The sequence below is a fragment of the Pseudoalteromonas sp. SCSIO 43088 genome (assembly GCF_023650795.1).
In the GTDB taxonomy this organism is placed as follows: Bacteria; Pseudomonadota; Gammaproteobacteria; order Enterobacterales; family Alteromonadaceae; genus Pseudoalteromonas; species Pseudoalteromonas shioyasakiensis.
The window spans coordinates 1-57671 of record NZ_CP072675.1 but is presented as its reverse complement, the minus strand read 5'-3'; the positions used below and the strand labels follow the sequence as shown (position 1 = coordinate 57671).

Below are 57671 nucleotides of genomic sequence, written 5' to 3'. Positions count from 1 at the left end.
CTTGCAACCACTGTTGCCATGGTTCTTTATTTTCATTTTGCCAAGCGGCAAAAAACTGCTGATGAAAATGCTGCTCAGCAGATTTTAAGGGGCGCCCAACAGAGTGGTTAAGCAAATAGCTGCCTTGTGGAATTACAAAATCGTCTTTACTCATTACTTAATCCACTGTTTTAACTTAGTTAAATCATCAAACCGAGTGCGAATATCATCCCGTTTTGCTGCCGCACGGCGATCACGTAACTGCTCTAATGAGTTAAGTAACACATGCAAAGGCGGCCCACTGGCTGTGACTTTATCCAGATGTTGTTGCTGCATTTGCTGTGAAGGCTGCGCTATGTATTTACTGACCAACTGATTATGGTGGCCAATGGCTGTATCACCATGCAGTTTACACACTTGAATGAACAGCTTTAAGTTAGTTTGTAACCATTCGCTATCGCGCTCAGCTTCTGCTGCTAAAAAGTCATCCATAATACTTGTCATACGCATGCTTTCACGCAGGATCTGCTGATCTTCAGGCATCATATACAAGAATTTATCCACCAGCATTTGCGAGTAACTAGGTTCATTAGCAAAACAAAGACCAAGCAGTAAATCAATAACATTAATGCCCGCAAAATCACCAGCATTCGCGCCACGATATACCTCTTTACCTACTCGATACGGCTTGTAATACGGGCGTACACAATAGAAAAAGCGGTCTGTATCGAGCTTGTTGTATAACGTATTGTTCGACTCAATCACATCAAGCAATGCTTGTTTTGCTACTGCGAGTAAATCTGCCGCGATAGGGTGTGATATCCCTAACGGCTGAATTTTTAATAAAGCATCTGCCGCGCGCTTATACGCTAAAATGCCCTTGGTATTGTAATCAATAAAGATTTTCTCATCTTCAAGGTCAGTAAAACGCTTATACAAGCCATCAACCGCTTTATTGTGGGTGGTTAAATGCGCCGTTGCAAAACGCGGGGTTACACCAATAGATGCACCAATGTGCATTGCCAACGCAGAAGCTTCAACAAGGGGTGAACTTGTTTCACGAGAAGGCTCAGTGATCTCATGGCGACGGCATGCCGCCATATACAAGCCAACATTACCTAATAAGTCAAAGGCATTATCAAAGCCTTCATCGGTATTGCCCTCTGCCAGTAAGGCACGAATATGCTCATTACCTTCTTGCTCTAATTGACGTTTAAGGTGCTCACCGACACCCTCTACATTCGCTTTATCGTCTTGTTGCCAATATAGTTTTTCTAATTCGCTGTTGATCTCAACAAAACGGGTGCGAAGCCAGCTATCAAATGCCTTAGTGTTCTCAGTCACAGGCTCACTCCAAAATAATTATATTGCGATAATGTTAACAGAGTTCAATGAGTGCTAATCGCCAAAATATAGACTAGAATCCATCTAGATTAGTGAAAATCACTCAAATAAAAATGAAATTAGATAAAAAAGACCAACAATTACTTAATGCTTTACAGGATAATGCGAGAACTTCTGTCTCAGAGCTGGCACACTCGGTTAGCCTGTCCGATACCCCTTGCCTACGCCGCATTAAAAAGCTCGAATCAGCAAATGTGATCAGTGGTTACCATGCTGCCATCAATCCTAAAGCAGTTGATTTAAATGTGTCTGTGTATGCCTTTGTTCGCTTAAACCAGAACTCTGTTGCCGCTGCTGAGCAATTTGAACAGCAGGTTGAGAAGCTTGACCATGTACTTGAGTGTTCTGTTATTTCAGGCAGTTATGATTACCTGCTGAAGATCGTTGCCGCTGATTTAGAAAGCTATGAAAGCTTTGTGAAACATAAATTAGGTAGTATTGATTGTATTGCTAACATCGAATCGACAGTGGTCTTAAAACAAGCGTTCACTAAGCGTCATTTACCGCTCGCTTGACGCACCTTGCTTGCAAATAAAACATAACTCGATAAGCTAAAAACAGGCTTTAAAAGGATGCTTAAAATATGAAATTCATCAACTTAGTTGCTATCTCTTGGGCCATCAGTGGGCTCTTTAGCAGCTCATTAATGGCGCAACAACAAACCTGCCTTACTCAGCTTGAAGACCAAGAACTGATGATGAAAAGTAAGCGCGAAGGACTATTTAGAGAGCCATTACCACGCACCCATAGCACCTTTAGCTATAATATCGAGCAAGCATTTAGTGACTATTTAACCGCTGCTTACCTGCAAATTAGTAGCGAAAACCCGCGTGCTAGTTTGCCATGCCCTGTTTACACAGACACCTATCAGCAGCTTGTTGAACAAGGCGCTCGACCAGCTAACGCGACTGTTGCCGATTTAATAAGCCCATTTGAACTTAAACAGGCCAATAGCCGTAAAGCCGTGCTCTTGATCCACGGTTTAACCGACTCACCCTTTACCTATCACGACCTTGCACAAGTGTATTATCAACAAGGGTATACGGTACGCACAATTTTACTACCAGGGCATGGTACCGCTCCTGCAGCACTTAGAGACATCGATGCCGATGATTGGCAAAAGGCTAGCGTGTATGCCATTGAGCGCACATTAAAAGATTTTGATCAGGTGATATTAGGGGGCTACTCAACGGGTGCTGCACTGGTTATTGATTACTTAACTCAAAGCCCGGTCGATAATAAGATTACTGCTGCTATGTTGTTTTCACCCGCAAGCGAGCCACACAATAAAAACGGTTGGCTGGCGAAATGGGTTGATGCGATTCCATTTGTGAATTGGATTGATAAAGATGCGGACCTTGATTTTGCCAAGTATGAGTCGTTTCCATTTAGTGCAGCCTCAGCTAGTCACGAAGCAATGAGCCGTATTAGCCTTGATGAACTACGTCATCGCCAACTCCCTAATGTAGCGATATTTAGCACCTTTAGTGATGTTGACACCACAATAGATAACCAAGCGACCTTTAAAATTTTAACTAAGCTACACGACCCAAAAACGCGCAAAAATAACCAGCTTGATCGCCTTGTATACTATGGGGATGACAAAAACATCCCCGCCAGCTTTCCAGCTGATTACCAAATAATTCGTGATGACTGCGACACCGATGACTGTAAAAAAATCAAAGGGATGTCACACATTGGTATTGTTAATAAACCCAGCAACCCTTACTACGGTCGCACAGCATTGTATCGCAATTGCGGAAGCTACTTAGATGACGACACGCTTTATACAGCCTGCAAATACCAAAAAGACGTTGTGATGGGTGAGCGCACAGCCGAAAATTTACAAGCGCACAAGCCCTTTGCACGACTCACGTTTAATCCTTATTTCGATAAGCTTGCTATGCATATCAACGGTTTCATCAAAGATATTGAATCGGCTGCACAATGAGTGAGTTTAGCCACCGCTGGTTTAATCAAATAAGCGAGATTGATGCCGCTCTTTGGCAATCATTTTTTGATGATACGCCCTTTACTGATCACGCTTTTTTAGCGGCTTTAGAACAAACGGGCTGTGTGAGTGAAGAGTCAGGTTGGCAACCTATGCACCTAGCAATTTACCAGCAAGAACAGGTCATAGCCTTACTACCCGGGTACCTAAAACACCACTCTTATGGTGAATATGTATTTGACTGGGCTTGGGCTGAGGCCTATCAACAACATGGCCTAGAGTATTATCCTAAATGGCTGTGTGGCGTACCCTTCACACCTATTGCTGGGCAAAGAATTTGTATAAATCACGATAACCCCACTGAAGTCTATGCTTACACTCAGCATGTACTCACAGCAACAGCAGCGCAGTTAGGCTGGTCAGGTTGGCATATAAATTTTTGCCACCAACAGCAAGCGACTGCATTAACTAGCGAAACCGTAATGCAACGTCATGGCGTACAGTTTCAGTGGTTTAATGAAGGCTATAATTGCTTTGAGGACTTTTTAGCTTCACTCACCGCAAGAAAGCGTAAATCGCTCAAAAAAGAACGCGCTAAAATAACTGAACAGCAGATAGCCGTAGAATGGATCGAAGGTGCTGACATCAGCAAACAGCACATGCAGCAATTTAGTCATTTTTACCGCCAAACCTATTTAAAACGCTCAGGCCACAATGGATATTTGAATACCGCCTTTTTCGAGTTATTGCAGCAAAGCATGGCCGACAAACTGGTGCTAATGTTCGCTAAATATCAAGGAGAGGTGATTGCCGCCACTCTCAGTTTTAAAGATCAGAACTGTTTATATGGTCGATACTGGGGAACGAACTATGAGCTCGATAGTTTGCACTTTGAGCTTTGCTATTACCAAGGCATTGAATACTGCATTGCCAACAAACTTAAACAGTTCCATTCTGGCGCACAAGGTGAGCATAAAATAAGTCGCGGTTTTAAGCCCGTAAATACCTATTCATTGCATCATATTCAGCACACTGAGTTTGCAGCTGCCATTAGTGATTTTATTTCTAGAGAACGCCAACATATGGCGCTCTATAAAGCCCAATGCGAAAGCTTACTGCCTTTTAAACAGCAATAATTGGTTATTCGCTGGCATTTGCACATCTTCAACCAAGGTTAAGCCAGCTTGCTCTGCAAGTTGGCAAATCGCTTCAAAATCACGGATTGCACTATGTGCATCTTGCTGTTTTAAAAACGCATCGAATTCAGCATTACTAGCACTGGTAAACTTACCTTGATATTTAAATGGTCCATAAATACACAGTTTACCTTTTGGCGCTAAATGCTTTGCTACACCTTGGAAAAAGCGCTCCACCAGTGACCAGCTAATAATGTGCATTGTGTTCGCCGTAAAAATGGCATTCACAGTTTCAACCGGCCAAGGATCATTAAGGTCGAGTGTCAGTGGCGCATGCAAGTTAGTTAATGCAGCTTCTTGATGCCATTGTAAAATCCCTGGGTGATTAACCTCGCGATCACTACAATACCACTGCAAATGTGCTAAATGCGTTGCAAAATGCACACTATGTTGCCCAGTACCTGAGCCGACTTCTAGTACATCCGTCACATCAGAAAAGAACGCTTCTAATACGTTTAAAATAGGTAATTTGTTGTTTTCACAGGCTTGAGAGAAGGGTTTATCCATACAAATTAGTGCACCATGTTTGGTAATTAGTGCACAACAGTAAAGCAAAAATAAATAATAAAGTCGCGGTGAATTTATTAGTTAAAAATATAAAACCATTATTTTCAACAAGTTAAATTTATTGATCAATATTGGTACAGCTTATGCTATTTCCTAAGTGAGTTAACCAATAGGAGCAATATTATGTATATCTCACCCTACACCGCTGTAGATGCAGCACTTGCAGCCAGCGAACGTGCTGAAAGCGAAAAAGCCGCCTTAACAAGTTGTGACGACAGAGCAACCGTGATCGATCTTCTTTCTCAATGTAACAAAGAAAATGTACAGGCGCCGAAAAAACATGAAACAGACCAGATTTTTATTCTCGGCTACAATTAATCACACACAGTTAATCCATTCAGTCTTAGCTTCATTACATAAGACTTGCACTAAAACCGATTAACTGTAATGATAACAATTATCATTACAGTTAATCGGTTTTTCTATGCACTCTCACAATGCTATGCTCCATTATCAGCGGCAAATGAAATGTGTTTGCCAAAGACCAGGGCTACATGCCCCAGCACTTGTTGCGAACTATGTTGAAGCGGGTTTAAACATTGCACGCTATTACGAAAAGCATCACAACTTTATTTTGCAAGAGCTGTATCTAAGACGCACCTTTCATGAACTACTTGAAAAGATGTGTGATTCATTAGTGCATAATGCAATTCGTAAACAATGTTTGGCTCAGCTTTATAAACCGCAACTTGCGCTAAAGCGTTACTACAAAACTCATAACTGTATTGAAAAGTATTTCAGTTTGGAGCGAGAAGCGTGCCTTCTCAGCCAAGAATTTAACCCGATTTAGGAGTGTTTATGAGCCAATTTAGAACCGAATCAGATAGCATGGGTGAGCTACAAGTCCCTGCGAATGCTTTGTATCAAGCTCAAACGCAACGCGCTATCAACAATTTTCAAATTAGTGGCTTAGCCATGCCTAAGCAATTTATCACCGCCCTCGCCTACATTAAGCAAGCTGCCGCGCAAAGTAATGCTGCTTTAGGCCATTTGAGCCAAGGTAAAGCCAAAGCCATTGAGCAAGCATGCCAAGAGGTCATCGATGGTAAGCATTTTTCAGAGTTTCCGGTTGATGTATTTCAGACAGGCTCTGGCACTAGCTCAAATATGAATGCCAATGAAGTTATAGCCACGCTGGCGAGCCAATTTGCAGGGGAAACCATTCACCCCAACGATGATGTGAACATGGGACAAAGCTCAAATGATGTGATCCCCACTGCGATTGCTGTAAGTAGCGCTATTAACATCATTTATGAGCTGTTTCCTAAACTCGATAAACTCAGTCAAAGACTACAAAGCAAACAAGCCGAAGTAGGCCATATTGTTAAAACCGGTCGCACTCATTTAATGGATGCAATGCCGGTGAGTTTTGCACAAACACTGGCTGCATGGCAGTTACAAGTGGATCATGCAATGGCTGGTATTCGCCAAGCTCTTGAGCGAGTTTGTGAACTTGCACAAGGTGGCACAGCAGTTGGTACCGGTATTAATGCCGACCCTGCGTTTGCCGGTGAGTTTTGCCAACACTTGAGTGAGAATGTGGGTATTCGCTTTAGCCCAAGCAAAAACTTCTTTTATAACATCGGTTCACAAGATGCCATTGTTGCGCTGTCAGGCCAGCTAAAGGTACTTGCTGTAGCACAAATGAAAATAGCCAATGACTTACGCTGGATGAACTCAGGCCCTCTTGCAGGGCTTGGAGAAATTGAGCTTGAGGCTTTACAGCCAGGTTCATCAATTATGCCGGGGAAAGTAAACCCTGTGATCCCTGAAGCGGCCGCTATGGTCAGCGCACAAGTCATTGGCAATGACGCAACCATTACAGTGGCTGGTCAAGCCGGTAACTTTGAGCTCAATGTAATGCTGCCTGTGATTGCCTTAAACATTTTGCAAAGTATCGAACTGTTAGCAAATAGCAGTGAAGCACTGGCAGATAAAGCGATTGCCAGCTTTAAAGTAAACCAAAGCAATGTTGATAAAGCGCTCGCTAAAAACCCAATTCTGGTTACTGCACTTAATCCGGTGATCGGCTATAGCAAAGCCGCAAAAATTGCCAAATTAGCTTATCAAGAAGGTCGTCCTATTATTGATGTTGCTGCTGAGCATACGGATATTTCGCGCGAAGAACTGAGCAAGTTACTGAACCCTGCCAAACTAACCCAAGGTGGTTTGTAATACCTATTTATTGCAAATAGGTGTAAAACTTTTATCCTACTGTAGCTCTGTGAATACAGAGCTACTTACTGAAAGCTAACGTTTTTATTGCTCCACTTTGAGCAATGTGTATGATAGTGAGTACTTATTCAACGATTTTTAGGTATGTTATGCGCTATCCACTATTGGCAATTTTATTTCCTGTGTTATTAACTGCGTGCTCGGACGCTGCAACTAATGAGCAAGCCGAATCAACGGCAACCAGCAATAAACTTGTCGAGGCACCAAAAGCCGTTGAAATAAAAAACGCTGAGGAAGTGACCAAAGCAGCCCCAGATAAAGCCACTATTAGCTCTGCCCATGAGCAACTTAAACAGCTAATCGATGATCCTAGCTGTGACAACAGCACCCAATGTAAAGTATTACCTGTTGGTAGTCGTGCCTGTGGCGGCCCAAGTAGTTTCATTGTGTATTCAACCAAAACAGCTGACACGGCTGAGGTTGAAAAACTTGCAAAAGATATCACCGCCCTTGAAAAGCAATTTAACGCAGCAAACGACATGATGAGTATTTGTCAGCATCTAACCGCGCCAGGTGCGCAGTGTTCTGAGAATACTTGTGTTAGAATCGAAGGCTCAGCGGCAAGTGTATACTAAGGAATAAGCAATAATGGTTCGTTCATCGACTTTCAAGAAACTTTTCATCACCACAACTGTGTTAGCAAGCATTGCTTTAAGCGGTTGCGAAACAACAACGTCGGGTAGCTCTGCACGCGTTGATCTAGGTGATTTAAATGATCAGCTGAACGATATCGTTAGCAATAATAGCTGTACTGCGAGTTTTCAATGTAAGGTGTTAGAAGTTGGTGAGCGGGCATGTGGTGGCCCAAGTCGCTATGTGGTTTATTCAACGTTAAACAATACACAAGAGCAAGCAGAGCAACTTGCAGAGCGAATTACAGCGGCTGAGAAGTCATCTGATCAAGCATTAACTGTTAACGATTGCTCACCAGTTCTGCCTGTACAATCGCTGTGTATTTCACAGCAGTGCCAAGCAATCGAGATTAAGTAAATAATGCAATAAGGCCGGAAACAATCACCACGCTGATGATACAAACCCCGGCCTTATATATGTATTTAACCTGCATTGTATTATGCACCCAGTAAGCATAAATGTAGCGAACAAAGTAACTTGCTGCAGTGCCAAATAATGCAAAAATAACTAAATACGCAAGTAAAATAATATCCACAGTCATGCCACTTCTTTAAAACATCTAGTCTCAGTGTAAGGGCTTAAAGAAGTAAAGGCAAAACCTTAGCTTTTTTTACTGTGTTCAATGAGTAATTCAGCCACGCGCTGCTTCACAGCACGCTTATCATCGGCTGCAACACCAAAGCGCTCAGCCAATAAAGCAATCTCTTCATCATTTAAGTTAAACGATAAACGCTGTCTGGTTTTTTTTGACTTAACGTCGAGATCCAAAATCTTACGGATCATATCTGATGGCGTAAGCTCTTGGTCAATGGCTTGCTTCTTAATTGATTTTTGCACTTCAGAGCTTAAATCAAACGCCATTTGCGTGGCTCTAACGGCTTGCTCCTGACGCTGCCATTTGGCTTTTGCATCACTCACTTGGCATCCCCAGGAAATAAGTCAACAATATCGCTAATTGGTCTGGTTAACGTCAGTGATACCTCTGTTTCACCGCCTTCCCAAATCTCAATATTTAAACTATGCGATTCATCATCTGAGCTTAAACAGATCATTTCACACGGTTCACCGCCTTCATCTTCATAACGAGGTAAAGGCTTATTGCGGTAGTCCTTATTATGGAAATAACACACATAAGGCGCTTCTGATTGCTTGTAGCTCGATGCTAAAAAGTGACTAAAACGCTCCGGACTATTTTGTACATTAATTGCCGTTAATTCGTCTTCATCAAAAATACGAGCGAACTCATCAAGGGTAAAAATCTCATCAACATCATCGCGTTGAATTTTGATCGCAAAGTTTGCCCATTGCTCACCATCATCTGATTCAATTTGCAAAAACACCACTTGGCCAGATTCACTCTCGAGTACCAACTCATACTCTGCACTACGTTGGTACTGATACGTTTGCACATCAATAACACGCAGTGTTTGTCCTTTTAACCAGCTTGGGTAAGCGAACGAATCAATCACCGTCAGCATATCACCAACGAGTAATTGGCTTGGATCAGTAAGCTGACGCTCTGGGGCTTTTTTAGATTTGAAAAAGTTAAACATTGGCTGACTCCTTGTTGAAGCAAAAAAGGTAACCCAGTGCGTGGGTTACCTTTTGTCTTTCCGTTAACTGATTAGCTATTTTGTTTTGCTTTAATACGCGCCAGAATATCCGCGCTTTTCGGATTGGTATCACCAATACCCGCTTCAGCCATTTTCGCTTTTAAATCATCGCCATTAGTATCAGCTTCTAGTTGCTTAGCCGCACCTAACTGGTCTTGACGGTCTTGCTGACGCTGCTTAATACGCTCTAGAGACTCACGTGCTGATGTCATTGATGAGCTATTAGTATTTAGCGTGCTGTTTACAGCCATTGTTGCTTGCTGCACACTCTCAGTCGTTTTAACCATTGTTAATTGACGTTGGTTTTCTTTAATCGACTTTTCAGCTTCTTTAACTTGCTGCTTTAGTTGCACAATGTGGTTACTAAAACCAGCTAACACTTCTTCGTGCTCTGCTTTTTCAGCTTCAAAATCACCGATTTTTTCTGCGATTTCTAATGCAAGAGCTTCGTTACCTTTTTCAAGTGCTTGGCCTGCATACGCTTCATGTTCAGCAATTGATGCATCTAGTGCGCTAATTTTACGCTTCGTTTGCATCTCTTTTGCCATTACTTCGGTCAGGCTTTTTTTAGCGCGTTGTAGGGCATTTTGTGCATCAGCAATTTCTTGTTCAAAGATACGGATACCGTTTGCATCAACAATTGCTTGTCCTGCTTCACGAGCGCCACCACGTACAGCTGTAAATAGTTTCTTTAAAATACTCATAATCTTAACTCCAGAAATTGCTAATTAATCGTTTAAATAAATGGTCACGGCTTCAAGTGCATCAATCGCATTGTCTGCCAGTGTTACCAACTCATGGGTAATATCATCAAACGATGAATTAACCGATAACGCGCCAAAAATAGCGTATTTATCATCAATTTTTGCAAATGCGCTTAATGGGATTGGTACATTTAAACGTAGTAACGTTTCGTTTAACTCATTACGCATATCTGCTTGTACTTCGTTTTCAGCAAACAGGTAGCTAATACACAGTAATTGCTCTTCTGTTTGAGTAACAAAGATAGGTAACTCATCATTCCCATCGACGATAACTTGTAACACATCTTGTTCACCTTCGTTGGCAATCAAGAAAGACTCAAAGCTCACACCTTCAGTTTCAAAAGAAGCCAGTTTGATTGATAGTTCATTTAATTCCATGTCTCACCTTTTTACGTTTTGACATATTATGTCTGAGTTAAGATTTGCATAGCCGACATATTATGTCAACTATAAAATATCAATTTTTGTACAATTCGGTTTCAACTTGCCACGCTTGGCGGTAATAATCATATAAGGTTCCAGAACCTAATCTATTGACTTCAATCGTGTTTACTTGTTCAAAAAAATGATTCGGAAACACAAAAGAAGCCAATAAATATTCTTTACTTACCCAACGAGATGGCACCGGTAATTCGTTAGTTTCGCGAATTCGCTGACTTGCTGATTTGCCAGCGGTGGTCGCGATAGTCCAACCCCATTGACCAAACGAAGGAATATTTTGTTGGTATTGCTCAACATAACCAAAGCCAGCAGCTTTCATTGTTTTAGCAATACTTAAAAATGCTTTCTTCGCATGATAAGGGGATGTTGATTGCACGGCCACAGCCCCATCAGGTGCCAACAACTGACGCACATGATTATAAAAATAATCACTGTACATCTTATTAAGATCAGGGTGATTAGGGTCTGGTAGGTCAATTAAAATAGTGTCAAAGCGCTCGCCTTTAGCAAGCATTGCTTCGACTTCTAAAAAGGCATCTGCAATGCGAATATCAGCGCGGGGATCGCTCATAGAGTGCTTATTTAGCGCTGTTAAACGTGTTCTGATTTCCTCTGGCGCATCATAGTCGCCGACATCATTACCAAATAAGTTTAACAACTGACCATCTAAGTCAACTAAGGTGACATGCTCTACTGGCCACTTCAGAACATCACGTAATGCAAGCCCATCACCACCCCCAATGATCAACACGCGGTCATGACGATTTGAAGCCAACATAGCAGGATAGACAAGCATAGAATGATAAATTTGCTCATCCACACTTGAGAATTGTAAACGGCCATTGAGGTAAAGATCGGTAATTGCATTGGGCTGATTGCGGCTCAAACGCTCAGTTAAAACTAGGTGCTGATACTTAGTTGCTTGCGAGTAAATCACTTTATCTTTGTATAAAACATTACTTAGGTTTTTCATCCAGCTGGTGCCAAGCACAAGCACAAACGCAAAAAACACCAACAACAGCACATGGCAAACTAACAGTAACTTAGCGAAGCGAACATGTTGATGATAGCGCCATAAAAACACGAGACCAGCAATAATATTAAACAACGCCGTCCAAGCTGCTGCTTGCATAATTGGCATCGCAAGCATAATGCTCACCCAAATCGCAGCACCGACACCGGCACCGATATAATCCGCCCCGTAAATAGTTCCCGCATTATTTTCTAAAAAGCGGCCATAAACTTGCTGGCGAATACGCGCAATTAGCGGGATCTCCATACCAATCAATAGCCCGAGTAACAGACCAAACACATAGGGTAAGAAACGTGACCACTCTTGTAGCTTTTCAAATACATAACCATTAAGTACGGTATCTGCAGGCAAGTTAAAAATTTCGGAGAAGATATGCGGCAGTGAATAACTGACAGCGATAACACTCGCTATCGCTAAAATACAGCCCATGCCGACCAAAGCAATAATACTCTCTAGCCACGCGAAAGCAGTAAATGCATCTTTAAACCAACGTGCTAAAAATGCACCGATACCCATAGCGACAATCATGGTACCGATCATGGCATAAATGGCACTCTCGACCGAGCCTAAGACACGACCTGCATAATGAGATAGCAGGTATTCATAAATAAGGCCGCACCCAGCGAGTACGGCCATAACAGTTATTAATAGGAAATCATGCCCAAGTAGATTGGCTCTACTTGGGGCGCTTGTTGTAGTAGACACTTAATTAGGCACCTAACAAGGTTGCCATAGTCGAACCAATCGCAAATGAGATTGCTGCAGAGATAGCTGCTACACCCACGTTCTTCTGGCGGTTCACTTCATCTGAAATATCACAACCAGATAGGATGATTTTGATAGTCACTAAATGTAGTAAAATGAAAGCAACTAAACTCACTGCTGCACTTAATGCCCAGTATCCTAAACTAGCAACAATGTTGTCAGCCGCATAAGGAGCAATACCTGATGCAGCCGTTAATGCCAATGCACTACCCACTAAAAAGCCAGCATAACGAATACCTACTGCTAAGTTACCGTCAATAACCGCTTGCTGTAAGCAATCACCACTGCGATTAGTACGCTTGAATAACTGCACTCGATATTGACTGATCAGTAGCATCGCAATGCTGCCAATGGCAAAAGCTGCGATCACAATTGGAATACCATGCCAGCCTTCGGTCGCAACCCAAAATAAAGCTGAGCGAATGACAATCGCCACACTCACCACATGGCCAAAATCAATGAGTGCAGCAGTAGCATTACCTTTTACGATTTCGTCATGCAGGCTCACTTTACGAAGCGCTACCTTGTCTTGGAAGAAGTGACCTAGCTTGATAAGCACAATCGCCATCACACCATAACCTAGCATTTGTAATGCTTCTTGTTGTAAAGTCGGTGCAAATGAGCCGCTACTCACGCCACTAAGAACAATAGCCAGTGCCACAAGCCCAGCCGCAAAGCTAATACCAAAAGCAAAATTGTCACGCTCAGTTATTTCATCATTAGCGTGTAAGTTAGATACCCAGCCTTTGATAAATTTTAGGCTGACAAATAAAGCGATAATGATTGCAAAGTCGATTGCTAAAGCTTGCAACGACCAAGTTGTTATTCCATTAAATTCATACATGTGTTGTAACTCCGGTGGTTATTCTTTTCACTACTTACCGCGGCTAATGCCACGTGATGTTCTGCTCGAGCTGTTACGTAATGACCCAGAGCTTCTACTGTAACTACTGCTAGAAGCATAGCTACTGCGTGTGCGTGGCGGCGTATAGCTGCTACGGCTTAATCCAGATGCGCCACTGCGCTTAGTGGCATACGGACTAGTGAATTGTTTACCTTGACGTTGATAAGACTGTCGAGTCCGCGTCTCTACCGTTTGTTGTGCTTTAATCTGTTTTGGGCTCGAATAACGATAACGGCCATAGTCATTGTAATAGCTGTACTTTCTGTGACGGCTCCAGCGACCATACTCAACTCGGTCGAATACATCGCCCAACATGCGATACATCCCGTACCAAACCCAAAAACTGGTACCGCTGCTATTCGTTTGCCATTGCCCATAGTTAGGGTTACCAACTAACTGGTTACCAACACTTTCACCTTCAGCAGCTTCACTAATTGCACCAACCCGTGCTAGTGACCCCTGCGACATGTCAGCAAGCATATTGATAGGATCGGTAAGCGCATCTTGAAATAAAGATGGCTTGGCAGCATCACGAATAAGATCAAGTTGATGAAGAGTATCTTCATAAGGGGGTATTAGATACGTAGACTTAACATCAGCTAATCGTTGTGTAAGACCTGAATAAATAGCCCCTTCACGAGTGGCATCAAGACTAATTACACGGGCGATCTCAGAAAGTTGCGGTTGCTGCTCAGCAAGCACCTTGCCGTATTGTTTAAGTATCGTCGCATTACGCAAAGAGCCATTATCAAGCGCTGTACCGAGTTGATTTAATTCAACTTCAGCTTTTTCTATGGATTGTTGTATTGTTTGTTTCAGCTGCTCTTCTTTCGACTCACAGCCCATAAGCAAGCTTACCAAACAAAACAGGCTAATAAGTTTCCAAGCTTTTATTTGAGACATTCATGTCACCTGATTGTGGTTTAAAAACGCAAATAGTTTTACATAGCTCAGGTACTAAACCAAGATTAAAATTGCAACAAAGGGTAAATTGGGTTGGTAGGTTACATAAGTTAGCGAGGGGAAAGTTAGCGAGGGGAAAGTTTTAAGGTCTGGCGTAGGTTGGGTAGAGCGGAGCGAAACCCAACACATCACAGAGCTATCAGCTTTCAGCCGTCAGCGATCAGCCGCGCGGTGTGGGTGTTTGGTGCTGCGTCTTCCTCTGCCCGAGGTTCTAGGTTCTAGGTTCTAGGTTCTAGTACTCTTTCACATATATTTTGATCAGTTGCCCCTACTTAAATTCAGGTAACTGATCTTTTTCAATCAATAATTCAATACTCCTGCTTTTTCCAGTAACTGATGTTATAAATTTCTTCTTCTTAAGAACTGAAATCATTGAATGAACACTTGAAGATGCGGTTCCAAAGTAGCGCTCAAAATCACTTTCAGCAGGCGCAATCCCATTCACTTTTGTGTAGTAATAAATAAATGCTAAATACTGACCTTGCTTTGCTGTAAACAGTGGCGACTCTTCTTTATTCATAATGAACTTTTACCCTAATCAACGATCCTTTAACTCATATAAACTTACTTAATATTGTTATGAACCGAAAGTATATTGTTGAATTATCAGAAGAAGAAAAACAAGAATTAATAGACTATTGCAAAAAAGGCATGGTCAATGTTCGAAAGTACAAGCGGGCTGCTATTTTGTTAAAAGCTGACCGTTGTAGATATACAACAGAGCAAATATGTGAAGCAGTTCAAGTGAGCTCTTCCACCGTATTTCGAGTCAAACGCCAGTTTGTTGAAGAAAATCTAGCGGCAGCTTTGAATGAAGGTGCACGAAGTGGTGCAATGAGAAAAACTTCTGCGAAAGATGAAGCAACGTTAATCGCCACAGCTTGCACTAAGCCACCAACAGGTCACGCTAGATGGACATTATCTTTACTTGGAGAGCGATTAGTTACGTTAACCGATTTAGATAGTATCTCGTATGAAACAATACGGAGGCGCCTTAAAGAGAATGCACTAAAGCCATGGCAAAAAAAGATGTGGTGTGTGGCGACAATGGATGCTGAATATATCGCGCGGATGGAACATGTGCTCGAGTTGTATGCTGAGCCAGCAGATGAGTTAAACCCCATAATTAACTTTGATGAGGCGATGAAACAACTTGTAGATGATACTCGACCGGCACAACCAATGAAGCCGGGGCAGACTAAGCGGTTAGATTATGAATATAAACGTGTAGGTGTGGCCAACTTATTTGTATTCTTCGATCGCCATCGAGGGTGGCGGCATGTTAAAGCAACAGAAAGAAAGACGAAAATTGACTTTGCTAATTGTATGAGGGATTTAGTTGATCTTCATTATCCACATGCGAACAAAGTAAAAGTTGTGTTAGATAACTTATCAACTCATACAGAAGGAGCGTTATATAAAGCATTTTCTCCACAGGAAGCACGGCGGATTTTAAATAAACTAGAATTACATTACACACCAAAACACGCGAGTTGGCTAAATATGGTCGAGATAGAAATTGGTAATATGAATAAGCAATGTTTAGATAGACGTATAGCAAGCATGGAAGAACTAAAGACAGAACTCGCGGCCTGGGAATGGATCCGGAATAAAGAAAGAACAAGTATAAACTGGATGTTTAATGTTGAGTTAGCTCGTGAAAAACTTCAGAGGTCCTATGGTGCCCTCAACTAGTCAGAACTTGTGTGATGAAGTACTAGGTTCTAGGTTCTAGACAAAGTGTACTTGTAGGAATGGCTAAGCCGTGAATGTGTTTGTTAAGGTCTGAATTCGACACTGAAGTGCCTCCTACGGGGTTTTGTTGCTGAGGATGATTCTGTACAGGACAACCCCACAGTTCAACTGACGTCTGACGGCTGAAAGCTGACAGCTTCAAACGCAAAAAAGCCCGACTCTTTCGAATCGGGCTTTCTCTTATTTGGAGCCTGGCGATGACCTACTTTCACATAGCAGCTGCTACACTATCATCGGCGCTGTTTCGTTTCACTACTGAGTTCGGCATGGGGTCAGGTGGGTCCAAAACGCTATTGTCACCAAGCAAATTTTGTTTAATTCGCTCATCTGAGCAAATTAATAAATTCGGAAATCTGATATCTTCTTACAGCTTAAAGCTTATGGCTTACAGCTTCGTAAAATCTACTTTAGTGTCTTAACTTCTGTCTGTTACGCTGTCATAAAACGCGTTTGGCGTTGTATGGTTAAGCCTCACGGGTAATTAGTACAGGTTAGCTTAATGGCTCACACCACTTCCACATCCTGCCTATCAACGTTGTAGTCTTCAACGGCCCTTCAGAGACTTTAAAAGTCTAGTGAGAACTCATCTCGAGGCCTGCTTCGCGCTTAGATGCTTTCAGCGCTTATCAGTTCCGAACGTAGCTACCGGGCAGTGCCATTGGCATGACAACCCGAACACCAGCGGTTCGTTCACTCCGGTCCTCTCGTACTAGGAGCAACCCCTCTCAATTCTCAAACGCCCACGGCAGATAGGGACCGAACTGTCTCACGACGTTCTAAACCCAGCTCGCGTACCACTTTAAATGGCGAACAGCCATACCCTTGGGACCGACTTCAGCCCCAGGATGTGATGAGCCGACATCGAGGTGCCAAACACCGCCGTCGATATGAACTCTTGGGCGGTATCAGCCTGTTATCCCCGGAGTACCTTTTATCCGTTGAGCGATGGCCCTTCCATTCAGAACCACCGGATCACTATGACCTACTTTCGTACCTGCTCGACGTGTCTGTCTCGCAGTTAAGCTGGCTTCTACCATTACACTAACCGTACGATGTCCGACCGTACTTAGCCAACCTTCGTGCTCCTCCGTTACTCTTTGGGAGGAGACCGCCCCAGTCAAACTACCCACCAGGCACTGTCCGTAACCCCGATTAGGGGCCAACGTTAGAACATCAACACTACAAGGGTGGTATTTCAAGGACGGCTCCACAAAAACTAGCGTTTCTGCTTCAAAGCCTCCCACCTATCCTACACATGTAGGGTCAATGTTCAGTGCCAAGCTGTAGTAAAGGTTCACGGGGTCTTTCCGTCTAGCCGCGGGTACACAGCATCTTCACTGCGATTTCAATTTCACTGAGTCTCGGGTGGAGACAGCGTGGCCATGGTTACACCATTCGTGCAGGTCGGAACTTACCCGACAAGGAATTTCGCTACCTTAGGACCGTTATAGTTACGGCCGCCGTTTACCGGGGCTTCGATCAAGAGCTTCGTCCGAAAACTAACCCCATCAATTAACCTTCCGGCACCGGGCAGGTGTCACACCGTATACGTCATCTTGCGATTTTGCACAGTGCTGTGTTTTTAATAAACAGTCCCAGCCACCTGGTCACTGCGGCTCCCGTCCGCTTAGAGAGCAAGTCTCATCACAGATAGGAGCGTACCTTCTCCCGAAGTTACGGTACAATTTTGCCTAGTTCCTTCACCCGAGTTCTCTCAAGCGCCTTAGTATTCTCTACCTGACCACCTGTGTCGGTTTGGGGTACGATTCGGTATAATCTGAAGCTTAGAGGCTTTTCCTGGAAGTATGGCATCAACAACTTCACACCCTTGGGTGCTCGTCTCGTGTCTCAGTCTTAGCGACCCGGATTTTCCTAAGTCACCAACCTACTCACTTTCACATGGACAACCAACGCCATGCTTGTTTAGCCTGCTCCGTCCCCCCATCGCAATTATACCAAGTACGGGAATATTAACCCGTTTCCCATCGACTACGCCTTTCGGCCTCGCCTTAGGGGTCGACTTACCCTACCCTGATTAACATGGGATAGGAACCCTTGGTCTTCCGGCGTGCGGGTTTTTCACCCGCATTATCGTTACTCATGTCAGCATTCGCACTTCTGATACCTCCAGCAAACCTCCCGGTTCACCTTCAACGGCTTACAGAACGCTCCCCTACCACTCAAACAAAGTTTGAATCCGCAGCTTCGGTGCATAGTTTAGCCCCGTTACATCTTCCGCGCAGACCGACTCGACCAGTGAGCTATTACGCTTTCTTTAAAGGATGGCTGCTTCTAAGCCAACCTCCTGGCTGTCTGGGCCTTTCCACATCGTTTCCCACTTAACTATGACTTTGGGACCTTAGCTGGCGGTCTGGGTTGTTTCCCTCTTCACGACGGACGTTAGCACCCGCCGTGTGTCTCCCGGATAGTACTTTACGGTATTCGGAGTTTGCAAAGGGTTGGTAAGTCGGGATGACCCCCTAGCCTTAACAGTGCTCTACCCCCGTAAGTATTCGTCCGAGGCTCTACCTAAATAGATTTCGGGGAGAACCAGCTATCTCCCGGTTTGATTAGCCTTTCACTCCTAGCCACAGGTCATCCCCTAACTTTTCAACGTTAGTGGGTTCGGTCCTCCAGTTGATGTTACTCAACCTTCAACCTGCCCATGGCTAGATCACCGGGTTTCGGGTCTATACCTTGCAACTATACGCCCAGTTAAGACTCGGTTTCCCTACGGCTACCCTAATCGGTTAACCTCGCTACAAAATATAAGTCGCTGACCCATTATACAAAAGGTACGCAGTCACCCTCGAAGGGCTCCTACTGCTTGTACGTACACGGTTTCAGGTTCTATTTCACTCCCCTCACAGGGGTTCTTTTCGCCTTTCCCTCACGGTACTGGTTCACTATCGGTCAGTTGGGAGTATTTAGCCTTAGATGATGGTCCACCTATATTCAGTCAAAGTTTCACGTGCTCCGACCTACTCGATTTCACTTAAGATGCATTTTCGTGTACGGGACTATCACCCTGTATCGTCAAACTTTCCAGAATGTTCCACTAACACATAATAAGCTTAAGGGCTGGTCCGGTTTCGCTCGCCGCTACTTCCGGAATCTCGGTTGATTTCTGTTCCTACGGGTACTTAGATGTTTCAGTTCTCCGCGTTCGCCTCTTACACCTATGTATTCAGTGCAAGATACCTGCAAGCAGGTGGGTTTCCCCATTCGGAAATCCTAGTCTCAAGCGCTTTTTACTAGCTTGACTAGGCTTATCGCAAGTTAATACGTCCTTCATCGCCTCCAACTGCCAAGGCATCCACCGTGTACGCTTAGTCACTTAACCATACAACCCAAACGGGTCTTTGTTAGTGACAGCTGTTAACTTCGCCAGAAGTTAATTCATCAAATAATGATGAGAATACTAAAGTAGATACCGATTAATCATTGCTGATTAACTGGCATATTTTTTACTTTTGAAAACTCTTTATAGATACAAGTATCTATAAGAATTTTAATATCAGCTTTCCAAATTTTTAAAGAGCAAGAGAATAAACTTCTCAAAATTAAACACACTCTATTCTCAAGCAGTTTATTACCTGATTAAGAATGTTTATTTTTAAGGAGTAAAAGTGGTGGAGCTAAGCAGGATCGAACTGCTGACCTCCTGCGTGCAAGGCAGGCGCTCTCCCAGCTGAGCTATAGCCCCACATATGCTGGTACTTATTATTTGTAACCGACTTTGTTTCCAGACAAGGCATGGTACAACGACGTTTAGTACACTAAACGAGGCGTGCCATAACGAAGTATGGGAGCAAAGTGGTGGGTCTGAGTAGATTTGAACTACCGACCTCACCCTTATCAGGGGTGCGCTCTAACCAACTGAGCTACAGACCCAAACAATAAGTGTTGTTCTCTTTACAATTAACAATCATCTGTGTGGACACTACGAACAAATAAGTTCTAAATCGTATAAGGAGGTGATCCAGCCCCAGGTTCCCCTAGGGCTACCTTGTTACGACTTCACCCCAGTCATGAATCACTCCGTGGTGAACGTCCTCCCGAAGGTTAGACTATCCACTTCTGGAGCAACCCACTCCCATGGTGTGACGGGCGGTGTGTACAAGGCCCGGGAACGTATTCACCGCGTCATTCTGATACGCGATTACTAGCGATTCCGACTTCATGGAGTCGAGTTGCAGACTCCAATCCGGACTACGACGCACTTTAAGTGATTCGCTTACCCTCGCAGGTTCGCAGCACTCTGTATGCGCCATTGTAGCACGTGTGTAGCCCTACACGTAAGGGCCATGATGACTTGACGTCGTCCCCACCTTCCTCCGGTTTATCACCGGCAGTCTCCTTAGAGTTCCCGACCGAATCGCTGGCAACTAAGGATAGGGGTTGCGCTCGTTGCGGGACTTAACCCAACATCTCACAACACGAGCTGACGACAGCCATGCAGCACCTGTATCAGAGTTCCCGAAGGCACCAAACCATCTCTGGTAAGTTCTCTGTATGTCAAGTGTAGGTAAGGTTCTTCGCGTTGCATCGAATTAAACCACATGCTCCACCGCTTGTGCGGGCCCCCGTCAATTCATTTGAGTTTTAACCTTGCGGCCGTACTCCCCAGGCGGTCTACTTAATGCGTTAGCTTTGAAAAACAAGTCCGAAGACCCGAGCTTCTAGTAGACATCGTTTACGGCGTGGACTACCAGGGTATCTAATCCTGTTTGCTCCCCACGCTTTCGTACATGAGCGTCAGTGTTGACCCAGGTGGCTGCCTTCGCCATCGGTATTCCTTCAGATCTCTACGCATTTCACCGCTACACCTGAAATTCTACCACCCTCTATCACACTCTAGTTTGCCAGTTCGAAATGCAGTTCCCAGGTTGAGCCCGGGGCTTTCACATCTCGCTTAACAAACCGCCTGCGTACGCTTTACGCCCAGTAATTCCGATTAACGCTCGCACCCTCCGTATTACCGCGGCTGCTGGCACGGAGTTAGCCGGTGCTTCTTCTGTAAGTAACGTCACAGCTAAGTGCTATTAACACTTAACCTTTCCTCCTTACTGAAAGTGCTTTACAACCCGAAGGCCTTCTTCACACACGCGGCATGGCTGCATCAGGCTTGCGCCCATTGTGCAATATTCCCCACTGCTGCCTCCCGTAGGAGTCTGGGCCGTGTCTCAGTCCCAGTGTGGCTGATCATCCTCTCAAACCAGCTAGGGATCGTCGCCTTGGTGAGCCATTACCTCACCAACTAGCTAATCCCACTTGGGCTAATCTTATGGCGTGAGGCCCGAAGGTCCCCCACTTTGGTCCGTAGACATCATGCGGTATTAGCAGTCGTTTCCAACTGTTGTCCCCCACCATAAGGCATATTCCCAAGCATTACTCACCCGTCCGCCGCTCGCCGCCCAACAAATCCCCCGAAGGTTCAATGTTGTCGCTGCCGCTCGACTTGCATGTGTTAGGCCTGCCGCCAGCGTTCAATCTGAGCCATGATCAAACTCTTCAATTAAAAGTTTTTTCTGTCCCGAAGGACATGCTCAATGAATTCTGAATTTTGATATCTTTCGATATCGAATTGACTGTGCTGAAACAAGTAAACTTGTTTCCGTTGGTCACTCAGTTCAATTGAGACTCTAAATTTGTTTGCGTTACTTAGTAAACTAAGCTTCGCTGTTAGAACCCAATCTGTACGAGTGCCCACACAGATGATTGCTTTATATTGTTAAAGAACGTTGCGACATTGTCGCTAGGGATGCGTATAATACATCCTTAATTTTTCGAGTCAACACTTAATTTCAAACTTTCTTTCGATTATTTGAAACCGAAGTTTCACTTAACTCTGTGTCACTTTGTTCAGCGCCTTTCGTTGCTGCCCGCCGTGTCAGTGGGGTCGCATTATAGGGAGATGGATTTTTTACGCAAGCACTTTTTTCAATAAAATTTAAAAAAATGTACTGTTCGCTCAGCTTTTGAACTAAACACCCTAAAACTGGGTGTTTTGCAGTCAATTTAGGCCTGTTTGGGTGTATTTATTTGCTTCGCTGTTACACTAGACTGAGCGCATTTTAAAATTAAAAGGTGAATTTATGACTATCCGTTCTTATAAAGGGATCACTCCGACATACGATAATAGTGTTTATATTGATGAGTCATCGGTTTTAGTAGGTGATATATCGCTTGGTAAAGATTCAAGTGTATGGCCTCTTGTTGCTGCGCGAGGTGATGTTAACTATATACGTATTGGTGAACGTACGAACATTCAAGATGGCAGTGTTTTACATTTAACCCGTGCCTCTAAGTCAAACCCCGATGGCTACCCTCTTATTATTGGTGATGATGTCACTGTTGGTCATAAGGTTATGCTACACGGTTGCCAACTTGGTAATCGTATACTTGTTGGTATGGGCGCAATAGTAATGGATAACGCAGTTGTTGAAGATGATGTGATCATTGGTGGTGGTTCACTGGTACCACCTAACAAGCGTTTAGAGTCTGGTTACCTTTATGTAGGTAGCCCTGTAAAACAGGCTCGCCCTTTAACAGAGCAAGAGCGCGCCTTTTTAAAAATCTCTGCTGATAATTATGTTCAGCTTAAAGATGAATACTTAGCTGAGGGCTAAAACACTTCGGTTAATTCAATTTGTCCTGCCGAGTTATACTGCTCATCTTCGATCAGTTGCTCGGCGAGCTCTTCGTAATCGAAACGATAAGATTCAAAGTAATTAACCGCACTGCTTTGATCTGCAAAATCATACTTGCTGGTATCAATAACACACTCCACCATCAAACCACTTACTTGTGCGAAGAATACCAACTGTTTTTCTTCAGGCTTAAATTCGAGTCTGTCTATAAATTGGATAGCTTGATTCACGCAATTTCTCCTGCTTTAAGCGCGTTAACAACGGGAATAATTTCTGGCATTTTATTGCGCCATACAAAATAAGCTTGTGCTGCTTGGCCAACTAGCATGCCACAACCATCGAGTGTTAAACATGCTGGGTTAATCGACTTAACCCAACTAATAAATGCGGTATCGTCATTAGCGTAAAACATATCGTAAGCGCACTGACACTTAGCAACATGGTCTTCAGCTATACCCGGCAGGTCTCCAGTTACACTACTTGAGGTTGAATTAATCACCACATCATAGTTGTTTGCTGGGATATCATTTAAAGCAAAGCCCTGTACATCTATTTCACCATTAAAATGACTCGCTAGTGCCTTTGCTTTTTCGGCGGTACGGTTGGCTATTGTTAAGCTTTCGATATGCTCATTCAATAGTGGTTGAATGACACCTCGCGCTGCACCACCGGCGCCAATAAGAAGAACTCGCAGCCCTTTTAAGGTGACATTATTGGCTAAAAGATCTTTAACAAGTCCTACACCATCGGTGTTATCACCCAGTAGGCTGCCATCGTCAAGCTGTTTAATAGTGTTTACGGCTCCAGCAATTTTCGCTTGCTCTGTTAGTTCATCGACCATGGCAAACGCTTGCTCTTTAAACGGCAAAGTGACATTAACCCCTTTACCACCAGCAGCGAAAAACTCAGCGACAGTTTTTTCAAATGCATCTGTTGGTGCTAAAATGGCACTGTATTGTATTTGCTCGTTTAATGATGCAGCAAATTGTGCGTGTATTGCGGGTGATTTCGAATGTTTTATTGGATTTCCAAAAACCGCGTATTTGTCCATAGTGAAGCAACCTCTTCGCCCTGTAGAGCTTTATTAATATTATGATTAAACGACTTTTTTCTAAATCGAAACCAACGCCTGAAACACCTACCCCAGAAAAAACACCTTACGAAATTATTGGCGGTGAAGCAGGAGCTCGAGCAATTGCAAATCGATTTTACGACATAATGGCCACAGATGAATACGCCAAACCATTATATGATATGCATCCGCAGCCTTTAGATAGAATTCGCCAAGTCTTCTTTGAGTTTTTATCTGGCTGGCTGGGCGGTCCTGACCTATTCGTTGAAAAATATGGTCACCCAATGCTAAGAAAGCGTCACATGCCTTTCCCTATTGATCAAGACCTACGTGACCAATGGATGCATTGTATGAATAAAACGCTTGATATCGAGATTGATAACCCACTACTTCGCGAAGGGTTAAGACAGTCGTTATCGCAACTCGCCAGCCATATGATCAATCAAAACTAACGAAGCTTTGCGCTATATCAATGTACGCTTTTTCTAAATAAAGATAATAAATTTTCCTTAATTTAGAAAAAGCGTCGTCGAATGAAGTCTATCCAATTTAAAATTTATGCCTTGTTAGCACTAACAGGCGTATTGGTATTATTTGCCAGTATATTTAGTAGTGCCCAGCAACAACATGAATTAGCAAGAGATACCGTTGAAAGTAACATAAAACTGCTTGCCGATAATTACTTTGATTCTATTAATACCATGATGCTGACAGGCACTATGGCTAATCGTGAAATTCTAAGTACTAAATTAAGAAGCCACCCTAATATTGAAGACGCTCATATCATACGTAGTCCAATCGTTAATAAAATTTATGGGCCAGGAAATGCCAACCAAGTTGCGACTAACGATGCTGAGCGAAAAGCACTAACAGGCACTGAAGCACTATTTATTGATAATCAAAAAAGTACGATGACTTATCTAAAGCCTATGTTTGCTCGCAGTGATTATAAAGGAACAAACTGCTTAGGCTGCCATCAAGCACAAGAAGGTGATGTGTTAGGTGTAGTAAAAATTAGTTATTCGTTGGCTGATATTGAGCAAGAAGTATCGCAAAACACCTTAATGAACACGCTACTATTAGCGGCTATTTTCATTTCGGCTTTCTCACTACTAGCAGTGATGTTTAGAAAAATTTTCATCAAACGCTTAAAAGTCATTAGCCATACCATGCACTTGGCAACCACCAATAAAGATTTAAGCCTCACGGTAGACGACAGTAATAATGACGAGCTTAGCTCTCTTGCCACCAGCTTTAATCACATGATTGGTGCGTTTAAAGATAATATTGCTCAAGTTTCTCATTCTTCTAAGGTATTGATCCACTCTGCCGAAAGCATTTATGCCTCAGCGGATGCAACCGAGCAAGCGATCTTAAAGCAAAAGCAAGGGACAGATTCGGTCGCTGCCGCCATCAATGAACTAGAAAGCTCATCAAGCGAAGTTAAAAACACCACCCATTTTGCATCTGAAAAGTCAGAGCACAGTAATCAACTTGCACAACAAAGCTTACATGTTGCTGAGCACACTGAGCAAAGTATTAATCAACTTGCGGCAGATGTTAGAGCAGCTGCCGAGCAAGTAAGTCAACTGCAAACCCAAACGTTAGACGTTGGTAAAGTACTCGAGGTGATCAGTAGCATTGCCGAGCAAACTAACTTACTTGCACTTAATGCAGCCATTGAGGCGGCTCGTGCTGGTGAAGCTGGCAGAGGCTTTGCTGTGGTAGCCGATGAAGTACGTACTTTAGCGACCCGCACCCATGACTCAACCGACGAAATTCGCCGCACTATCGACAAGCTACAAAGTGAAGCGGCACAAACCGTTAATACCATGAATAACTCTTGCGAAGAAGCAGACGAAAGAGCTGTGCAAGTTAAGCAAGTAGCTAAAGCATTACGTGATATTTCTTCACAAATGAGTGAGATAAACCAACTTAACGTGCAAATTGCTGATGCCACTGAACAGCAAAACCTCGCGGCTGAAGAAATTAACCAAAGTGTTATCGCAATTAGTGACAATGCCGAGCACTCATTAGTCGATGCCCATGAAAACCAAAAAGTCAGTGAAGAGCTGTTGTCGTTAGCTCGTTCACTTGATGAGCAAGTAAGACGCTTTAAATTAAGCTAAATTGCGCACTTTTCGTGCAACTGCTAGAGTTGTTTTATGCATTTCATAGTAAATAAGGATGTTTAAATGAAATTTATAACAACTCTTTTAGTCTGTATTGGAATTATTGCGGCGCTATTATTTACCTATCAGCACAGCGTTAACGATACTGCTGATCAACTAAGCACTGTTAATGAATATATACATCGTGATGATATTCAACAGATTGCTCAATCTCTTCTCAGCCAAGATAAAACCTCACAAAGCGATAAGTATGAACAAAGTATTGTTGGTGGTTTTGATAAGCTTATTCAGCACCCTGAATATTTTGAGGTGAAACTTGATTTCTATGCCTGTGATATCAGTCAATGCTTAACACAGGTTAGCGCCCCCATTGATACAACACCTGATAAGCTAAAGATATTAAAAGCAGAAGTGCTATTTAGTGTATTGGCAGAGCTGCCAAGCAGTGAAAGTGTTGCCACCCTCGTAGAGGGTGACAACGCAATGTTGGTTCGAGTGGTTTCAATACTTGATTAAAGCTGCCATTGACGTGCAACTAAATCAGATTCTTTGCTATTTAACCAATCTTGCGGGCGTAAATAGTACTGATATAGCTTAGCTTCTGGGCTATCTGCAGCAGGTACATAGTTATATTCCCAACGAGCTAATGGTGGCATCGACATCAAAATTGATTCAGTACGTCCACCGGTTTGTAAGCCAAATAATGTGCCGCGGTCCCAAACAAGATTAAACTCAACATAACGACCACGACGATACAGTTGGAAATCGCGTTGCTGTTCGGTTGTTGGCGTGTCTTTGCGGCGCTCAATTATAGGAAGGTAAGCATCTAAAAAACCATTTCCTACCGCCTGCATAAAGGCAAAGCTTTGTTCAAAGCCAAGCTCATTTAAATCATCAAAGAATAAGCCACCAACACCACGTGTTTCACTGCGGTGTTTTAAATAAAAGTAATCATCACACCAGTTTTTATATTTATCGTAAACCTCAGCACCGAATGGCTGACATAAATCGCTAGCCACCTGATGCCAATGTTGTACATCTTCAAAAACAGGGTAATAAGGGGTTAAATCAAAACCACCACCAAACCACCAAATTGGCTCTTCGCCTTCTTTTTCGGCAATAAAGAAACGGACATTGGCATGGCTAGTTGGAATATGTGGATTATTAGGGTGAATCACTAATGACACACCACATGCATGAAAACTACGACCAGCGAGCTCTGGACGATGTGCTGTTGCTGATGCTGGCATTGAAGCACCAAACACATGCGAGTAGTTTACCCCACCCTGTTCGATGACATTACCACCTTGGATAACACGCGTACGGCCACCACCGCCTTCTGCACGTTGCCAATTGTCTTCAACAAATTTTGCTTTGCCGTCAGCATTTTCAAGGCCCTGACAAATTGTATCTTGTAAGGCCATTAAGTAGGTTTTAACTTGTTCGAGTAGCTCGCTTTGCATGTTTATCCTCTAAATACTTTACCGGTCGCTGCGTCTTTAATCACACTTGGTTGGCTGTTGCCACCTAACGGCTCATCAACATAAAAATCTACTGTGTCTGCAAATTCGCTTTTCGCTTGTGCGATAGTCATTACCGTTTCTTGACCGGTTAAGTTTGCACTTGTTGAAACCAACGGCTTACCAAATTGCTGACACAGGGCTTTTACTGTTGGGTGATCAGTTACACGCACTGCAATAGTATCAAACTGACCCGTTAACCACTTTGGCGTTTCTTTTGCTGCTGGCATCACCCAAGTGATAGCACCTGGCCATTGTGAAAAGATATCAGCACGTTTATCCATGGGGATTTTGGCATCATCTACATACTTTAATAACTGGCCATAATTGTCAGCAATTAAAATTAAGCCTTTTTCTACAGGGCGTTGTTTGATGGCTAAAAGCTTTTCAACCGCAGCTTGGTTATCAGGATCGCAACCAAGACCAAAAACAGCTTCGGTTGGGTAAACAATTACACCGCCTTGCTGCAAAGCGTCAATTGCATTGGCTGGTTGTGCAACAGGATCAGACAAAGAAACTCTCCTAAATAAACAAATTACAAGTGCATTAAGATTCGACTAACTTATGCATACACGACTTCTGCGGGCATTGTAACACAACACCTGAAGCTGTTTTCTTTTCGGTCATAATTGGCCACTGGCAGGCCGGGCACTCGGTCGCCACAGGTTTGTGATTAAGGGTATATTTACAGCGCGGATAGCCATCACAAGAATAAAAGGTTTTGCCAAACTTATTACTACGCGCAACCAGCTGGCCTTTTTTGCATTTAGGACAAGCAGGTAATTGAGGAGCATCGTCAGGCTCTTCATCATGAGCAATATAGTGGCACTCAGGATAGCCAGTACACCCAATAAACATACCGTAGCGGCCATTTTTAATTACTAATGGCTTACCACACTCTGGGCAGGCACTGTCTTCGAGTACTTTTATTTGTTGGCTATCGTGATGAGCTAATGGGCGGATAAAGTCACACTTTGGGTAACTGGCACAGCCTAAGAACGGCCCTGACTTTGAGTTGCGCATAACCAATTCAGAACCGCATTTAGGGCAAACCTCATACTCTTTTTCGAGTGCATGTTTATCTGCAGAAAAAAGAGAATGGTCGATTTTACTCATAAGATTCCTGTGGGGTTGGCTAATTTTCGCCTAATATACCCAAACTCAACAAAGATACAAGCAAAGTCGAATTAATGTAATACATCGGCTGGCTCGTCAAATATTAAGTCTTCCATTTGTGCGTAAGCTTGCTCTGACCCTGGTACATTAAATAACACCATTAGCACCACCCACTTTAGGTCTTCCAAAGAAATAAATGGTTTATCTAGAGCACAAAGTCTATCTATCACCATTTCGCGAGTTACGGTGTTAATTACACCTATTTGCTCGATAAACATTAAAAAGCCGCGACACTCAACACTTAACATTTGGCATTCACTATCAGTGTAAATACGCATAGCATGTTGTGGTTGGGCATTAAGGTACGGGTAGATATCGCTTTGTTGTAAGTCAGCAAGTTGCTCTAGCCAATCAAGGGCTTTGTAGATTTCAGGTTTATTGAAGCCAGCACGAACCAACTCATCGGTAAGTTCGTTCTCTTCAGTAAAGATTTCAGCTTCACTATGGATATAGTTTTCAAAAAGATACATGAGGATGTCAAACATGTTTATGTCCTCCTAGTCTTATATAACCATCTAGTACTCGTTCGATTTTATCTGCGAGCTCTAGGTCGAGTAACCGAGCTTGTACTTCGTCTACAGGTAATTGGCTGCGCTGTGTTATTTGATCAACACTTGTTACCTCATACCCTATACTTTTGAACACTGGGCAGTCGGGTTCATCTGCAATAGGCTGTTCTATACTATATAGACTGTTTTCACAGAAAAAGCTCACTTCATCAAGAATATCAGTAATATTTTCTGTCAATTTAGCGCCTTGCTTAATTAAAAAATGGCTTGCCTCTGATAGTGGGCTTTTTATCGAACCCGGCACGGCAAACACCTCTTTATTTTGCTCAAGCGCATAGCGCACTGTCACCAATGAGCCACTTTTAATTTGCGCTTCGACAATCAACACTCCTAATGATAATCCAGAGATAATACGGTTTCGGCGCGGAAAATTAGCGGCATTAGCAGCCGTTCCCGGTAAGAACTCAGAAACCAATAAGCCCCGCTCAGCAACCTGTTTAATGAGTAAGCGATGGCGTTTTGGATAAGCAATATCGATACCCGTACCAAGTACGGCAATGGTGTTTCCTGACCCTGCTAATGCGCCTTTATGGGCTGCACCATCAATTCCCATAGCCATACCTGTTGTCACCGTCATGCCAACAGCAGAAAGTTGATGGGCAAACTCAGCAGCGACTTCAAGCCCTGTCGGTGTGGCATTACGACTACCGACAATTGCTATTTGCGGTGACAGTAATAGTTCTGTGTTACCTAAACAAAATAATAAGATAGGTGCATTGGCTATTTGCTTGAGTAAGGGCGGATAGCTGCTATCAAAATAGCTTATGACTTTGATTTTAAGTCTTGCTATTAACTCTTGGTAGTGGGCTACTAACTGCCAGTCAGTATTAACTAAGTTATCGGCTTGGCTTTGTGATAAACCCAGCTGCTGAAGCTCTAAACTAGATAGCTTAAATAGCTCATCCAGTGGCTGTCTTTGACTTAATGCAATAAGGCTTTTTATTCCAAGCCCTTTACATAAATAAAAGGCAAGCCAATGGGATAGCTTGCCTGAAACCTGTGCCATGCTCCCTCCTTAGAGCGCCCAAATTGTGAGTTAGTTTATAACTGCATAATCTCCAACTCGGATCGGGTGCTGATTCTTCACAATCAATGCGTAGCTAACGTTGTCATATACCTTAAACACCATTAACTCACCGACTTTTTCCTTTGGCATGTGCCATACATTACTGTCTTCATCGCTTTCAATTCCTAACACATCATTTGCATCAGTCATGAATTTCTCAAGACTGTTAGAATCTTCGCGGTAACGCGGACCATTGCGGCCGTCATACACTTCAGGTGATTGACGCTGAATATCAAGTACAAAACCTGGTTTCACTTGGTCTGAACCTAAGTTTAGTACAACAATGTCCATGGTACTAAATTCACGCATTTCATTAGCTGCGGCGATAATAGTGCCATCTAAAGTAGCTTCAGGGCGTTTCATAGTGAAATAGGCTGGCAACATTTGCCCTTCCATCGCCGGCATTAAAAAGTCATGCGGCTTAATTTCTTGTTTTACCAGTTCAACTTTAACTGAGGCAGGTACGCCGTTTTCTACGTCACCGCTTCTAAATGCGCGAACAATCGCCACTAATTCCGCTTTATTCGCTAGTACTTCATTGGTATTTGGATCAACAAGATCATTGCCTTTACGGTATACGCCATAAGCTTCGTTAAGTGTTAAGTCACCTTTAACGTAAAGCGTATGGCCCATAGTATTCATTTTGGTATTAACACTGGCACCCAAAATATATGGTTTTTGTGCAATAACATCGGCGCTAATCGCTTGCTCATAACTCAAATATGGGCGCAGCAACTCCAAAGGCAACGTCGGCACTGCTTGCTTGCCTTTTGGTGTAATTCGCCCTTCTGGAGAGAGTTTTTTATAACGCGCATTTTTAACTAAACGAGGATTTCCGTCTTTATCGTAAATTAAAGTGAGCGCATCACCCGGGTATATTAAATGCGGATTCGCAATTTGCGGGTTCATTTGCCATAAATCAGGCCATTGCCAAGGTTCATCAAGATACACGCCCGAGATATCCCAAAGCGTATCGCCTTTTTTGACAACATATTGTTTTGGTGCATCTTTTTTAATTGTTAAAACATCAGCAGCTACCGGAAAAGCACAGCTAATGGCTAACAAAGCCGCAACTAGTGGGTATCTCATTTGGCTTCCTTGAGTTGTTTTTAGATTATTATCGACCAAAACCTGTTAAAGGTGAACACGAATGGCTAAAATAAGAGCATACAATACCCTAAATGAATCACAAGTGTAAAAGGTAACTATGGCTAGGTTAGAAGTTTTGAGATTTCCGGATGAGCGTTTACGTACAATCGCGAAAGAAGTACCAGAAGTAAACGATGAAGTTCGTCAAATCGTAAAAGACATGCTTGAAACTATGTATGACGAAAACGGTATCGGCTTAGCAGCGACGCAAGTAGATATCCACCAGCGAATTGTGGTGATCGACGTATCTGAAGAGCGCGACCAACCGTTAGTGTTAATCAACCCAGAAATCACCAAAAAAGATGGTTCAACGGTGAGTGAAGAAGGCTGTTTATCTGTTCCTTACTCATACGCAAAAGTTGACCGCGCAGAAACAGTTACTGTTAAAGCGCTTAATGAAAACGGTGAAGAGTTTAGCCTTGACGCTGACGAGCTATTAGCGATTTGTATTCAGCATGAGCTTGATCACCTTAAAGGCACCCTATTTATTGATTATCTATCGCCTTTAAAGCGCCAACGTATCCGTAAAAAGCTTGAAAAAGAAGCTAAGCTGGCTGCTAAATCATAAGTTAATCAATAGGAATATCTGTGACACAACCATTACGCATTATTTTTGCTGGTACGCCGGATTTCGCTGCGCGCCATTTACAAGCACTGATTGACTCAGAGCACGAAGTTGTTGGTGTATATAGCCAACCGGATCGACCAGCGGGCCGAGGTAAAAAGCTAAAAGCCAGTGAAGTTAAAGAACTGGCACTTGCTCATGATTTACCTGTATTTCAACCGCAATCACTAAAATCAGATGAAGCACTTGCAGAGCTTACCAGCCTGAACGCCGATATTATGATTGTGGTGGCGTACGGCTTACTGTTACCAAAAGCGATTTTAGATGCACCGCGCTTAGGCTGCTTAAACGTGCATGGCTCTATTTTACCGCGCTGGCGTGGTGCTGCACCGATCCAACGTGCTATTTGGGCTGGTGACAATGAAACCGGTGTAACAATAATGCAAATGGATGAAGGCTTAGATACCGGCGATATGCTGCATATCAGCCGTTGCCCGATTGATAGCACAGAAACCAGTAGCTCTTTATACGATAAATTAGCTGCACTTGGTCCTGATGCACTGATCAGTACAATCAATCGTCTTGCTGCAGGTGAAATCACCCCAGAAAAGCAAGATGACGCACAAGCAAATTACGCCAAGAAGCTATCAAAAGACGAAGCCAATATTGATTGGTCAATGGATGCTGCGCAAATTGAGCGTAATATCCGTGCCTTTAATCCATGGCCTGTTTGCTTTACTGAAATGGCAGGACAAACGGTAAAAATTTGGCAAGCCGAAGTTGTATCGCAAACTGCACAAGCCGGTAAAATCATTGCTGCTGATAAGCAAGGTATTACCGTTGGCTGTGGGCAAGATGCACTTAAAATCACCCTTCTTCAACCACAAGGTAAAAAACCAATGGCTGTTACTGACTTTTTAAATGGTCGCAGTGATTGGGTTGAACCTGGCTCAGTATTAGGTCAAAGCAATGAGTAATGTAAGAGCACTTGCTGCTGAAACCCTCTATAACGTGGTCGATAAAGGTGCATCACTAAATCAAGAACTACCTTTTGCAAGCCAAGGATTATCGCCGAAAGATAAAGCCCTACTACAACAAATTTGCTACGGTGTGCTGCGCTATTTACCTAGCCTAGAAAATTATTGTCAGCAACTTTTAGATCAACCACTTAAAGGTAAGCGCCGTATTTTCCAGTTCTTGTTGTATGTGGGTATTTACCAACTTCAACACATGCGTGTACCGCCTCATGCAGCCATCAGCGAAACGGTTAATGCGCTTCAGCAAATGCGCGCACTGGGTTTAAAAGGCCTGATTAACGCTATTTTACGCAGTTTCCAACGTGAACAAGTTGAGCTTGAAGAAAAAGCAAAGCAAATTCCTGTTTGCAAATTTAACCACCCAGGTTGGTTTATCAAACAAGTAACCGCAGCTTACCCTGATAACTGGCAAGAAATCCTTGAAGCGAATCAGCTGCAAGCACCTATGTGGTTACGTGTAAACCAAGCGCAATATAGCACCCAAGAATACAGCGAGATGCTTAAAGCAAATGATATTGAGCATACCCTTAATGCTGATTTTCCTGATGGTATTAAACTAGCTAAACCGTGTGATGTATACGCACTGCCAGAATTTGATACCGGTGCCTGCTCAGTTCAAGATGCAGCGGCACAATTAGCAGCACGCTTTTTAGATCCTCAAAATGATGATGTCATTTTAGATGCGTGTGCAGCGCCAGGTGGTAAAACGTGTCATATCCTAGAGCTTGCTGATGCCGACGTATTAGCACTTGATAGCGACAGCGAGCGCCTAGAACGTGTTAAGCAAAACTTAGTGCGTATTGGTTTAGCTGCCGATTTACAATGTGCCGATGCTTCACAACCTCACATCTGGTGGGATGAGCAGCAATTTGACCGTATTTTGCTTGATGTGCCTTGTTCAGCAACTGGCGTGATCCGTCGTCACCCTGATATTAAATGGTTACGTCGTGCATCTGATATTGAAGATCTGGCTAATTTACAAGGCGATATCTTAAATAGCATCTGGCCTCTACTTAAGCCTGGTGGTACGTTAGTTTATGCGACCTGCTCTGTATTACCGCAAGAGAACCAACAACAAGTTGCTAAGTTCCTTGCCAATAATCCAAGTGCTGAACACATACCTTTGCATGAAAACGACACCCCTACTTTACCTGGCCTGCAATTATTGCCTGGTGAAAGTGACGGTTTCTATTATGCAAAGCTAGTTAAAAAACACTAATAAGAACAAGCTATGAAAATAATCATACTCGGTGCCGGACAAGTTGGTGGCACACTGGCAGAAAACCTCGTAGGTGAGCAAAATGAGATCACCGTTGTCGATATCGACGGTAACCGTTTGCGTGAGCTACAAGATAAGTACGACTTACAAGGTGTTACTGGCCACAGTGCGCATCCCGATGTATTGCGTCGCGCAGGCGCAGAAGACGCCGATATGATTATTGCCGTAACCAGTTCAGATGAAGTGAACATGGTTGCTTGCCAGGTTGCTTATAGTATTTTTAACACGCCAACCAAAATTGCCCGTATTCGCTCAGAGCAATACTTAAAGTACCGTGAAAAGCTATTTCATAACGACGACTTACCTGTTGACCACTACATTGCTCCAGAAGCGCTGGTAACTAAGTATATTCGTCGCTTAATCGACTATCCGGGTGCTTTACAGGTATTACAATTTGCCGATGGCATGTTATCGCTAGTTGCGGTGAAAGCCTATTACGGTGGTTTGCTGGTGGGTTATGCACTTTCAGCCTTGAAAGAGCACATCCCGAATGTCGAAACCCGGGTAGCGGCTATTTATCGTCAAGGTAAAGCGATTAAACCGCTTGGCACAACGGTTATCGAAGCGGACGATGAAGTGTTCTTTATCGCTGCAACAAAGCATATTCGAGCAGTTATGAATGAGCTGCAAAAGCTCGAACGTTCATACAAAAAGATCATGATTGCTGGTGGTGGTAATATCGGTGCGGGCCTTGCGCGTTCACTTGAGAAAAACCACAGTGTGAAGCTGCTTGAGCGCAATAAAGAGCGCGCAGCACAGCTCTCTGAAATGCTTGATAACACCGTGGTATTTTGTGGCGATGCTTCTGATCAAGAACTGTTATCTGAAGAACATATTGAACAAGTGGATGTGTTCATCGCGGTTACTAACGACGATGAAGCAAACATTATGTCTGCGATGCTGGCAAAGCGTATGGGCGCACAAAAAACCATGGTGCTTATTCAGCGTGGCGCTTATGTAGACCTAGTTCAAGGTGGTGAGATTGATATTGCTATTTCACCTCAGCAAGCCACTATCTCGGCGCTGTTAACACACGTTCGCCGTGGTGACATTGTTAATGTTTATTCGTTACGTAAGGGCGCAGCAGAAGCCATTGAGGCTGTCGCTCATGGTGATGAGCATACTTCTAAAGTTGTTGGCCGAGCAATTGCTGATATCAAACTACCTGCTGGAACAACCATTGGTGCAATTGTGCGTAACGATGATGTACTGATTGCCCATGACGATACGGTTATTCAGTCGGGCGACCATGTAATCATGTTCTTGATTGATAAAAAGCACATTACAGTTGTTGAAAAGCTGTTCCAAGTAAGTGCTATCTTCTTGTAAAAAAGCTTATAAACGAAAAAAGCAGCCATGACAGCTGCTTTACGACTCTTGAAGTGAAAGTACCTAACTTTTCTAAAAGATTCTATTGAATTTGAGCGAACTCTTCTTTTGAAAGTTCGCCATTACCATCACTATCTAGCTCTGGAAATAACTTTTCAAGCTGCATATTTGCAGACGCTTCCTCTTTGCTGATCACACCATCACCGTCAGTATCGAATGTTGAAAAGCTTACGCCTTGTGCAAAGGCTGCTGATGACGTTGCTAGTGCTAAAATTGCGATTGTTGTGCTTAACTGTTTCATAATAACTACCTTAAATTTGAAAAGAGTGAAATCCGTTTCTGAGATCCCTGTTTAGTGGAAATTGGTATAACTACGTATTAATTCAGTTATTCGGCTTCAGAGAACTCAGCTTCTGTAAGAACGCCGTCGCCATTCACGTCTAATGTTTTAAACTGCGACATAATTTTTGCGTCAACGGCTGCTTCACTTTTGCTAACCACGCCGTTACCGTCTACGTCTAAGGTGTCAAAATCAGTTGCTGCAAAAGCTGCTGAAGAAGATGCAAGAGCGATTAAAGCTAATGTTTTGTTTACTGTTTTCATAATCATATTCCTTCAATTTTAAGAGTGTTAGCTGATCACACTTCCAGTGTTGTCCTTTGTCATGGATTCCCTTATCCATTTAGGCTGTCTTTGGCAGCTCAGAACTAATCAGCTAAATAAACTGGTTTTGCTTAATCACATTAAGCTTTTGAAAATTCTTGTTTCGATAACTCACCGTTACCGTCAGTGTCTAATTCACTGAATTTGCTCATTAGCTCTGCATCTACCGATGCTTCGCTTTGGCTGATAACACCATTGCCATCAACATCTAGAGTATCGAAATCACTCATCGCAAATGCTGCAGATGAAGATACAAGTGCCATAAGTGCTAGTGTTTTATTTACTGTGTTCATAATGTCATTCCTTCAAAATGTGCTGTCTTGAGTTAGAAGTCCTTTTCAGCGTGTCCTTACAATGAAATTAAGCTTTTGAGTACTCTTGTTTAGACAGCTCACCGTTGCCGTCTGTATCAAGCTCTTTAAATTGGCTCATTAACGTTTCGCTTACTGATGCTTCGCTTTTGCTGATAGCGCCATCGCCATTAACATCCAGTGTGTCAAAGTCAGCGGCAAACGCTGCTGATGAAGTTGCAAGAGCTACAAGTGCTAAAGTTTTGTGTAACGTTTTCATAATCACTATTCCTTCAATGTTGTCTCAACTGTGATAAAGGATATGTTCCTGAATCAGTTTTTCTCTGTGTTCGCTAAGACTATTTCAACTTCGATGCCAAAGTTAAAAAGAACAATAAAATCAGTGCATTAAATTAAAATATCGAGAATTAGGGGGAAATAACGCGATTTTTTTGTTGCTGTTTTGCAACAAGCTCGGTGGTTGGTTTTACGCTTCTTTTAAAATCAATAAGTTACCAAGATTAAAATGGAGACAATAGCGATTAACTCGGATTAGAAAACAGAAAAATTAGAAATTTGAAAATAAACTCTATCTGAACAACAAAACTTGAAGAAAAAAATCGAAATTAATTTAATTAATAACATATTGATTTAATTTGTTATTTTAATTTATTTATAAATTAATTTTAATATTTATAGGTTTAAATCGAGGAAAATAGCCATTTTGTTGCAAAATGGCGAATTGGTATTAGATATCCAACACAGAAAGGTCAATTAAGTGCTCTTTCATAAACGCTTTCATTTCATCTTCACTCGTATCAAGCTGTACACCGAACATAAAACCGCCTGCTCTTTTGCGCACGCTACATACTGTGCCATTAAACTCACGTTTACTAAGTGTGATTTGGCAGCTTTGCCCTTTAAAAGCGCTTAAGTCCTCCTTGCTATTAAGATCAAACTGCACGCCTGTGAGTGAAATATCTTTAATAAGCCCTGCCAGTTTTTGCTCTGCAATGACTAAGTTTGCAGGGAATAACGTAGGAATACGTGCTTCACTACGTAAGCTATAAAGCTGCACTTGCTTAGGAAACTCGAGAAAAATTAAACGGTGAGGATGCGATGCCAAGGCGCTTATTTGCTGACGAAAAGCAATTACTTGCCCACCACCCGCTTCAAGTACCGCGCGTATAACGACCATCACCCCATCTTTGATGAAATCACTACCATTTGCTAAACGCTTTGCTGATGGGTAATTGATAATGATGTACTGATCATTCATCAAACCAATAAATTCTGTTTTTACGCGTTTACTGTCGGTTGGTGTGGTAATTTCAACATCTACCAAGCTACCCGCAGGGATACAGGTTAGCTTTTCTAGATTACGTTGTTTTTGAGTTTTTGGCACAGTAATGCCTCCACTTCTAGATAATCACCTTACTATGGTTAGCCTCGCCAGAAGGTTGGCGTAAACAACACTAACAGGGTGAATATTTCTAAACGACCAAATACCATCGCAATAGTAAGTAGCCATTTTGCCGTATCAGAAATCGCTCCGTAATGAGCAGCGACTTCACCTAAACCTGGGCCTAAGTTATTTAAGCAAGCAGCTGTTGCTGAGAATGCACTGATGTTATCCATGCCGGTGCCCATCAGCGCCAACATAATAATGACGAACACTAACGCATACGCAGAGAAGAAGCCCCAAACAGCTTCTACAACTTTATCTGGAAGTGCTTTTCGGCCTAATTTAATTGAATAAATAGCTCTTGGGTGCACAAGACGATTGAGCTCACGAATACCTTGTAAGTAAAGTAAGAACACCCGCACTACCTTCATACCACCGCCGGTAGAGCCGGCACAGCCGCCAATAAAACTTGAGAAAATAAGTAAAATAGGTAAGAACAGTGGCCATGCTGAGAAGTTATCAGTCGCAAAGCCCGCGGTAGTACTCATTGATACCGCTTGGAACATAGCTTGGTCGAGAGTCTCATCACCATCGGCATAAATATTATTTGATGACAGCACAGTAAAGCAGACAATGACCAATGCTAATTGAATCAATAAGAACACTTTAAATTCAGGGTCGCGTAAATAAACACGAATATTGCGTGAAGCTACCGCCGCATAATGCAGCGAGAAGTTAATGGCTGCGATCAGCAAAAACACTACGCAAATAAAGTTAATTAATGGGCTATCAAACTGCCCCATTGATGCATCGTAGGTAGAGAAGCCGCCTATCGCAATCGTAGAGAACGCATGACAGATTGCATCAAACCAATCCATTCCTGCAGCCCAATACGCAAGCGTACAAGCTATCGTCAGCGATACATAGATATACCAAAGATGCTTTGCGGTATCGGCAATACGCGGTGTCATTTTTGAGTCTTTAACCGGACCAGGTGTTTCTGCACGGTATAGCTGCATACCACCGACCCCTAGCATAGGCAGTACCGCGACTGCGAGTACGATGATCCCCATACCACCTAGCCATTGCAGTTGCTGGCGATAAAAGAGGACTGATTTAGGTAGGTATTCTATGCCCGTAAGTACGGTAGCCCCTGTTGTTGTCAGCCCAGAAAAGGCCTCAAATACGGAGTCAGCTAAGGAAAGATTAGGCTCTTGTAAGAACACTAAAGGCACCGCAGCGAAGGTACCTAGTACCAACCAGAACAAGACTACAATCAAGAAGCCTTCACGGGCTTTAAGATCACCATGCTCATGACGGTTTGGATAATAAGCTGCTAAACCAATTACAACACTAAAAATGAAAGCGAGAACGAATGGCACACCACCACCGTCTTTGTAGATCAAAGACACCAGTGCCGGAGGCACCATAGTGATACTAAATAGCGCCACCAGCTGGCCGAGAATTTTTATTATGGTACGAAATTGCATCTAGGCGTATCGCTTTCTTATTAAATGTTTAGCTAATACAGTTTATTGTCTTACAGCCTTAATTGTAAGTAAACGGAATGTATTATTTTTACATTTCAAACTTTTCTGACTTTTAGGCTAACTTCGCCATGAGTCAATTCATGGATATCATCAATCGCTTGCTCTGCCTGACGGCTATCGATTTCAATTTGCCATGTGATGTTCTCTGCAAATTGTTTTTCGATATTAAGCACCTGATACTGATTTTTTAATAACTGCTCAATTGCACCTTGTACGCTGTAATCACTTTGACCAACTAGTTCAACACTCGGTACCTTGGTAATGGTTTTAAGCTCGCGCATGGCATTATTTAAACTACCGCCGTAAGCGCGAACTAGCCCACCTGTACCAAGCTTGATGCCCCCGAAATAACGGGTTACCACCGCTGTAATTTCACCAATACCAGAGCCTGTTAATACATTAAGCATTGGCTTACCTGCTGTGCCATTGGGCTCACCATCATCAGAAAAGCCATACACATGACTACCACCGGGATTACCCGCAACATGTGCCCAGCAATTATGACGAGCATCGCTGTATTTATCTTGAATCTCTTTGATAAAGGCTTTTGCTGCCGCAAGATCTGGGGTGTGGGCAATATGCACAATAAACGTGCTTTTTTTAATTTCTTCTTGGTAAAAAACCGGCTCAGCCGGATATTGGTATTCAGACATAATTGCTTATCTAAAAAAATGGGGCCTATTGGCCCCAATATTCACTAACCTTTATCGTTAATCTAAGTGTAGATCACGAGTCATGTTTTCTAGGCTATCTTCATGAACGATAATATTATCTTCAATACGGATACCGCCAAATGGCTTAAACTCTTCAACTTTTCCCCAGTTAATAAACTGTTTGTTGTCAGTTTGCGCAAGGTCACCTAATAACGAGTCGATAAAGTATAAACCAGGTTCAATAGTAAATACTTGGTTCTTTTCGATTAAGCGAGTGCAACGTAGGAACGGATGACCTTCAGGTGGTGCTTGGTGCGCACCTGTATCATCAGCCATAAAGCCACCCATATCGTGAACTTGTAAACCAAGATGATGACCAAGACCATGCGGGAAGAACGTCGACGTAATACCACGCTCAACAATTTCAGCGGCTGGTAACTTCACAATATTAAAGTCGCTTAGTACTTGCGCTACACGCTGGTGACAATCTAAATGCAATTCACCGTATAACAAGCCAGGCTTTAATGCTTTACCTAAAGCGATTTGATGCTCAGTCATTACTTTAATTAAGTCGCTAAACTCACCTGACTTTTTAAAGTCATAAGTACGTGTGATATCAGCAGCATAACCATTAAAGTTTGCACCTGCGTCAATAAGGAAAGAGTGATGCGTTTGCGGCGCTTTAGGCTCAAAATGCGTGTAATGTAAAATTGCACAATTCTCATTTAGTGCAACGATATTGCCGTAAGGCATCTCGTTTTCACTCTGGCGGGTAGCCATGAGGTAAGCTTGCTGAATATCAAACTCTGAACCACCAGCAAAAAACGTATCGCGTGCTGCTTTGTGGCCATCTACCGCGATACGGTTAGCTTGGCGTAAACACTCAAGCTCATACTGCGTTTTATAAGCACGATGAAAATGAAGGTAGTTCATAACTGGCTCTGGGTTCATAATACTAAAGCCCAGCGCTTGCGCTACTTCTAGGTATTCACCGATATAGGCAAACTTTTCTTTATCGTAAGGCAGTAGCTTTTCTACCTGATCTGGCTGTACTAATAATTCAATATCAAAATACTCAGCCCAAAAATCACGTGGTTCGTCAGGCACTTTATGCCAAAAGTCGACAGGACGATAAAAAATCAGTTTCGGCTTAGATGCACCATCAACCACAATCCAACAATGTGGGTTGTCGATCACTGGTAACCAAGCTTTAAATTGCGGATTCACCTTAAACGGATAATACATGTCATCTAAAAACTGACGTTTAGCCTGACCTGAGTGAATTACTAATCCTTCTAAACCTTCACGCTCTGTAATTGTTCGAGTGCGTTGTTGCAAGGTTGCAATATGTTCGGCGTATAACACCGCTAATTTATCCATAGTAAACCCATCTTTAGTAAATTTAACTTGTTGGCAGTCTATCATAGCCAGCACTATCCCCCAACTGAGGGAGGATAGTGTGACAAATCGAGTTTAACCACCCATCGACATATCAAGAATTGGCGCTAGAACATTGCCATCGCGTCCTAATCGAGTGTGATAAACCTGTCTGTAAGCAAATACATTCTTAACGTAGTTTCGTGTTTCTGTATAAGGAATTAACTCAATCCACAGCTCAGCTGGCATAGCTTGCTCTGGGATCCAGCGTTTAATACGATGATAACCCGCATTATAAGAAGCCGTTGCCAAGATTTCGTTGCCATGATTTTTCTTTTTCAAATACTGCAAATACTCACTACCTAGGCGAATATTAGTACGAGGCTGGTATAACTGTTTTCGTGATACAGAGCTTTTATTCATATACTTAGCAGTGCTTGGCAACAACTGCATTAAACCATGGGCATTGGCATGAGAACGCGCATCGGGCGCAAAAGAACTTTCACGGCGTGAAATTGCAATGCTCCAAGCAACATCAATATGGCTGCGACTGCTATATGTTGCAAATACATCTTTGAACGCAAATGGGAAACGTAAGTCGACATAGTCCCACTCTTTTAACTGCGCCAAGGTGTAGATAGTACTGTCGTACCAATCAAGTTCAGCAGCAAGCAATGACGCAGCAAGCTTTTCTTCTTTGGTTGATGTACCCGTTAAATAATTCCACTCACGACGCGCAGATGTAAAGCGCTCAAGCTCATATAAAGCACGAGCTCGCTTAAAGCCTGGAGCATTCGCCACTTCAAGCTTTAGCTTATTACTAATATTTATCTCTTTATTATTTAAGCTAACCGGAATACCTAAGCGTGCAGATGCTAAAAAGCCGTAATAATCACGCTCTTTAGCCACTGTTTGCCAGATTTCACGAGCACGCTCGACTTCACCACGTTGGTTTAAGCTATATGCCAACCAATATTGTTGACCTAGGCTCAGGTTTTCTTTGCCTGTAAAAAACGCCACAATACCAGACCAATCTTGTCTCTCTAACATATTGCCAAGTTGCCATTGCATTAACTTTCTAGTTTGACGGTCTTTAGGCACTTTATTTAACCAAAAGCGCGCTTGTTGGTGGCCACTTGAAGCAAGCGACAAGGCAAAACTGTAGTAAACATCCGCTTTTTGCTCGTCTGTGTAATCGAACATGGTTTCGAGCTTTTCCCAGGCACGCAGTGCAAGGTCTTTATCTCGCCATACTAGGCGCTTAACTCCATAAATCGCAATCTGCCCTTCTTTAGCAGATTTTTTCTTGTAGCGATAAAGGCCCGCTGAAGCACTCGGATCTTTGCGTACCTTTAAATATAAATCAGCTAAATATTGGTCAGCACGAGGCAGTAATGTTTTTAAGTATGGAATTAAACTTGATGAGCCCCCTTCGGCAGCCAAGCTAATGCGCTGCCAAACCCGCTCTTCGGTCTGGTAACCTTTTTTCTTCCAAAGAGAGAACAACTTATCGCACTCTTTTGGTTGTGATTTTCCTACCACCCATAAATCAGTCACTTGATTCATGATGGCTTTTTCAGGCGCACCTAAGTCCAATTGAAAACTTAAATAAGGACAGGTCAATTCGTTATTGCTTGTTTCGCGATAGTTACGAATATAAGCCGCTTTTTTGTTGTACTTTTTTAAGTAATTAAGCCATGCCTTACGTACAGGCCACTCTAGTGGCGTGTTTTGGTAAACATTGAGGTAGTTTTCGATTTCTGTCTGGTGTTTAAGGCTCGGATTACGTTGCCAATAAGCCTTTTCGACATAAGGCTTCAAAGGGTGGTCAAGCCCACTTGCCGCCTCTTTCATGTCTTGATAATCACCGTAACGCGCCTTTTTTTCTGCTTTTAAAAAAGCGTCATGTTTATCGTTGGCTTCAGCTGCAAAAAAAGGAAAAAGTAATGCGGCAGCTGTCCAACCAAGGAGTTGTTTTTTCATGATGACCTTTAACAAAAATTAAAGAATTAATAACAAAAAACTTCTCCTACACCTTAGCACCAAACCAGCTATATTTTAACCAATCGCGATAAAGCGCAGTAAATTTTTCGTTGCATTTTCATTTTAAAGCAAGCACACTGATTGAAATGCAAACTCATCGTACCAGTCTTAGTTAATAAACTAGGGAGAATAATAATGTTATATAAAAGCGATTCATTTGAAGTTGCTTTCATCAAGGACAACATCGCCGAGTTTAAGTTCTGTGCAGACGGCTCAGTAAATAAACTTTCGCAGCAAACCTTGCAAGATTGCGCTTTAGCATTAAAAGAATTGGCAACAAACTCAGATATCAAAGGCATGGTGTTCACCAGCGATAAAGATCATTTCATTATCGGTGCCGACATTTTCGAATTTTTACCTACCTTCACTAAACCTCAAGAAGAACTTGTTGCATGGATCAAAAATGCAACTGACGTTTTTGATGCAATTGAAGATTTACCTTTCCCAACGCTAAGTGCTGTAAACGGCATGGCGCTTGGCGGTGGATGTGAGTGGGCACTTGCTACCGATTACCGCGTTGCTAGCTCTAACGCTAAAATTGGCCTACCTGAAGTTAAACTAGGCATCATGCCTGGTTTTGGTGGTACAGTTCGCCTTCCACGCCTTATTGGCGCTGATAATGCGATGACATGGATCACTACAGGTAAAGAAAACCGCGCTGCTGATGCCTTAAAAGTAGGTGCTTTTGACGCAGTAGTTAGTGCTGACAAACTTTTAGAGTCAAGTATTGCAACACTTGAGCAAGCAATTGCTGGCAAGCTAGATTGGCAAGCAAAACGACAAGTAAAATTACAGCCACTGAAAATGAACCGTGTTGAGCAAGGTATGAGCTTTGCGATGGCTGAAGGCATGGTAATGGGTCAGACAAAAGGTCACTACCCAGCACCTGTTATGGCTGTAAAAACAATCAAAGCTGCAGCAAACTGTGAACGCGCTGAAGCAATGGCGATTGAAAACGCTAACTTTGCTAAATTAGCAGCAACAAGCGAAGCTGCTGCACAAACAGGTATTTTCTTAGCTGACCAATACATTAAAGGTAAAGCGAAGAAGCAAGCTAAACACAGTGAACTTGAGATCAAACAAGCAGCTGTATTAGGCGCAGGTATTATGGGTGGCGGTATTGCATATCAGTCTGCTTATAAAGGTACACCTATTATCATGAAAGACATCAACCAAGATGCACTTGATTTAGGTATGGGTGAAGCATCTAAGCTACTTGGCAAAAAAGTACAACGTGGCCATATGGCGATGGATAAGATGGTTGCTACCTTAGGCAAGATCAAACCAACACTAAACGATGCGGACCTACAAAGCGCAGACATCGTTGTTGAAGCTGTGGTTGAAAACCCTAAAGTGAAGCAAGCTGTTCTTGCGGGCCTTGAAAAAGACTTACCAGCGGGCACTATCCTAACTTCAAATACCTCAACAATTCGTATTGACGAGTTAGCATCGGCACTTGAAAAACCAGAAAACTTCTGTGGTATGCACTTCTTTAACCCAGTGCCAAAAATGCCATTAGTAGAAATCATTCGTGGTGAAAAAACATCAGAAGCTACTATTAATGCGGTTGTTGATTACGCATTAAAACTTGGTAAATCACCAATCGTTGTAAACGACTGTCCTGGTTTCTTTGTAAACCGCGTACTATTCCCTTACTTTGCAGGTTTCAGCAAACTTGTTGTTGAAGGTGCTGACTTCACTAAAGTTGATAAAGTGATGGAAAATGTATTTGGTTGGCCTATGGGTCCTGCATATCTTCTTGATGTTGTAGGTATCGATACAGCTTACCACTGTACAGGTGTAATGGCTGACGGTTTCCCTGAGCGTATGGCTCGCCAAGATAAAGACCCTGTTACTGTATTTGCAAACGAAAAACGCTTTGGTCAGAAAAATGGTGCTGGTTTCTACCAATACGCGCCAGACCGTCGTGGTCGCCTGAAAAAAGCAAAAGATGCAACAGCAACAGAGTTACTAAGTGCTATCACTGATGCACCTAAAGATTTCGACAAACAAGAAATCATTGACCGTTGTATGATCCCTATGATCAACGAAGTACTACTTTGTTTACAAGAAGGTATCGTAGCGTCTCCACAAGAAGCTGACATGGCGCTAATTTACGGCATTGGTTTCCCTCCATTTAGAGGCGGTGCATTCCGTTACTTAGATCAAACTGGTTTAGCGAACTTTGTTGCGACAGCAGACAAATACGCTCACTTAGGTGCGATTTACCAAGTATCAGATGAAACTCGCAAGTGGGCCGAAGAAGGCCGTGTATTCTATAAGGTGGAAGGATAAGAAACATGAATAATCCAGTAATCGTAGATTGTATCCGCACACCAATGGGTCGTTCAAAGAACGGCGTATTCAAAAATAAGCGTGCGGAAGATTTAAGTGCTCACTTAATGAAAGGTTTGTTAGACCGTAACCCAGCCGTTGATCCAGCATCAATTGATGATATTTACTGGGGCTGTGTACAACAAACTTTAGAGCAAGGTTTTAACATTGCTCGTAACGCATCACTACTAGCCGGTATCCCTCACTCAGTACCAGCTGTCACAGTTAACCGTTTATGTGGTTCATCAATGCAAGCATTACACGATGCAGCACGCGCTATTATGACTGGCGCTGGTGATACCTACATCATTGGTGGTGTTGAGCACATGGGTCACGTACCTATGACTCACGGTAATGATTTTCACCCAGGTTTATCAACGTCTGTAGCACAAGCTGCTGGCGTAATGGGTTTAACTGCCGAATACCTTGCTACGCTGCACGGCATTAGCCGCAAGCAACAAGACGAATTTGCTTACCGTTCACACCAACGTGCACACGCAGCAACTGTTGAAGGTCGTTTCCGTCGTGAAATCCTGCCAATGGAAGGTCACGATGCAGATGGTTCTTTAATCTTAGTTGAAGACGATGAAGTAATCCGTCCTGAGACAACTGTTGAAGGCTTATCGCAACTACGCCCTGTATTCAATCCAGCATCAGGTAGCGTAACGGCAGGTACTTCTTCTGCACTTTCTGACGGCGCGTCAGCAATGCTTGTAATGAGCGAAGAGAAAGCAAAAGAACTTGGTTTACCTATTCGTGCGCGTATTAAATCAATGGCTGTTGCAGGTTGCGATCCATCAATCATGGGTTACGGCCCTGTTCCTGCATCGCAAAAAGCACTTCAACAAGCAGGTATCACTATTGACGATATCGATGTTGCAGAGCTTAACGAAGCATTCGCAGCACAATCTCTACCAGTGTTAAAAGACCTAGGTCTGATGGATGTGGTAGATGAAAAAGTTAACCTAAATGGTGGTGCAATTGCACTTGGTCACCCACTTGGTTGTTCTGGTTCACGTATTAGCACAACGCTTGTTCACCTAATGGAAGACAAGAACGCTAAATACGGTCTAGCAACTATGTGTATTGGTTTAGGCCAAGGTATTGCAACTGTATTTGAGCGCGTAGAATAACGAGCTCACACCAAACATCTTGGTGATAAAAAGGCGCACTGAATTGCTCAGTGCGCCTTTTTTATTTGCTTTGCTTTCACTTATTGAAACTGGCGGCAATAGAAAGTTAAAATAGCCGCTTAATAATCGTCTCTTTCACCTAAAAGGTCAGCCATGAGTTTTGATAATCCCGATCACCAATTAGATGCACTTGGCCTTCGTTGTCCAGAACCTGTCATGATGGTGCGTGGCGCAGTACGTAAAATGAAAGATGGCGAAACATTACTGATCATCGCCGACGACCCATCAACCACCCGTGATATCCCAAGCTTTTGTACTTTTATGGATCACACTCTCGTGGCAAAAGATGTAAAAGAAGCACCGTATAGATACTTGGTGAAGAAAGGGTTATAACAACGAGTTTCGAGTTTCGAGTTTCGAGTTTCGAGTTTCGAGTTTCGAGTTTCGAGTTTCGAGTTTCGAGTTTCGAGTTTCGAGTTTCGAGTTTCGAGTTTCGAGTTTCGAGTTTCGAGTTTCGAGTTAATCAATTAAAATTAAAAGTGAGCATTTATCAATATTAAACGCTCACTCGATCGGCTTAAAACTGACAGCTGAAAGCTTAAAGCTATTTCTTTGTTACTGTCACTTTTGGTTGATTACTATTGCGGTAATCAAAGCTCACTACATACACACCTTTTGCAGCGGGTTTAAAGCTGAAATAATTGTAGATGGTATTACAGTCGGCATTGGCGGCTTGGCCTAGAACCAATGATTGCCCTGCTGGGTCCATATCACTGTAACCACAGTTATAGCCTTCGCTAAAATCAGCATCTGCTACTTTGAATTCATATACCTTACCAGGCGTTGAAAACTTAACCTCGGTTTGAAATATGCCTGGTGCAACTTGTTCTAATTTATACTGCGGCTCAGCATCCCACAAGGTAAAATCACCACGTAAGTACATAGTACGGTCAAGCTCTTTGCTTGGCAGAATATCGTCGATGCTTGGCATTTGCATTTGGCTAGAACAGGCTGTTAATAAGCCCGCTAATGCTAAAGTAATTACACGTTTCATTACTGTTCCTTATGCTACAAAAAAGCCAGCACTGAGCTGGCTTTTATTAATTGGCTACTGCTTACTTCTGAAGTACAGAAATATCAGCAATATCTAAAAACAGACGGCTTAGTTGGCTTAACAATGCTAAACGGTTTTGTTTAACCGCTTCGTCATCAGCCATTACCATGACGTTATCGAAGAAGTTATCAACACTCTCACGGATACCCGCAAGTTGTGATAATGCTTCTTGGTAATCGCCATTTGCATACAGAGGTGCAAGCTCAGTTGCAAACTTAGCAACGTGTGATGCTAATACTTTCTCTGCATCATCGCTTAATAGGCTCTCATTTACATCACCTTGTGTTGTGATGTCATTTTTAGCCAAGATATTGCTTACACGTTTATTTGCTGCTGCAAGCGCTTCTGCTGCGTCTAATGTACGGAAGTGACTTACCGCTTTAACACGACGGTCGAAATCAACTGGTTTAGTTGGGCGACGTGCTAGCACTGCTTGAATGACATCAACTTCGATACCTTCATCTTGATACCATGCGCGGAAACGACCTAGCATAAACTCAAACACATCTGTTGATACGTTTAGGTTCGTTAGCTTTTCACCGAATAGCGTTTGTGATTTAGCAACAAGGTCTAAGATATCTAGCGGTAATGATTTTTCAACCATGATGCGTAATGCACCAATTGCTGCACGGCGAAGTGCAAATGGGTCTTTGTCGCCTTTTGGTGCTTGACCAATACCAAAAATACCCACCAGCGTATCAAACTTATCAGCAATTGCGACCGCACAGCTGATCACATTTGTTGGTAAGTTATCACCCGCGAAGCGAGGCATATATTGTTCGTTTTGCGCTAGTGCAACTTCTTCAGCTTCACCGTCGTGACGAGCGTAATGCATACCCATTACACCTTGTACGTCGGTAAACTCCATGACCATTTCGGTCATTAAGTCTGTTTTACTTAATAAACCTGCTCGCTTAGCCAGCTCTGCATCAGCACCTAATTGCTCAGCAATGTAACCTGCAAGTTCACTAATACGCTCAGATTTGTCTTTCAACGTACCAAGTTGCTTTTGGAATAAAACAGTATCTAGAGACTCTAAGCGACTCTCTAGCGTTTTCTTCTTATCTGTTTCGTAGAAGAACTGCGCATCAGCTAAACGAGGACGAACAACTTTTTCGTTACCAGCAATTACCACGCTTGGATCTTTACTTTCGATATTAGAAACAAATAGGAACTTGTTAAGTAAGTTGCCATCTTGGTCTAATAACGGGAAGTACTTTTGATCGTCCTTCATGGTATAGATAAGCGCTTCTGAAGGAACATCTAAGAATGCTTCTTCGAATGTTGCAGTCAACGTTACTGGCCATTCAACCAAGGATGTTACTTCTTCAAGTAAGTCTTCATCCATCGCTACTTTTGCATTTACAGCGCTAGCTGCTGCTTCAATTTGTTCGCGAATTTGTGCTTTACGCGCTTCGAAGTCAGCGACAACGTAAGCAGATTTCAGCACATCAAACACATCATCAGCGTGGTTGATTGTTACTTTTTCTGGATGATGGAAACGGTGACCTTGTAATTGGTTGCCAACTTGCTTACCAAGGATCTCGCCTTCAATTAGCGTGCTACCAAATAAGATAGTCGCTGTGTGCACAGGGCGAATAAATTGTGTTTTATTTGCCCCCCAACGCATTGGTTTAGGGATAGGTAATTTTGCAAGAGCTTTGTTTACTGCATCACTCATAAGCGATGTAGTTGCTTGACCTTCAACCTGTGCTTTATGTAATAACCAAGCGCCTTTATCTGTCTCAAGTGTTTGTGCATCGCTTACATCGATACCACAACCACGAGCCCAACCCATTGCTGCTTTAGTTGGATTACCATCGGCATCAAAAGCTGCTGCAACTGCAGGACCACGCTTTTCTACAACCTTGTCACTTTGTTTTGCTTCAAGTGCACTAACACGTAAACCTAAACGACGTGGTGATGCGTACCAGTTAACGCCTTGGTGATTTAATTCTAAGCTTGCAAGCTCAGTTGCTAAGTTCTCAGCAAACGACTCAGCAAGTTTACGAAGTGCTTTCGGTGGCAACTCTTCTGTGCCAATTTCTACTAATAAATTTTCTGCTGACATGCTAATTCTTAATCCTTACAAAGCGGGAAACCAAGAGCTTCACGGGCATCATAGTAACTTTGCGCACATGCTTTAGATAAAGCACGAACACGTAAGATATAACGTTGACGTTCTGTTACTGAGATAGCGTGACGAGCGTCTAATAAGTTAAACGCATGTGATGCTTTCATTACTTGCTCATAAGCTGGTAATGGTAGGCCTGCTTCAATTAGCTTTTCGCTTTCTTTTTCACAGTGATCGAACTGTGCAAATAAGAACTCAACATCCGCTTGTTCGAAGTTATAAGCTGACTGCTCTACTTCGTTTTGATGGAATACATCACCGTATGTCACACGACCCATAGGACCGTCTGCCCATACTAGGTCATAGATACTATCTACGCCCTGAATATACATAGCTAAACGCTCAAGACCATAAGTGATTTCACCGGTTACTGGTGAGCACTCTAAGCCACCTACTTGCTGGAAGTAAGTGAACTGAGTTACTTCCATGCCGTTTAACCAGATCTCCCAACCTAAACCCCAAGCACCTAGTGTAGGCGACTCCCAGTTGTCTTCTACGAAGCGAACTTCATCAGTTAGTGTATCAATACCAACAGCAGCTAAAGAGCCTAAATAGAGCTCCTGAATGTTTTCTGGTGATGGCTTTAATACAACTTGGAATTGGTAGTAATGCTGTAAACGGTTCGGGTTTTCACCATAGCGACCATCAGTTGGACGGCGGCATGGTTGAACATACGCGCTCGACATTGGCTCTGGGCCAATCGACTTTAAGAAAGTTAACGGATGAAATGTCCCTGCTCCCACTTCCATATCGAGTGGTTGAGCAATCACACAGCCTTGCTGTGCCCAATAGTCCTGTAAAGCCAGGATCAAACCTTGAAAGGTTTTAACGTCATATTTTTGCATATTTGGCTTATAGTATCTGGTGCGTTTAGTCTGAAAATTGCTCTCAGTATACCTTGTGTGCAGTAAGGTTTTAAGCAGTTTGTGCTTTTTCAGCAATAAAAAAAGGAGCCAGTTGGCTCCTTTTTAATTCTTAATTTCGCGTTATACGTCTAGGTTAACTACACGTAGCGCATTCGTTTCGATGAAGTCACGACGCGGCTCAACTTGGTCACCCATTAGAGTCGCAAACAATTGGTCTGCCGCTACTGCATCTTCAATTGTTACTTTCAACATACGACGAGCATCTGGGTCCATAGTGGTTTCCCAAAGCTGATCTGGGTTCATCTCACCAAGTCCTTTATAGCGTTGAATATAAAGGCCACGCTTCGATTCATTGATTAACCACTCTAATGCATCCACAAAGTTATCAACAGCAAGAGTTTTCTCACCGCGTTGAACATATGCCCCTTCTTCAAGTAAGTTAGCAATGTTTACGCCTGTCGCTGCAATGCGTTTGTAGTCACGCGATGTGATGAAGTCATGGTTTAGTACATGAGCTTTATCCACACCATGCTGACGAATATTCACAACAGGATAATACATGTTGCGCTCAGTATCGTGCTCAGTGCCCGCATGGAAGATAGTTGCATCTTCATCACGTGCAATTAAGTCGTCAACTAGAGTATTAGTCCACTCTTTAACTTTTGCTTCATCTGCTAAATCAGCTTCGGTAATTTCGCTTTGATAAATTAAACGTTCCATAACCGAGTTTGGATATTTACGTTTTAAGCGCTCAATCACTTTAACTGTATTTTGATAGTCGTGAACGATTCTTTCTAGCTCTTCACCTTCAAGTGCAGATGCACCTTCGCTTGTATAAAGTGCAGCATTGTTTAATGCTAATGATGTTAAGTAATCAACAAGCGCTGGATCATCTTTAATGTAGCGTTCTTGCTTACCTTTTTTCACTTTATAAAGTGGTGGTTGCGCAATATAGATAAAGCCTTTTTCTACAATCTCTGGCATTTGACGGTAGAAGAAAGTCAGTAGTAAGGTACGAATGTGAGAACCATCCACGTCCGCATCGGTCATGATAATGATACGATGATAACGTAGCTTTTCTGGGTCATATTCATCACGACCAATACCACAGCCTAATGCAGTGATTAGAGTTGCTACTTCTTGAGAAGAAAGCATCTTATCAAAGCGTGCTTTTTCTACGTTAAGAATCTTACCTTTAAGTGGCAAAATTGCTTGGTTTTTACGGTTACGACCCTGCTTAGCTGAACCACCTGCAGAGTCACCCTCCACTATGTATAGTTCAGAAAGTGCTGGATCTTTTTCTTGGCAGTCTGCCAATTTACCTGGTAAGCCAGCTAAATCCATTGCACCTTTACGGCGTGTCATTTCACGTGCTTTACGTGCTGCTTCACGAGCTCGTGCTGCATCAATAATTTTGCCAACAACTGTTTTAGCATCAACAGGGTTTTCTAATAAGAACTCTGTTAATTTTTCTGCCATTGCTTGTTCTACAGCAGACTTAACTTCACTTGATACTAGTTTGTCTTTAGTTTGTGATGAGAACTTAGGATCAGGAACTTTAACACTTACAACCGCAGTTAAGCCTTCACGAGCATCATCACCCGTTGCATTACTTGTTGTTTTCGCTTTTTTGTTAAAGCCTTCTTTTTCCATGTAGTTATTTAGCGTACGTGTTAATGCTGCTCTAAAGCCAGCTAAGTGCGTACCACCATCACGTTGTGGAATGTTGTTTGTGAAACAGTAAATGCTCTCTTGGAAGCCATCGTTCCATTGCATTGAAACTTCTACACTAATACCGTCTTCTTCACGCTCATGGGTAAAGTGGAAAACACTTTTATGTACAGGTGTTTTGTTACGGTTTAGATATTCTACGAATGCTTGGATACCACCGTCATATTTGAAGTGGTCATTCTTAGATTCTTCGCGCTCATCAGTAAGAATGATACTTACACCAGAGTTTAAGAACGAAAGCTCACGTAAACGCTTTGCTAAAATATCGTAGTGGAAGTTAAGGTCAGTGAATGTTTCACCACTTGGCCAGAAACGTAATTCAGTACCTGTGTCTGTTGCATCACCAATTATAGCTAATGGCGCATCTGGTACACCCATAGTATATGTTTGTTGGTGAATTTTTCCTTCACGACGAATGGTCAGTTGCAGCTTTTCAGATAGTGCATTTACTACCGAAACACCTACACCGTGTAAGCCACCAGATACTTTATATGAGTTATCATCGAACTTACCACCAGCATGAAGTACCGTCATGATAACTTCAGCCGCTGAAACACCTTCTTCTTCATGAATAGACGTAGGAATACCACGACCGTTATCTCTTACAGAGACTGAACCGTCTAAGTGAATCGTTACAAAAATATCATCACAATGACCAGCTAAGGCTTCATCGATAGAGTTATCAACAACCTCAAACACCATATGGTGAAGGCCTGTACCGTCATCGGTGTCCCCTATATACATTCCTGGACGCTTTCTTACTGCGTCTAATCCTTTAAGTACTTTAATACTCGACGAATCGTAATTCTCAGACATGGTTAATCCCACTTATCTTGTTATTAGGTTGCCATGTTTCACGTGGAACATTTTTAGTTCTCGTTGCATGGGTTCCACCACAGCAGAAATACTTTCAGATAAAATTGAAGAGATAAAAAGTTGCGAATCGCAATGAGTCAAAAGTTGACCCACTTTTTCTTTTGTATCTTCACCTAGTTCTGAAGGTAAGTCATCTATTAGCAATATAGATTGCTTATCTGTTTCTGACTCAATTAAGCTATTTTGCGTTACTTTTAACGCATAAAGCAAGAGCTTCAATTGACCGCGAGAAAAGGTATTTTCTACACTGTTACCAGAAACACTAAAACTAAAATCAGCTTTATGCGGACCTTTACTTGTGAAACCTTGTTTGGCATCACGTTCAAAGCTTTGCTCAAGCGCCTCTGAGAGCGTTTCACTCTCTTTCCAACCCGCATGAAAGTTAATTTCTAAATCGCTTACAAGCGTTAATTCTGCACACATTTTATCAAAAAACTGCTGCTTAAACCTACTTATATACGCGATTCTTAGATTATTTATTTGTTCAGCTAGTCTAACAAATTCTTTATCCCAAAACTTGATCTGTTCGAAATAATCTCGAGGTTTACTTTTTAATAAAGCATTACGTTGTTTCAGTACTTTATTAAAAGACTGCCACAAGTAAAAAAAGTCATGTTCCACGTGGAACAATCCTAAATCGAGAAATTTTCTACGCTCTTTTGGGCCACCAAAAAACAACGAATAGCTTTCTGGAGTAATAACTTGCACCGGCACTAGTTGAGCTAATTCAGATATTTTACGGCTCGTTTTTCCCTGAATCTTTAAAGACGTTTCACCCGCTTGGTTTTTACTTATACCAATCGGAATAGACAAATCATGCAGCGCTTTGCGACCATGAATCACAAACTTGTCTTGTTGATGCTGAATGATATTTTTATGTTTGGCGGTACGAAATGATTTACCGTGAGAAAGGAAATATATCGCCTCAAGGAGACTGGTTTTTCCGCTGCCATTTTCGCCATAGATAATGTTTATGCCATTAACCGGCTCAAGTGTCAGCGCCTCAATATTCCGAAAATTATTGAGGCTTAAATGACTTAAACTCATATAAGCTTATAGGCGCATCGGCATTACAACGTACATAGCTTCTTCGTCACCTGCACCTTCAATTAGCGCACTGCTATTAGAGTCTGCAAGCGTAAAGGTTACATCTTCTGTTTTTAATGTATTCAGTACATCAAGCACATAAGAAACGTTAAAGCCAATTTCAAGTTCGCCGCCTTGGTACATTACTTCAACCACCTCTTCAGCTTGTTCTTGCTCAGGGTTGTTTGCTGTAATTTTTAATAAACCTTCAGACAGATTTAAACGTACACCACGGAATTTTTCATTCGATAAAATAGACACACGTTGGAAAGCACTACGAAGCCATTCACGGTTAGCAGTAATCACTTTATCACCACCACGTGGCAATACTCGACGATAATCAGGAAAACGACCATCAACTAGTTTACTAGTAAATGTAAACTCAGTATCAATAATGCGAATATGGTTAGCACCAAATTGAATGGTTACTAGCTCATCATCAGCCACCATTAGGCGCATAATTTCTTGTACACCTTTACGTGGAATAATTAACTGACGTTGTGTATTTAAAGACTGTGGCAATTGCTTTTGTGCAATTGCCAAACGGTGACCATCTGTAGCCACTGTTTTGATATCTGCGTTATCAACTTCAAATGACATACCGTTTAAGTAATAACGTACGTCTTGATTCGCCATAGAAAAGTGCGTGCTCTCTAAAAGTTTACGCAACTCTAAACGCGTTAGTTGAAACTCAACTTCACCATCCCACTGCTCAAGATTCGGAAAATCTTCAGCGGCCAGCGTAGTTAAAGAAAAACGGCTTTTACCACTTGTTAGTAGTAACTGATGATCTTGGCTACTTAACGTAAGGTCTGAGCCATCAGGTAAACTTTTACAAATATCGAGTAACTTTTTAGCTGGTAAAGTGAGTTGCGTATCTGTGGTATCTTCACCGACAAACACACTCGCCACTAACTCAATTTCAAGATCGGTACCCGTCATCGAAAGTTGTCCGTTTTCAACAACTAACAGTACGTTCGATAAAATAGGTAAGGTGTGCTTACGCTCAATCGCACCAGACACTTGAACTAAAGGTTTTAAAAATTGCTCTCTTGATATTGTTATTTGCATAATAAAGTCGGCCTTAAGATGACAAGGTTCTTATTAAGTTTTGATAATCTTCTTTCACTTCGTGGCTTTCGTCACGTAGTGATTTAACTTTACGACAAGCGTGTAATACAGTTGTGTGATCGCGACCGCCAAAAGCGTCGCCAATCTCAGGTAAACTGTGATTTGTAAGTTCTTTTGATAATGCCATGGCCACTTGACGTGGTCTTGCTACTGAACGGCTACGGCGTTTAGAGAGTAAATCTGACACACGAATACGGTAATACTCAGCAACAGTACGCTGAATATTATCTATCGTTACCAGTTTATCTTGCAGCGCAAGTAAGTCACGTAGCGCTTCTTTTACAAAGTCGATCGAAATCGGACGACCAGTAAAGTTTGCATTAGCAATAACGCGGTTTAACGCCCCTTCTAATTCACGCACATTTGAGCGTAATTTTTTCGCGATAAAAAAGGCAACTTCGTGAGGTAAATTGATTTTACTTTGCTGCGCTTTTTTCATCAAAATAGCAACGCGCGTTTCAAGTTCTGGCGGCTCAATAGCAATGGTTAAGCCCCAACCAAAACGTGATTTAAGGCGATCTTCAACCCCTTCTATCTCTTTAGGATAGCGGTCTGAAGTTAAGATAATTTGTTGATTTCCTTCAAGTAAAGCATTGAAGGTATGAAAGAACTCTTCTTGTGAGCGTTCTTTATTAGCGAAGAATTGAATGTCATCGATCATCAATGCATCAACACTTCGGTAATAACGTTTAAATTCTTCTATGGCATTATTTTGTAGCGCTTTAACCATGTCTTGCACAAATCGCTCTGAGTGCATATAAACAATTTTCGCGTCTGGCTTATTAGCCATAATACCGTTGCCAACAGCATGTAATAAGTGAGTTTTACCTAAGCCAGTACCACCGTATATAAATACAGGGTTAAATGCAGAACCTGGGTTATCTGCAACTTGAGTCGCTGCGGCTTTTGCTAATTGATTTGATTTACCTTCAACAAAGCTATCAAAGGTATAATTTTCTTTAATGTTTGATTTATAGCCTGATTTTGGTGCAGGTTCGACCGCTGCTTTTTCAGGTTTTGGTTGTTGCTTTTCAGCAGCTTGTTGTGGAACAGATGCACTTGCTTCTGTTGCAGCCGGTGCAGATGCCACTTGGGCATTTAAAATAGGTTTACTACCAACATCAAAACGTAATTCAGGTGCTTCATCACCACAAATTTCAACGAGTAGTTCATTAATACGGTTTAAATACTTTTCTCTCACCCAATCCAAAACAAAGCGGTTAGGTGCATATATAGTCAACGTATCTTCGGTACTTTCTGCTTGAAGTGGTCTTACCCACATACTGAATTGCTGTGAAGGCAATTCATCTTGCAATACATATAAACAACTTTGCCAAACCGACAGATACACAGTTAAACTCCCAGAGATTTAATTTTTATTCCCGTTCATCTTTAATGATGGAAAATCAAACATTTATTGCTAATCTTTGACCAACTTTCTTGGCCCAGACCGACTATTATGAAGGTACTTTATCCACAAGTACAAGATTGATTTTTATGAAAAATATGATCTCAGCAACATAAAACAATAAAAC

Annotated in this window: 56 protein-coding genes, 2 tRNA genes and 3 rRNA genes (1 of these 61 running past the window's edge); 20 read left to right on the top strand and 41 right to left on the bottom strand. The window is 42.5% G+C overall.

From position 1 onward, the window contains the following. Positions 1 to 154, bottom strand: the 5' portion of a protein-coding gene (locus J8Z28_RS00305; protein WP_062566267.1) for an aminotransferase class V-fold PLP-dependent enzyme. 965 nt of this gene lie to the left of the window's left edge; the window shows 154 of its 1119 coding nt (coding positions 1–154); it begins with the start codon at positions 152 to 154; its stop codon lies beyond the left edge, outside the window. Further along, entirely contained in the window at positions 154 to 1323 is a 1170-nt protein-coding gene (locus J8Z28_RS00300; RefSeq protein ID WP_062566268.1) for a PrnB family protein, read from the bottom strand. Before J8Z28_RS00300 ends, J8Z28_RS00305 begins: the two co-directional genes overlap by 1 nt. Positions 1324 to 1436: 113 nt before the next feature. On the opposite strand from J8Z28_RS00300, the gene J8Z28_RS00295 reads away from it, so the two are divergent. The 3 genes from J8Z28_RS00295 (at position 1437) to J8Z28_RS00285 (ending at position 4470) form a co-directional block, all read left to right on the top strand. Beyond that, positions 1437 to 1898, top strand: coding sequence for an Lrp/AsnC family transcriptional regulator (locus J8Z28_RS00295; RefSeq protein ID WP_062566269.1), 462 nt, complete (start codon positions 1437 to 1439; stop codon positions 1896 to 1898). Positions 1899 to 1966: 68 nt separating this feature from the next. Continuing rightward, positions 1967 to 3334, top strand: coding sequence for an alpha/beta hydrolase (locus J8Z28_RS00290; protein WP_062566270.1), 1368 nt, complete (start codon positions 1967 to 1969; stop codon positions 3332 to 3334). Next, positions 3331 to 4470 carry a GNAT family N-acetyltransferase gene (locus J8Z28_RS00285; protein ID WP_062566271.1) on the top strand — a complete coding sequence of 380 codons (1140 nt, stop codon included), beginning with the start codon at positions 3331 to 3333 and terminating at the stop codon, positions 4468 to 4470. Before J8Z28_RS00290 ends, J8Z28_RS00285 begins: the two co-directional genes overlap by 4 nt. On the opposite strand, the gene J8Z28_RS00280 is transcribed toward J8Z28_RS00285, so the two are convergent. After that, positions 4447 to 5037, bottom strand: coding sequence for a DUF938 domain-containing protein (locus J8Z28_RS00280; protein ID WP_062566272.1), 591 nt, complete (start codon positions 5035 to 5037; stop codon positions 4447 to 4449). The genes J8Z28_RS00285 and J8Z28_RS00280 overlap by 24 nt on opposite strands. A gap of 183 nt (positions 5038 to 5220) precedes the next feature. Between J8Z28_RS00280 and J8Z28_RS00275 the strand changes: the two genes are divergently transcribed. The 5 genes from J8Z28_RS00275 to J8Z28_RS00255 all read left to right on the top strand — a co-directional run bounded on the left by J8Z28_RS00275 (position 5221) and on the right by J8Z28_RS00255 (position 8322). Continuing rightward, complete coding sequence (locus J8Z28_RS00275; protein ID WP_054554610.1) at positions 5221 to 5415, top strand: hypothetical protein; 195 nt, start codon at positions 5221 to 5223, stop codon at positions 5413 to 5415. 106 nt (positions 5416 to 5521) lie between these two features. Beyond that, entirely contained in the window at positions 5522 to 5887 is a 366-nt protein-coding gene (locus J8Z28_RS00270; RefSeq protein WP_054554609.1) for a hypothetical protein, read from the top strand. Between the two features lie 8 nt (positions 5888 to 5895). Further along, on the top strand, positions 5896 to 7272 hold the full coding sequence (locus J8Z28_RS00265) for a class II fumarate hydratase (RefSeq protein WP_062566273.1): 1377 nt from the start codon (positions 5896 to 5898) through the stop codon (positions 7270 to 7272). Between the two features lie 149 nt (positions 7273 to 7421). After that, positions 7422 to 7907, top strand: a complete 486-nt coding sequence (locus tag J8Z28_RS00260) for a hypothetical protein (protein ID WP_062566274.1) — start codon at positions 7422 to 7424, stop codon at positions 7905 to 7907. 13 nt (positions 7908 to 7920) lie between these two features. Then, complete coding sequence (locus J8Z28_RS00255; RefSeq protein WP_058585357.1) at positions 7921 to 8322, top strand: hypothetical protein; 402 nt, start codon at positions 7921 to 7923, stop codon at positions 8320 to 8322. Here J8Z28_RS00255 and J8Z28_RS00250 read toward each other — a convergent pair. The 9 genes from J8Z28_RS00250 to J8Z28_RS00210 all read right to left on the bottom strand — a co-directional run bounded on the left by J8Z28_RS00250 (position 8315) and on the right by J8Z28_RS00210 (position 14968). After that, the gene (locus J8Z28_RS00250; RefSeq protein WP_062566286.1) at positions 8315 to 8500 is read right to left on the bottom strand and encodes a hypothetical protein; all 186 of its coding nucleotides are present in this window, start codon (positions 8498 to 8500) and stop codon (positions 8315 to 8317) included. The two genes, J8Z28_RS00255 and J8Z28_RS00250, sit on opposite strands and share 8 nt — an antisense overlap. Before the next feature lie 65 nt (positions 8501 to 8565). Continuing rightward, positions 8566 to 8883, bottom strand: a complete 318-nt coding sequence (locus J8Z28_RS00245; RefSeq protein WP_062566275.1) for a hypothetical protein — start codon at positions 8881 to 8883, stop codon at positions 8566 to 8568. After that, on the bottom strand, positions 8880 to 9518 hold the full coding sequence (locus J8Z28_RS00240) for a hypothetical protein (protein WP_055199258.1): 639 nt from the start codon (positions 9516 to 9518) through the stop codon (positions 8880 to 8882). Before J8Z28_RS00240 ends, J8Z28_RS00245 begins: the two co-directional genes overlap by 4 nt. Before the next feature lie 71 nt (positions 9519 to 9589). Further along, positions 9590 to 10282, bottom strand: coding sequence for a PspA/IM30 family protein (locus tag J8Z28_RS00235; RefSeq protein ID WP_054554603.1), 693 nt, complete (start codon positions 10280 to 10282; stop codon positions 9590 to 9592). A gap of 24 nt (positions 10283 to 10306) precedes the next feature. Further along, entirely contained in the window at positions 10307 to 10720 is a 414-nt protein-coding gene (locus J8Z28_RS00230) for a YjfI family protein (protein WP_054563728.1), read from the bottom strand. 79 nt (positions 10721 to 10799) lie between these two features. Further along, positions 10800 to 12452 (bottom strand): polyamine aminopropyltransferase, encoded by a 1653-nt coding sequence (locus J8Z28_RS00225; RefSeq protein ID WP_414858337.1) that lies wholly within the window; start codon positions 12450 to 12452, stop codon positions 10800 to 10802. A 73-nt stretch (positions 12453 to 12525) separates the two neighbouring features. Further along, positions 12526 to 13425, bottom strand: coding sequence for a DUF350 domain-containing protein (locus tag J8Z28_RS00220; protein WP_062566277.1), 900 nt, complete (start codon positions 13423 to 13425; stop codon positions 12526 to 12528). A gap of 30 nt (positions 13426 to 13455) precedes the next feature. Next, the gene (locus tag J8Z28_RS00215; protein WP_062566278.1) at positions 13456 to 14388 is read right to left on the bottom strand and encodes a hypothetical protein; all 933 of its coding nucleotides are present in this window, start codon (positions 14386 to 14388) and stop codon (positions 13456 to 13458) included. 328 nt (positions 14389 to 14716) lie between these two features. Then, a complete protein-coding gene (locus J8Z28_RS00210) occupies positions 14717 to 14968 on the bottom strand; it encodes a LexA family protein (RefSeq protein ID WP_175081208.1) in 252 nt (83 codons plus the stop codon). Between the two features lie 59 nt (positions 14969 to 15027). On the opposite strand from J8Z28_RS00210, the gene J8Z28_RS00205 reads away from it, so the two are divergent. Next, the gene (locus tag J8Z28_RS00205; RefSeq protein WP_250659374.1) at positions 15028 to 16143 is read left to right on the top strand and encodes an IS630 family transposase; all 1116 of its coding nucleotides are present in this window, start codon (positions 15028 to 15030) and stop codon (positions 16141 to 16143) included. 249 nt (positions 16144 to 16392) lie between these two features. On the opposite strand, the gene rrf is transcribed toward J8Z28_RS00205, so the two are convergent. From rrf to J8Z28_RS00180, 5 genes are all read right to left on the bottom strand, one after another. After that, positions 16393 to 16507: ribosomal RNA gene (gene rrf, locus J8Z28_RS00200) — 5S ribosomal RNA — on the bottom strand. Between the two features lie 156 nt (positions 16508 to 16663). After that, a 23S ribosomal RNA gene (locus J8Z28_RS00195) occupies positions 16664 to 19546 on the bottom strand. A gap of 287 nt (positions 19547 to 19833) precedes the next feature. Further along, positions 19834 to 19909: transfer RNA gene (locus J8Z28_RS00190), tRNA-Ala, on the bottom strand. 111 nt (positions 19910 to 20020) lie between these two features. Further along, positions 20021 to 20097 (bottom strand) — tRNA-Ile (locus tag J8Z28_RS00185). 76 nt (positions 20098 to 20173) lie between these two features. Further along, a 16S ribosomal RNA gene (locus tag J8Z28_RS00180) occupies positions 20174 to 21724 on the bottom strand. The 16S, 23S and 5S rRNA genes sit together here with 2 tRNA genes alongside, the layout of an rRNA operon. Before the next feature lie 577 nt (positions 21725 to 22301). Between J8Z28_RS00180 and J8Z28_RS00175 the strand changes: the two genes are divergently transcribed. Further along, positions 22302 to 22835 (top strand): gamma carbonic anhydrase family protein, encoded by a 534-nt coding sequence (locus tag J8Z28_RS00175; RefSeq protein WP_058583694.1) that lies wholly within the window; start codon positions 22302 to 22304, stop codon positions 22833 to 22835. Here the strand turns inward: J8Z28_RS00175 and J8Z28_RS00170 are convergent. Further along, on the bottom strand, positions 22832 to 23086 hold the full coding sequence (locus J8Z28_RS00170; protein ID WP_054563787.1) for a DUF1488 family protein: 255 nt from the start codon (positions 23084 to 23086) through the stop codon (positions 22832 to 22834). The genes J8Z28_RS00175 and J8Z28_RS00170 overlap by 4 nt on opposite strands. Next, positions 23083 to 23907: a shikimate dehydrogenase gene (aroE, locus tag J8Z28_RS00165; protein WP_062564613.1), complete on the bottom strand. Its 825-nt coding sequence runs from the start codon at positions 23905 to 23907 to the stop codon at positions 23083 to 23085. Before aroE ends, J8Z28_RS00170 begins: the two co-directional genes overlap by 4 nt. A gap of 41 nt (positions 23908 to 23948) precedes the next feature. Here aroE and J8Z28_RS00160 point away from each other — a divergent pair, with 41 nt between their 5' ends. From J8Z28_RS00160 to J8Z28_RS00150, 3 genes are all read left to right on the top strand, one after another. Beyond that, on the top strand, positions 23949 to 24380 hold the full coding sequence (locus tag J8Z28_RS00160; protein ID WP_054554758.1) for a group II truncated hemoglobin: 432 nt from the start codon (positions 23949 to 23951) through the stop codon (positions 24378 to 24380). An 81-nt stretch (positions 24381 to 24461) separates the two neighbouring features. After that, complete coding sequence (locus J8Z28_RS00155) at positions 24462 to 26057, top strand: methyl-accepting chemotaxis protein (RefSeq protein ID WP_054563785.1); 1596 nt, start codon at positions 24462 to 24464, stop codon at positions 26055 to 26057. A 66-nt stretch (positions 26058 to 26123) separates the two neighbouring features. Continuing rightward, a complete protein-coding gene (locus J8Z28_RS00150) occupies positions 26124 to 26576 on the top strand; it encodes a hypothetical protein (RefSeq protein WP_250659703.1) in 453 nt (150 codons plus the stop codon). Here the strand turns inward: J8Z28_RS00150 and hemF are convergent. The 6 genes from hemF to J8Z28_RS00120 form a co-directional block, all read right to left on the bottom strand. Beyond that, positions 26573 to 27523 carry an oxygen-dependent coproporphyrinogen oxidase gene (gene hemF / locus J8Z28_RS00145; protein WP_062564611.1) on the bottom strand — a complete coding sequence of 317 codons (951 nt, stop codon included), beginning with the start codon at positions 27521 to 27523 and terminating at the stop codon, positions 26573 to 26575. The two genes, J8Z28_RS00150 and hemF, sit on opposite strands and share 4 nt — an antisense overlap. Positions 27524 to 27525: 2 nt before the next feature. Then, positions 27526 to 28092, bottom strand: a complete 567-nt coding sequence (gene tsaC / locus J8Z28_RS00140) for an L-threonylcarbamoyladenylate synthase type 1 TsaC (RefSeq protein WP_062564610.1) — start codon at positions 28090 to 28092, stop codon at positions 27526 to 27528. Between the two features lie 34 nt (positions 28093 to 28126). Next, entirely contained in the window at positions 28127 to 28696 is a 570-nt protein-coding gene (locus J8Z28_RS00135; RefSeq protein ID WP_062564609.1) for a DNA topoisomerase family protein, read from the bottom strand. 71 nt (positions 28697 to 28767) lie between these two features. Next, a complete protein-coding gene (locus J8Z28_RS00130; protein WP_054563780.1) occupies positions 28768 to 29241 on the bottom strand; it encodes a DUF494 family protein in 474 nt (157 codons plus the stop codon). Next, positions 29234 to 30331: a DNA-processing protein DprA gene (dprA, locus tag J8Z28_RS00125; RefSeq protein ID WP_062564608.1), complete on the bottom strand. Its 1098-nt coding sequence runs from the start codon at positions 30329 to 30331 to the stop codon at positions 29234 to 29236. The genes J8Z28_RS00130 and dprA overlap by 8 nt, the downstream gene beginning before the upstream one ends. A gap of 30 nt (positions 30332 to 30361) precedes the next feature. Next, on the bottom strand, positions 30362 to 31480 hold the full coding sequence (locus J8Z28_RS00120; RefSeq protein ID WP_054563778.1) for a LysM peptidoglycan-binding domain-containing protein: 1119 nt from the start codon (positions 31478 to 31480) through the stop codon (positions 30362 to 30364). Between the two features lie 118 nt (positions 31481 to 31598). Here J8Z28_RS00120 and def point away from each other — a divergent pair, with 118 nt between their 5' ends. Genes def through trkA form a run of 4 tightly spaced genes read left to right on the top strand, consistent with a single transcriptional unit; the run spans position 31599 to position 35750 of the window. Then, positions 31599 to 32108: a peptide deformylase gene (gene def / locus J8Z28_RS00115; protein WP_054554770.1), complete on the top strand. Its 510-nt coding sequence runs from the start codon at positions 31599 to 31601 to the stop codon at positions 32106 to 32108. A gap of 20 nt (positions 32109 to 32128) precedes the next feature. Then, positions 32129 to 33082, top strand: coding sequence for a methionyl-tRNA formyltransferase (fmt, locus tag J8Z28_RS00110; RefSeq protein ID WP_055199321.1), 954 nt, complete (start codon positions 32129 to 32131; stop codon positions 33080 to 33082). Beyond that, entirely contained in the window at positions 33075 to 34361 is a 1287-nt protein-coding gene (gene rsmB, locus J8Z28_RS00105; protein ID WP_054563776.1) for a 16S rRNA (cytosine(967)-C(5))-methyltransferase RsmB, read from the top strand. The genes fmt and rsmB overlap by 8 nt, the downstream gene beginning before the upstream one ends. 12 nt (positions 34362 to 34373) lie before the next feature. Beyond that, positions 34374 to 35750, top strand: coding sequence for a Trk system potassium transporter TrkA (trkA, locus tag J8Z28_RS00100; protein ID WP_054563775.1), 1377 nt, complete (start codon positions 34374 to 34376; stop codon positions 35748 to 35750). A gap of 82 nt (positions 35751 to 35832) precedes the next feature. Here the strand turns inward: trkA and J8Z28_RS00095 are convergent, their stop codons facing one another. The 9 genes from J8Z28_RS00095 to J8Z28_RS21960 all read right to left on the bottom strand — a co-directional run bounded on the left by J8Z28_RS00095 (position 35833) and on the right by J8Z28_RS21960 (position 43671). Next, positions 35833 to 36051 carry an EF-hand domain-containing protein gene (locus J8Z28_RS00095; protein ID WP_054563774.1) on the bottom strand — a complete coding sequence of 73 codons (219 nt, stop codon included), beginning with the start codon at positions 36049 to 36051 and terminating at the stop codon, positions 35833 to 35835. Between the two features lie 86 nt (positions 36052 to 36137). Then, complete coding sequence (locus tag J8Z28_RS00090) at positions 36138 to 36353, bottom strand: EF-hand domain-containing protein (RefSeq protein ID WP_055022185.1); 216 nt, start codon at positions 36351 to 36353, stop codon at positions 36138 to 36140. A gap of 140 nt (positions 36354 to 36493) precedes the next feature. Further along, on the bottom strand, positions 36494 to 36706 hold the full coding sequence (locus tag J8Z28_RS00085) for an EF-hand domain-containing protein (protein WP_054554776.1): 213 nt from the start codon (positions 36704 to 36706) through the stop codon (positions 36494 to 36496). 67 nt (positions 36707 to 36773) lie between these two features. After that, entirely contained in the window at positions 36774 to 36983 is a 210-nt protein-coding gene (locus J8Z28_RS00080) for an EF-hand domain-containing protein (RefSeq protein WP_054563772.1), read from the bottom strand. Between the two features lie 468 nt (positions 36984 to 37451). Continuing rightward, complete coding sequence (locus tag J8Z28_RS00075) at positions 37452 to 38108, bottom strand: flagellar brake domain-containing protein (protein WP_055022186.1); 657 nt, start codon at positions 38106 to 38108, stop codon at positions 37452 to 37454. A gap of 38 nt (positions 38109 to 38146) precedes the next feature. Continuing rightward, positions 38147 to 39598 carry a TrkH family potassium uptake protein gene (locus tag J8Z28_RS00070; protein ID WP_054563770.1) on the bottom strand — a complete coding sequence of 484 codons (1452 nt, stop codon included), beginning with the start codon at positions 39596 to 39598 and terminating at the stop codon, positions 38147 to 38149. A gap of 95 nt (positions 39599 to 39693) precedes the next feature. Next, positions 39694 to 40311: a YigZ family protein gene (locus J8Z28_RS00065; protein ID WP_062564605.1), complete on the bottom strand. Its 618-nt coding sequence runs from the start codon at positions 40309 to 40311 to the stop codon at positions 39694 to 39696. A 57-nt stretch (positions 40312 to 40368) separates the two neighbouring features. After that, complete coding sequence (gene pepQ, locus J8Z28_RS00060; protein WP_062564615.1) at positions 40369 to 41691, bottom strand: Xaa-Pro dipeptidase; 1323 nt, start codon at positions 41689 to 41691, stop codon at positions 40369 to 40371. Positions 41692 to 41784: 93 nt separating this feature from the next. Then, positions 41785 to 43671 (bottom strand): transglycosylase SLT domain-containing protein, encoded by a 1887-nt coding sequence (locus J8Z28_RS21960; RefSeq protein ID WP_054563767.1) that lies wholly within the window; start codon positions 43669 to 43671, stop codon positions 41785 to 41787. A gap of 195 nt (positions 43672 to 43866) precedes the next feature. On the opposite strand from J8Z28_RS21960, the gene fadB reads away from it, so the two are divergent. The 3 genes from fadB (at position 43867) to tusA (ending at position 47591) form a co-directional block, all read left to right on the top strand. Then, complete coding sequence (gene fadB, locus J8Z28_RS00050; RefSeq protein ID WP_054554783.1) at positions 43867 to 46026, top strand: fatty acid oxidation complex subunit alpha FadB; 2160 nt, start codon at positions 43867 to 43869, stop codon at positions 46024 to 46026. A 5-nt stretch (positions 46027 to 46031) separates the two neighbouring features. Next, positions 46032 to 47198, top strand: coding sequence for an acetyl-CoA C-acyltransferase FadA (gene fadA / locus J8Z28_RS00045; RefSeq protein ID WP_062564604.1), 1167 nt, complete (start codon positions 46032 to 46034; stop codon positions 47196 to 47198). Between the two features lie 153 nt (positions 47199 to 47351). Beyond that, positions 47352 to 47591, top strand: coding sequence for a sulfurtransferase TusA (gene tusA, locus J8Z28_RS00040; RefSeq protein ID WP_055199314.1), 240 nt, complete (start codon positions 47352 to 47354; stop codon positions 47589 to 47591). A 211-nt stretch (positions 47592 to 47802) separates the two neighbouring features. Here the strand turns inward: tusA and J8Z28_RS00035 are convergent, their stop codons facing one another. The 7 genes from J8Z28_RS00035 to dnaA all read right to left on the bottom strand — a co-directional run bounded on the left by J8Z28_RS00035 (position 47803) and on the right by dnaA (position 57487). Then, on the bottom strand, positions 47803 to 48252 hold the full coding sequence (locus J8Z28_RS00035) for an early set domain-containing protein (protein WP_062564603.1): 450 nt from the start codon (positions 48250 to 48252) through the stop codon (positions 47803 to 47805). Between the two features lie 61 nt (positions 48253 to 48313). Next, entirely contained in the window at positions 48314 to 50383 is a 2070-nt protein-coding gene (gene glyS, locus J8Z28_RS00030; protein WP_062564602.1) for a glycine--tRNA ligase subunit beta, read from the bottom strand. Positions 50384 to 50391: 8 nt separating this feature from the next. Continuing rightward, positions 50392 to 51291 (bottom strand): glycine--tRNA ligase subunit alpha, encoded by a 900-nt coding sequence (glyQ, locus tag J8Z28_RS00025; RefSeq protein WP_054554789.1) that lies wholly within the window; start codon positions 51289 to 51291, stop codon positions 50392 to 50394. Positions 51292 to 51432: 141 nt separating this feature from the next. Further along, positions 51433 to 53859, bottom strand: a complete 2427-nt coding sequence (gene gyrB / locus J8Z28_RS00020) for a DNA topoisomerase (ATP-hydrolyzing) subunit B (protein WP_054563762.1) — start codon at positions 53857 to 53859, stop codon at positions 51433 to 51435. 12 nt (positions 53860 to 53871) lie between these two features. Beyond that, a complete protein-coding gene (recF, locus tag J8Z28_RS00015) occupies positions 53872 to 54966 on the bottom strand; it encodes a DNA replication/repair protein RecF (protein WP_054563761.1) in 1095 nt (364 codons plus the stop codon). Positions 54967 to 54972: 6 nt separating this feature from the next. Beyond that, positions 54973 to 56076, bottom strand: coding sequence for a DNA polymerase III subunit beta (gene dnaN, locus J8Z28_RS00010; RefSeq protein WP_054563760.1), 1104 nt, complete (start codon positions 56074 to 56076; stop codon positions 54973 to 54975). Between the two features lie 13 nt (positions 56077 to 56089). Beyond that, positions 56090 to 57487 (bottom strand): chromosomal replication initiator protein DnaA, encoded by a 1398-nt coding sequence (dnaA, locus tag J8Z28_RS00005; protein WP_062564601.1) that lies wholly within the window; start codon positions 57485 to 57487, stop codon positions 56090 to 56092. Between the last annotated feature and the right edge of the window lie 184 nt (positions 57488 to 57671).

Bases quoted from the DNA above. Each gene is read 5' to 3' on its own strand.
- glyQ (WP_054554789.1), bottom strand. From the start codon at position 51,291: ATGCAAAAATATGACGTTAAAACCTTTCAAGGTTTGATCCTGGCTTTA.
- J8Z28_RS00290 (WP_062566270.1), top strand. From the start codon at position 1,967: ATGAAATTCATCAACTTAGTTGCTATCTCTTGGGCCATCAGTGGGCTC.
- J8Z28_RS00240 (WP_055199258.1), bottom strand. From the start codon at position 9,518: ATGTTTAACTTTTTCAAATCTAAAAAAGCCCCAGAGCGTCAGCTTACT.
- J8Z28_RS00155 (WP_054563785.1), top strand. From the start codon at position 24,462: ATGAAGTCTATCCAATTTAAAATTTATGCCTTGTTAGCACTAACAGGC.
- J8Z28_RS00260 (WP_062566274.1), top strand. From the start codon at position 7,422: ATGCGCTATCCACTATTGGCAATTTTATTTCCTGTGTTATTAACTGCG.
- J8Z28_RS00160 (WP_054554758.1), top strand. From the start codon at position 23,949: ATGATTAAACGACTTTTTTCTAAATCGAAACCAACGCCTGAAACACCT.
- J8Z28_RS00080 (WP_054563772.1), bottom strand. From the start codon at position 36,983: ATGAAAACGTTACACAAAACTTTAGCACTTGTAGCTCTTGCAACTTCA.
- dnaN (WP_054563760.1), bottom strand. From the start codon at position 56,076: ATGCAAATAACAATATCAAGAGAGCAATTTTTAAAACCTTTAGTTCAA.
- J8Z28_RS00085 (WP_054554776.1), bottom strand. From the start codon at position 36,706: ATGAACACAGTAAATAAAACACTAGCACTTATGGCACTTGTATCTTCA.
- J8Z28_RS00120 (WP_054563778.1), bottom strand. From the start codon at position 31,480: ATGAGATACCCACTAGTTGCGGCTTTGTTAGCCATTAGCTGTGCTTTT.
- trkA (WP_054563775.1), top strand. From the start codon at position 34,374: ATGAAAATAATCATACTCGGTGCCGGACAAGTTGGTGGCACACTGGCA.
- glyS (WP_062564602.1), bottom strand. From the start codon at position 50,383: ATGTCAGCAGAAAATTTATTAGTAGAAATTGGCACAGAAGAGTTGCCA.
- pepQ (WP_062564615.1), bottom strand. From the start codon at position 41,691: ATGGATAAATTAGCGGTGTTATACGCCGAACATATTGCAACCTTGCAA.
- J8Z28_RS00035 (WP_062564603.1), bottom strand. From the start codon at position 48,252: ATGAAACGTGTAATTACTTTAGCATTAGCGGGCTTATTAACAGCCTGT.
- J8Z28_RS00095 (WP_054563774.1), bottom strand. From the start codon at position 36,051: ATGAAACAGTTAAGCACAACAATCGCAATTTTAGCACTAGCAACGTCA.
- fadA (WP_062564604.1), top strand. From the start codon at position 46,032: ATGAATAATCCAGTAATCGTAGATTGTATCCGCACACCAATGGGTCGT.
- J8Z28_RS00265 (WP_062566273.1), top strand. From the start codon at position 5,896: ATGAGCCAATTTAGAACCGAATCAGATAGCATGGGTGAGCTACAAGTC.
- gyrB (WP_054563762.1), bottom strand. From the start codon at position 53,859: ATGTCTGAGAATTACGATTCGTCGAGTATTAAAGTACTTAAAGGATTA.
- rsmB (WP_054563776.1), top strand. From the start codon at position 33,075: ATGAGTAATGTAAGAGCACTTGCTGCTGAAACCCTCTATAACGTGGTC.
- def (WP_054554770.1), top strand. From the start codon at position 31,599: ATGGCTAGGTTAGAAGTTTTGAGATTTCCGGATGAGCGTTTACGTACA.
- J8Z28_RS00295 (WP_062566269.1), top strand. From the start codon at position 1,437: ATGAAATTAGATAAAAAAGACCAACAATTACTTAATGCTTTACAGGAT.
- J8Z28_RS00275 (WP_054554610.1), top strand. From the start codon at position 5,221: ATGTATATCTCACCCTACACCGCTGTAGATGCAGCACTTGCAGCCAGC.
- J8Z28_RS00210 (WP_175081208.1), bottom strand. From the start codon at position 14,968: ATGAATAAAGAAGAGTCGCCACTGTTTACAGCAAAGCAAGGTCAGTAT.
- J8Z28_RS00175 (WP_058583694.1), top strand. From the start codon at position 22,302: ATGACTATCCGTTCTTATAAAGGGATCACTCCGACATACGATAATAGT.
- J8Z28_RS00135 (WP_062564609.1), bottom strand. From the start codon at position 28,696: ATGAGTAAAATCGACCATTCTCTTTTTTCTGCAGATAAACATGCACTC.
- aroE (WP_062564613.1), bottom strand. From the start codon at position 23,907: ATGGACAAATACGCGGTTTTTGGAAATCCAATAAAACATTCGAAATCA.
- fadB (WP_054554783.1), top strand. From the start codon at position 43,867: ATGTTATATAAAAGCGATTCATTTGAAGTTGCTTTCATCAAGGACAAC.
- tusA (WP_055199314.1), top strand. From the start codon at position 47,352: ATGAGTTTTGATAATCCCGATCACCAATTAGATGCACTTGGCCTTCGT.
- J8Z28_RS00070 (WP_054563770.1), bottom strand. From the start codon at position 39,598: ATGCAATTTCGTACCATAATAAAAATTCTCGGCCAGCTGGTGGCGCTA.
- J8Z28_RS00205 (WP_250659374.1), top strand. From the start codon at position 15,028: ATGAACCGAAAGTATATTGTTGAATTATCAGAAGAAGAAAAACAAGAA.
- recF (WP_054563761.1), bottom strand. From the start codon at position 54,966: ATGAGTTTAAGTCATTTAAGCCTCAATAATTTTCGGAATATTGAGGCG.
- dprA (WP_062564608.1), bottom strand. From the start codon at position 30,331: ATGGCACAGGTTTCAGGCAAGCTATCCCATTGGCTTGCCTTTTATTTA.
- J8Z28_RS00270 (WP_054554609.1), top strand. From the start codon at position 5,522: ATGCACTCTCACAATGCTATGCTCCATTATCAGCGGCAAATGAAATGT.
- J8Z28_RS00220 (WP_062566277.1), bottom strand. From the start codon at position 13,425: ATGTATGAATTTAATGGAATAACAACTTGGTCGTTGCAAGCTTTAGCA.
- J8Z28_RS00150 (WP_250659703.1), top strand. From the start codon at position 26,124: ATGAAATTTATAACAACTCTTTTAGTCTGTATTGGAATTATTGCGGCG.
- J8Z28_RS00285 (WP_062566271.1), top strand. From the start codon at position 3,331: ATGAGTGAGTTTAGCCACCGCTGGTTTAATCAAATAAGCGAGATTGAT.
- J8Z28_RS00230 (WP_054563728.1), bottom strand. From the start codon at position 10,720: ATGGAATTAAATGAACTATCAATCAAACTGGCTTCTTTTGAAACTGAA.
- J8Z28_RS00225 (WP_414858337.1), bottom strand. From the start codon at position 12,452: ATGGCCGTACTCGCTGGGTGCGGCCTTATTTATGAATACCTGCTATCT.
- hemF (WP_062564611.1), bottom strand. From the start codon at position 27,523: ATGCAAAGCGAGCTACTCGAACAAGTTAAAACCTACTTAATGGCCTTA.
- J8Z28_RS00255 (WP_058585357.1), top strand. From the start codon at position 7,921: ATGGTTCGTTCATCGACTTTCAAGAAACTTTTCATCACCACAACTGTG.
- J8Z28_RS00065 (WP_062564605.1), bottom strand. From the start codon at position 40,311: ATGTCTGAATACCAATATCCGGCTGAGCCGGTTTTTTACCAAGAAGAA.
- J8Z28_RS21960 (WP_054563767.1), bottom strand. From the start codon at position 43,671: ATGAAAAAACAACTCCTTGGTTGGACAGCTGCCGCATTACTTTTTCCT.
- J8Z28_RS00280 (WP_062566272.1), bottom strand. From the start codon at position 5,037: ATGGATAAACCCTTCTCTCAAGCCTGTGAAAACAACAAATTACCTATT.
- J8Z28_RS00215 (WP_062566278.1), bottom strand. From the start codon at position 14,388: ATGTCTCAAATAAAAGCTTGGAAACTTATTAGCCTGTTTTGTTTGGTA.
- J8Z28_RS00235 (WP_054554603.1), bottom strand. From the start codon at position 10,282: ATGAGTATTTTAAAGAAACTATTTACAGCTGTACGTGGTGGCGCTCGT.
- J8Z28_RS00090 (WP_055022185.1), bottom strand. From the start codon at position 36,353: ATGAAAACAGTAAACAAAACATTAGCTTTAATCGCTCTTGCATCTTCT.
- J8Z28_RS00130 (WP_054563780.1), bottom strand. From the start codon at position 29,241: ATGTTTGACATCCTCATGTATCTTTTTGAAAACTATATCCATAGTGAA.